The sequence below is a fragment of the Vibrio sp. OPT41 genome, from assembly GCF_015163595.1.
Classification (GTDB): domain Bacteria; phylum Pseudomonadota; class Gammaproteobacteria; order Enterobacterales; family Vibrionaceae; genus Vibrio; species Vibrio alginolyticus.
Map to the genome: position 1 here is coordinate 121,327 of NZ_JADDYH010000072.1, position 57,217 is coordinate 178,543.

Sequence of the window (57,217 nt, forward strand, 5' to 3'; positions counted from 1 at the left end):
ATAGAAGGTGGGATAATTTGGCCCAACGTGCCAGACGCACAAATAGTCCCACACGCTAAACCTTTGTCGTAATTGTACTTGAGCATCACAGGAAGAGATATTAAGCCCATCGCAACAACTGATGCGCCTACCACACCCGTTGAAGCTGCAAGCAATGCGCCAACTAACACGGTAGAAATAGCGATACCACCGCGAACGCCACCGAACAAACGCCCCATTGATTCTAGTAGCTGTTCAGCAAGCTTCGTTTTCTGTAGCACTAGCCCCATAAAAACGAACAGCGGTACGGCCATTAGCACCGTATTTTCCATAATGGACTGAATTCGATATGGCATAAAAGCAAACATCTCGATGCCTTCAGCCCAAACACCAAAAATCAGCGCGATACCACCAAAAGTAAAGGCAACGGGAAATCCCAATAGAAGCGCAAAGAGCGCAACAAAAAACATCACTATACCGATCATAATGACTTCCTTTTACGACTTACCGTTATTACCGGCATAGATGAGATGAGGGTTGACAATTTTGTTGATTGAATGAAGTAACAATCCAATACCACTCACCGCCATAAAGAAAAATGACAGCGGAATCATCGCTTTGATAATCCAACGATATGGTAAGCCACCTGGGTCACCAGACGTCTCGCCTAACGCGTAACTTTCCTTAGCGAAATCAACACCAAACCAAGCTACCAGTAGGCAAAAAGGGAATAAGAAAAATAGTGTGCCTATGATGTCGATGATGGATTGTGCTTTGTAAGATAAGCGTTCATAAAAAATGTCGACGCGAACATGGCCACCGGACTTAATTGCGTAAGGCACACCAAGCAAGAACACGGCAGAGAATAGATGCCATTCCATTTCTTGGAATGCGATAGACACATCATTAAACACGTAACGCATGACAACGTCGTACACAACGTTTGCTAACAACAAAATAAACAGGATGCTGGATAACCATCCGAGAAAATCGCTAAAGCGGTTAAATAATCGCTCAATATAAATAAGACTTCTCATTCCGAACTCCGTGGAACGTTTAGATGCGCTCCGCTATGGTGCGGAGCATTCATTATGAAGTTTTCTTGGGCTTCGATAGCAGGCTAAACCTCTCGGCATCGCCTGCTTCATAACGTTATTGTTGAGCTTGACTGTTTAAGTACGCTCGGTGCGAAATATCTGACCATGGTCGAACTTGATTCATATAGTTCGCTTGCGACTCTTGAATCTCTTTCGCCAAAGCATCTTTTTCTGCATGTTCTTTCAACAAACGATCGTTTGCTTCTCGCAACGCAGCTACTACTTCAGGTGGGAAATCTTTTACTTCAACATTTGGGTATTCAGACTTAATAGATGCCCAGTTTTTGCCGCTTTCGTGTTTCGATTGCGTGTACATATCGTAAGCGGCCGTTTTCATGGCTACTTGCAAAATCGCTTTTAGATCATCAGGTAGACGGTTCCAGGTGCGCTTGTTAACGAGGAACTGAAGCTCAGTCGCTGGCTCATGCCAACCTGTGTAGTAGTAAGGCGCGATTTTGTGGAAGCCCATACGTAGATCCAGCGATGGACCAACCCATTCCAAGGCATCAATTGTGCGACGCTCTAGAGAAGTATATAGCTCACCAGGGGCGATATTCGTTGGCTTGGCACCTAACTCAGCCAAAATCTCACCAGCAAATCCTGGGATACGCATTTTCAAACCCTGTAAGTCCTCGACGGACTTGATCTCTTTTTGGAACCACCCGCCCATCTGAGTATCGGTATTACCGCCAGGGAAAGACATCAAGTTATGTGGAGAGTACACTTTTTCCATCAGCTCCATACCACCGCCGTAGTAAAACCATGCATACTGCTCAGTTGGCAACATACCGAAGGGCATAGAAGTGAAGTAAAGTGTGTTTGGAACCTTACCCTTCCAGTAATAAGACGCTGAGTGACCCATGTCATACTGACCCGACTTAACCATATCAAACACCCCAAAAGGCGCTTTATGCTTGTTTGCGGAATCAATGCGGATTTGCAAACGTCCGTTGGACATCTCTTCCGCCATTTTGGCCATGTTTTTTGTGGTATCACCAAAAATTGGGAAATTAGGCCCCCAAGTTTCAGCAAGCTTTAAACGATAGACTTTTTCAGCAGCGTTTACAGAAGTCGCTGCGAGTGCCATCGCGGCAGCGACAGCGGTTGTTTTGAGCACTCGTTTTAAAGATTTTTGGATTAGACTCATCGTTCACGTCCTTTATCACCAAGGTTATTGTTGTCATCCATTTCATTAGGATTGGCTGTATTCGGTATAAAAGATGTAACAATGTTGTCTAATGCGAAATGGGCATGAACACGGAAGCGAGTAATTCATCAATAAGGCATTAGCCTAAGGTATTACGTACAAGTACGTAGGAGAACCGTCATGACAAAAGACTGTTAATAGCAAAATCAATAAATTATATTTTTATCTATGAATAAAAATAAAAGACAATACGTACGTATTTTTCTGCCAAAAAATTTACATAGTATTTAAGAAAATGTGACAAACCACTTATTGGTAGTGTTAAAGTCAGTACTTAATGCATTATTTCCAATACCAAGATAAAAAAATACCTCGGCATCGGCCGAGGTATTCAATCCAGAACGGTAGCGGTAATTAAACTGCTTTGTAGATAACTTTGTTACCTGCTAACTGCTCTTTTTGAACTAGGTTTTCTTCAAGAAGCTTCTTTAGTGCGCCAGTAGCCCATGATGCCGCTTTAGTATCTTCTTGACCTGCAGCTAGACCGATGCCTTTAGGGTTAATACCTTCAGCATTCGCCATAACGATGTCTAATACTTGTTGTTGCTTAGGAGTAAGGGCAACATCAACTGTTTTCACTGCAGCTACTTTTTTATCAGCTACTACTTTCTCCGCAACAGCTTTTTCAGCAACAGAGGGTGCTACTGCTTTTTCCGCAACAGGCTTCACTGCTTTAGGTGCTGCAGCTAAGTTTGCTACTGTCGCTTTAATGCGTTTTTGCAGTTTCATCTGCACTTTACGCTTATGAGCAAGTCTCATTGAATATTTCTCCAGTTCACTGCATCTCAGCAGGGATGAAAATTTGAAGCGCGTTTTATACCAAAATTCACAAGCAATTTGTAGGTTTTAGCGGCGAAACGCGATGAAAAATGCGCTCAAAGCATAGAACGTCTACTATTTAATCAGATATTTTATGAACGGATTTATTGAATACTGGGTATAAAAACAGAGGTTTGTTTTATTTTAAATGCAAATCAATGCACATAAAGCTACCCACTTATTTTTGGACAAGTATTCGATGAGGTTATAAGCATGGAAACGCTGCACCTAACAAATTCACATTTCAAACCCGACTCCCCTATCAACAGAATACTTTTGTTGCTCGTTGCACTCATCACTTTGTTTTTGGTTGCCATTTCTCCGGGATGGAAGCAAGCCATGTTGTCGGTCATTTTGATGTCTGCAATCGTTGGTTTCGCCATCTTGATGATTAAGAAAAGCCAAGTCACTTTTACGCTGACAGCTTCTCACTTTCAGCAACACCTTTTTAAAGGGGGTTGGGTCGTCCGATGGCGAAATATTGAGTCAATCGGTATTTGTAGCTACCAACAGGAAGGGTGGCACCAACCGCTACCTTGGATCGGTATTCGTCTAAAACACTACTCACCCTACTTAAATTCAATCTGCCCTCGTATAGCGACAGAAATTCTCCTCAGCCAGCGAGCACTGCTTTACTTGGGCGCGAAACAAAATCAGTGTGAAGATAAGTTTGAGGATATGGTGCTTGACCCTAAACCGTATATAAACAGAGATGGGATTGAGTACAAAGGTTTGTTAGCGATGCTCGCCAACCGGATGAAGTATCAGAGAGGTTTCTACGGCTACGATCTATTTATATCAGCAAGTGATCTAGATCGTGAGGCTGAGGACTTTGTGGGACTGACTCGGCGATACTTAGCTGCCGCCGAGCCAGAATAATGCTTAGTACACGCACTTTTAGTAAAGCGGCATCTCGTCAGCAACGAACGGGTTAGTTTTACGCTCGTGACCGAAAGTCGATTGAGGGCCGTGACCAGGGACAAACGTGACATCATTGCCTAAAGGCCACAATTTCTCTTTGATAGAGCTAATCAACGTATTGAAATCGCCTTGTGGGAAGTCAGTTCGACCAATGCTACCGTTAAACAAAACGTCACCCACAAACGCTAAACGCGCTTCTTCGCTGTAAAGCACAACGTGACCAGGTGTATGACCAGGTGTATGGAATACGTTCAGCACTTGATTACCGAAAGTGACAGTGTCACCCTCATTTAGCCATTGGTGCGGTTCAAACGCTTCTGTCAGCGGGAAACCAAACATTTGGCTCTGACCTTCCAAACCTTGCAACCAGAAGTTATCTGCCTTGTGAGGACCAACAATCTCTGTACCGCCAAGCAGTGCAGACAGCGGCTCCGTGCCACCTACGTGGTCCAAGTGACCGTGTGTTAGCACGAGGTTTACCACGTCAACACCCAGCTCTTTGATAAGCATAGCGAGCTGCTTTTCATCGCCGCCAGGGTCAACCACAATGCCTTTCATGGTTTCGTCACACCAGACAATAGAACAGTTTTGAGAGAAAGATGTTACTGGAACAACTTGGTATTTCAGAGCCATAGATAACCTATACCGAATAAATTTGCGTGAAAACTGCCGCAACTATGACACTAAGGCCTAGCGACTTCAAGCTTTGAACTGTGGGTAATCGACGACGTTCTGAGACTAGAAACCTTGTCTCAACTGGCACTACCAAGAACGAACAGCACCCGTATCGATATGAACAAAGTTACTGCCTGGATAATAACCCACGCCACCGGCTTTTAGGCTTAATGCAGCATCACGAACTGTTGAAAGCTTCACACCGTCTAAACGGAAATCAATGGCCTTTCCTTCCATGTGCATGCTCTTTTTCGCTACACGAGAAGACCCGTTGCGCAGCGAGGCATTAGTGGCAGGAGAACGGTAACCTGAAATGACGATCACCTCTGCTTCTGTACCAATTAACTTTTGAATTTGGCTTATTTGATCGAACAAGCGTCGATCCATGGGATGAACCTCATTTCGTCGATGGTCTCGACAAAACTCATTCAGCCTTTGAAGTTCATCATTAATGTATCGTTTTCCATCGAAATAGCATGTTTCGAGGATCTCTCCAGTATTAAGGTTGTTCATCGCCAGCGCACGTGGCTCGTCAGGGAGTGAAGCCCAAGAAAATGATGGCAGGGCAGACGCCAACACCACACCACCAGCGGTCATTTTAAGGAAATCTCGGCGGGAAAAGTTACGACTTACCATTTCAAAATACAGTGCTCAACAACTAGACAAGTCGTGGACATTAACCAAACACATTTGTCACGTCAAACGCATAAAACACTCCATCTTGATTTTCAGATGCAGTAATTATTGATTAATTATTGAACTAAAAGAGAATTCTTCGTTTTGTAAATTTTCCTTAAAGATTTCAACTGCGGTGATCGTACTTATAGATATCATCACGGTAGTAAAGCGTTCCCTCTTCCAACCATGCTGTTTGATAAATGATGTGTACTTGAATGCGCTCTCCCAAAGGAACTGACGTGTTAGACCGACGAGAACTTTCTCGCTTTTTCGCTAAACGTTCTTCCAACCCCTGAGTTTTGAACAGAAGTTCTGCTAACTGGTCTGCATGTTCGACACGGACACATCCTGAGCTGAATGCGCGTCTGTCCTGTTCAAACAAGTTCTTACTTGGCGTGTCATGCAAATAAATAGCTTGTGGGTTAGGCATATTGAACTTGTACAATCCCAGTGCATTTTGTAAGCCCGACGCCTGTCGCATACGATAAGGAAATGTTCTCGGATTCACCGTTGCCCAATTGATGGTTGTAGGGTCAATAATTTCGTTCGAAGTCCAAGACCGAATGATTTGAATGTTATGGTTAATCAAATACATCGGATTACGTTTTACTTTAGGAATAATGTCTTTAACCATGATAGTCCAAGGCACGTTCCAAGTTGGGTTGAGAATAACTGAATCCAGTGCTACCGACATGATGGGCGTTTTTCTTGATGCTCTCCCTACCACGACTTTAGACTCAAACAAGGGTTGACCGTCATGCCAATACGTGACTTCGTATCCAGGCACGTTAACAAAGACAACATTATCCCTTTCTTTCGACCAAATTCTTGAACGCTCAGAATTCAACGCCAGCAGATGCAATCGCTCTTGAGGAGAAAAGTTGATCCATCGAATGGTATTCGGGCCGATAACGCCATCTTCTTTCAAACCATGAATACGCTGGAACTCTTTTATCGCAAGCTCTAATTGTTCGTCATATTCTTCAGTGACTAAATCCAAGTAAGAAACATCTACGCCTACGATCTCCATTCGCTCAATCAATAGGGGTCTGTTTTCTAATATATCGCCAACACGTGCTAGCCCAGTTTGTTGATAGGCAGGATATTGGTACTGAGAATGTTCCGATAGCGAAGAATAGGCGGAGTAGAAAGCATCATCTGTTTGTAATGGAGACCGGAGACTTGCCAAAAACTGACCAAGTTTGCCAACCGTAATCTCATTACTCAGAACCGATAAAGTATCGATGCTAGGAGCGGGTAACGTAACATGGGCTTTGTCTGTAAATAGCCAATTAATCCCTTCTTCGGGGAGTTGCTCAAGATAACTAAGGTACATCAAGAGTGAATCTGTCATCACTAAATCGAAGTCGAGATTATCTCCCTGCCACCTTACTTGGTTTATCCGGTGAAGTTGATTTTCGAATTCATCGGTGACATCCGCAAGTGCAACCAGGTTTACTTGAAAAAGAAACTGCTCAATATCACTTTCATTTTCCCAGTTCAAACGGTAATTGGTGCTTTGATACAGTTGATCAATAACCTCTGGATAATGGATCATTTTTTCTACAGACAGCTTTTGTACCGCTCCCTCTTGCTCGACTTGCGCTGAAGCTTCGAGAGAAACGACGGTGGAAAAGCTGCAAAACGGCACCAGAAGTGCCGTCATGATTAAAACCCTAGCAAACACTGAAATGATCCTTGCGCTACTTGCCATAATAAAAAGTATGGCAAATATCTCACAGCTTGCAGGTTTAAAATTAAGAATCTGATGCCGAAAACGACAACAAAACTCTCTATAAGTAATTACTCAATGATCTTTCTAGATAATTCTCGACCAATGGTTGTCCCATTGCACTCCGCTTGCGAAGGTACTTTTTGACTCCTCTGGTCTTTGCTCTACCACTTTTCCCGCCCCAGAGCTGACTCGGAACTCATCGCCATAGACCACAACACCAGAGGCATCTGGTAACGCACTTAGCTCGACCAATTTGCCCGTAGATTTAGACCATATACCATAACAACTGCCCGGAGGCGAAGTGGCTAAGATCCATTCATCGGTTGCTGCAATACTCGCAACGTAGTGATTGAAACGCGCCCACTCTTCAGGCTCAGCTTGAAGATCTTGCATTTCACCACCACGCGTGTGCATGGCGATCAAAGCTGGATACTCGTCCGGCTCACCACGATATTGCTGACCACAAAGCACGGTTTCCGCACCATCATGGGCTAAGTGGCGAATACTCAACTTATGATCCGGTAAAGACACTTGATCCAGTAGCTCACCCTTCTGTGAAAGGTAACTCAGGCTGGGTTTCATGCTATCAAGATTGAGAGGTTCACGACCGTTAGTGTGTACGCCACCGACGCCAATCGCCAATACACCATCAGGCATCATGATCACTTCATGAGGACCAAGACCAAAACCCGTTAACTCATCGACCTTTTGATATTGCTTCTGTACATCATAAACACCAATGATCCCACGGCTTGTCCCCCTCTCACCTTCTGTGGCAAATAGTAATGTGCCGTCATGGGAGTAAACGCCATGCCCATAGAAATGACGATTTGACTTTGCTAGTTGCAGTTTGATCATCTGCCCTGAGCGAAAATCAAATACCATGAAGAAAGTACCAGGTCGTCGACCAAAGACTACGGCGTGGCCTTGTTGGTTCGTTGCTACACCATGACCACGTTCAGGAATCGGCAATGAAGATAGCGGCATACCATGCTCATCCGCCACCACCGCTGCGAATTTGTCTCGGCCAATGATAGAGCAGCCGATCAACGCAGGCTCACGTGAGCTTGTTGAAGAACAACCAAATGGCATCATAGGTGTAGCCGCCCCGAATAGAGCGGCTTTCAGCAAGGTTCGGCGGGTTTGATCAGTCACCATCGGTTGCATTAAATCCTATAACTACGCCAAGCTCGATCGCCACTTCTTCGTGAATCAGGTACTTCAATTGCTCTAGCTTATTGTATTGAGCGAGCACCATGCGATAGCCTTCTTTTGTTTGTAGTGCAGCAAACAAGCTCTTATCTTCTGGCCAAGTTTCTAACGCCATTTCAAACTGATGAACGACACGGTCTGCGAGATCTGCATGGCCTTGCTCTCTAAGTAGCGCATCTAGACCATTCCCGTTAGCAAAGTACAACGCTTCCATCCCTTGAAGGTTGGCTTTTAAGTTTGAAAGCGAGGTCTCTGAACGCCACGATTCTGAGAAATACGGGCGAGGCTTACCAATCTTCGCTAGCGGTCGGCTCAACTTCTTCATGCTGTATTCAAGCTGATTCGAGAGCAGTGAAATGTACTCAGACTCCCATTCCGTCATCTCTAGCGATTTCCAAGGGTTCTCTGCCCAAGAATCCGCGATGATCTGCGCTTTGTTATCGAGGTTTTCTGCAATCGCTACGCCTGTCACACAAGTATTGCCGTTGCTAGATAAGGTCGACGCTTTATCGTAAAGCAGCCATTCCAATGCACCTAAACCTTGCACGGTGACACTTTGGGTGGAGATATCTTCTGCACTCCAAGCTTGATCAGATTTCGTCAGTACAGACATTTTACGACCAGTGGTATTCTTTTTATCTGGCCAAAACTGAACATTCCAGCTTTGCTCCAACGCCGTAGCAGGGCCACGTTCTTGACCTTGTAATGCCATCCACGCAAGCATCGTTTGATGCCATTGCTGTTTTACTTGTGCATCATCTTTCGACTCTGATGCGCAGTAATCCGCGAAGCGCTGTTCAAGTTCTGTGGTTTGCGCTAAAAACGTCTGAGCTGATTGAAACTCAACCTCGTACACGCTTTGAGAAATATGACTTGTACTCTCAGGCTTGGCTGAGCTCGAACCGATGGTCGATTGGCAACCAACCAAACTTAACGTTGCGGCAATCGCACTCACTAACAGTGTTTTTTTCATGGTTGCTTCCTTATAGAGAGTTCAGAAACGCAATGAGAGCATCACGTTCTTTTTTGTTCAGAGCTAAAACATTTTGTTTCGCCGTTTCAGCTTCGCCGCCGTGCCACAACACCGCTTCCATCAGGTTACGAGCGCGGCCATCATGTAGAAAGTAAGTGTGTCCGTTTACTTCTTCGGTATAACCAATGCCCCATAGCGGTGCCGTTCGCCATTCACGGCCGTTTGCTAAGTATTCCGGACGGTTATCGGCTAAGCCTTTACCCATGTCATGCAAAAGCATGTCTGTGTATGGGTGGATAAGCTGCTCAGAAAGCGCTGGTAACTCTGGTCGTTTCGCCGTTTTAACACTGGTCTTGTGGCAGCTTTCACAGCCAGACGCAGCAAAGATTTGCTGACCAAGTTTCACGTTAGGATCATTGACGTTACGGCGAATAGGTACGGCTAAGTGTTGGCTGTAAAACTCTACGAAGTCGAGAATATTTTCACTCACCTCTGGTTTGCCGCCATTTGGCATGTCGTCACAAATGCTTTGTTTCGAGGTACAGTTTTCATTTGGGAATAAATGGCTCGTAAGACCCACATCACCATTAAATGCTGCTGCATTTTGCTGCATTAGCGTCGGTTGTCCTGCTTTCCAGCCAAAACGACCAATCGAGAAGTCGTCCTTCTCAATATCCCACACCTTATTGACTTTGCCTGAGATACCGTCTTTGTCGGCATCTTGTTCATCAGCCCAAGCAAGTAGCGTTTCGTCGGGAATACTCTCTAACAAACCAAGGCCGATCATTGGCGGTGCCACGCGTGCTGAGAACTCGGTATCAGGGTGCATATCGCCGTAACCCAGATCGGTAATGTTCAAATGAGGTTTTCTTAGCGTCACCGTCGTACCGTCTTTAAATTTCACTGGGACATCGGTGTAAGTGATTTCGATTTTGCCTTCTGGCGTTTGATCTTGCAGAGCGAAATCTTGAAGCTGGCCACCATAAGTCGGCTCAGGTATGCCGCCATCTTTGATGTAAGCTTTCTTTTGTTCTGGCGTCATCGCAGGAATGCTTAAGCGCACTAACATAGACACGGCATGTAAATCATCTTTCTCTGGCGGATGACCACGACCGTCTTTGATGTGACAATTCTGACAACCATTGGTGTTAAAAAGCGGGCCTAGGCCATCACGAGCGTCCGTTGACGCTGGCGCTTGTACCCAAGGGTTACGGAAAAAGCTGTTACCTACGCTAAAGTCGAGGCGTTTGCTCATTGGCAAGTTAGCAGCAGGAAGAGAATAGGCATTCGCGCCGTCTTTTTTAACACTGGTTTTGCCACCAGACTTAACATCATAAGCCATGGCAGAAGAAGAAAGGATCGCGGCTAGCGCAGAAATTAGGTATGGCTTCATATCATTGCTCTACATAGACAACAAGGGTGATAACAACGAGCTCAAACGTCAAAAGGGCTCACAAAGAGCCCTTATTTATTATGGTTTTCTTATTAAAACTCGTGGTCAGCAGTATCAGGGCTTAGGCTGTCGATGCCGACAATGCTTGCCGCACGCTCAATCGCACCGGTTTGTGCTACCAACGACATGATGGTGTCGTTTACTAGCGCGTTGCCTTGTGCGTTACCCGCTGCAATAAGTTGGTCAAAGTGCTGGTTGTTCTTCTCTGCAGAAGTCACTAGCTCACCAACTTGGCTACGTGTTGTATCAAACTGCTTTTGAATTTCGGTCGCGGCTTTCTTGTCTTTTTGAGCAACAAGGTCAGCGATACTTGGACCAGATAGCTCTTTGCCGTTTACACCTTTGTATGTACCTGTGTAAACGTTGTAGATGCCTTGCTCATTGTAGTAGTGAGAGTTGTGCGTGTTGTCTGAGAAACAATCGTGTTCGTCTTCAGTCGAGTTTGCCTCTAGTGCCACCTTCATGCGCTCACCCGCTAGCTCACCTAGAGAAAGAGAACCCATGCCGAATAGCATCTTACGAAGACCATTGTCAGCAGATTCGTTCAATAGCTCTTCACGGTAGTTGCCTTTCACTTCTGCAGACCACTGCTTTTCCATCCACTCTAGGTCTTGAACCAGTAGATCAGCGGCCGCTTTTAGGTACTCACCACGACGATCACAATGACCATTCGTACACTCAGAGCCAACGACGAAATCAGTGTAAGCACGTTGACCTGCACCCGCGTTAGTGCCGTTTAGGTCTTGACCCCAAAGCAAGAATTCAATCGCGTGGTAACCTGATGCAACGTTTGCCTCAGAACCGCCTACTTCGTTTAGATCCGCTAGCAATTCTGGAGTGATTTTTGAAACGTCCAGTTTAGAAGCACCAATCTGCAGACTTGTGTTCGCGATGATGTTGGCAGCAGCGCCCTCGTTACCCAATTCGTATTGGTAATCAGCCGCTACGTAGTCAATCAAACCTTCATCAAGTGGCCATGCGTTCAGCTGACCTTCCCAATCATCAACAATCGCGTTACCAAAACGGAAAACTTCAGACTGTTGGTAAGGCACGCGAGAATCTAGCCAAGCTTGTTTTACTTCTTCAAGCTTTTTCGCTGATGGTGATTGTAGAAATTCGTCGATTTTCACATCAAGCGCTTTCGCTGTTGTTACTGAATCAGCAAATACAGCATGGGCAACGTCCGCGTAATGTTCGACTACTTGTTGTTTAGTTACTGTGGCAGCAACGGTAGAACCACTGGCAATGAGGAGTGATGCAGCAATAGATTGGACTAAAACTTTTTTTGCATTCATCTGAAGCATCCTTGTTGAGCTTTTCAATTATCGTATTGGTAGTGCTAATTATTCTTATTTGCACTTTAGTCTCGAGATAATACAAATTTACAATTTATTTGCAACTCCAGATACAAAAAAACCTCATAAAAATGAGGTTTTTCACAGACTTTATTGTCAGTTTTATCTTTAGGATTAAACCTTTAGGTCATGTTTTCCGTGAGAGACTTTTGCCTTCAGATAATTTTCGTTGCCATCTTTGATATGTGCAGAGGTATTGACAACCTCGCCAATTTCAATTCCGTACTCAGATAACTCACGGATTTTCTTAGGGTTGTTCGTCACGAGGCGGATCTTATTCACGCCTAAAGCTTCTAGCATTTGTGCTGCTTCTGTGAAATCACGCAGGTCATCATCAAAGCCCAAATGGTTGTTAGCTTCGTACGTGTTCATGCCCTGGCTTTGTAAGCGGTATGCATCGATCTTATTGTACAAGCCAATACCACGACCTTCCTGACGGAGATACAAGATGATACCACCGGACTCGCCCATGCGATTGATCGTCTCTTCTAGTTGCTCACCACAGTCACAGCGTGAAGAGTGGAACACATCGCCTGTCAAACACTCAGAGTGCATACGAACTAAAGGCATGTCCTGAGTTTGGTCCGCTTGTTTAAAGATAATAGCAACATGCTCTTTGTCTGTCTTCAGACCATGGAAAGACAGAATTTCGGCATCAATGTTACTTTTTGCCCCGACTTTAAAATCTACTCTGGCACGTACTTCCGCCATATCTATACTCACTCGATTTATTGCTTGATGCGCTTGATGCGTTTTCGTTATTGCATTCATGGGATTTACTCGTTGCTCTTCAACTATGGGGACTGATACCGCATTTTGCAATATAGAGATCACAATTGAGGGCAGTTATCCACTCAAGACAGCAAAAGAGAAACACTCTCCAACTGAACAATTGTTATATTATAACAATTTAAAAAAACTACAATAAAAAACCCCAGACAAATTTTGTCTGGGGTTTCAAGAAGGTCGTTTGGTCTATCTTTTAATGGGTCTGACTGCGCTTCCAAACGGCGAGTTCAATCCAAACTGCTTCGAGTTCTTGGATTTCCTCGTCGGTCAACACGGCGAGCGTTGAAGTAACTTGAGGCAGGTTCGGTGATTGCAATGCACGAATCTGCGAATAGAAGTCTTTTTTAAGTTGTAATATAACTGAATCCACTGCGTGCACCTATTTCGTTCTTTTATTACTTATCCAGCTCAAAATTTTTATTTTCTTTATACTGGAAACTTCATAAATTCGGAAAAATGATAACATTCTGCTTGTTAAGTGCACAATTTATTTTTAATAGTGGAATAACGGTCACATTAATTACGCTTCACCATTCGGATCGAATATAAGACAAAAAAGATCAAAAATAGCACAGGAAAGATCCACAACAGCGCCGTGGAATAATTTAATGGTGGTTGGTACAGAACAATATTCCCATAACGAGCAACTAGATAGTCCTTTATTTCTTGATCTGAGCTGCCTTCATTGGCCATCGTATACACTTTCAACCTCAGGTCTTTAGCCGCTTGTGCATTAGACTCGACAAGGTTTTGGTTTTGACACTGCGGGCAGCGTAATGCCTTGGCTAACGAGGTTGCACGCTGTTGCACTTCAACGGAATGAAATTCAAACAGATCAACATTCTGTTCTATATCCGCACTTCTCGTGAAAGGAGAAAATAGTATAAATAGGATTAAAGTGAGGAGAAGATTATTAAATCGAAACATTCAAGTATCCTGAAAATATATCGTTCCATTTATCTGCCGTTAGCTCTCCACGATATTTGATCAATATACGACCATTTGGATCAATCAAGTAAGTTTCCGGCGTTCCGATAACACCTAGCTCCACAGCGAGCTTTCCATTAGGGTCACTAATTACTTCAATATATGGATTTCGTTTAGAGCTCAAATATTCACGAGCGGCTTGTTTTTGATCTCTATAATTCAGCCCAATAATAGGCACACCGAGTTCTGCTAACTGCAATAATTCTTCATGCTCTCGTTTGCATACTCCGCACCAAGATGCCCAAACATTCAATAATTTATATCCGTCGCTTTTGAACAACTGCTCAGAAACCATGTCATCAGAGATCAGAGAAGTAGAGCGAAAATTAGGTGCATCTAAATTTCGTTGTGGGGACAATTCAACATGTGGTCGCTCAGACAAAGCCACCGCAGTTACTACAGCAAACACGGCAACAGCCACAAACAGACCTGCGAGTTTAAGCGTATTTCTCGATCGCATTGATAGCCTCTCTCCTTTTCTTTAGGCCGGTTAATAGCGCACCAAACACAGCTAGTAGCCCGCCAGACCATATCCACCAAATACCTGCGCGGTACTGAACTTTAATCGCATAAGCATGAGTGTCGACTTTATCACCCAATGTCACGTAATAATCGCCATGCCATAGTGAACGAATCGCGGGCTCGGTCATATTCATCACTCGCACAGGGTAATGACGCTTTTGCGGGTTGAAATTGAGCATGCGGCCATCTTCCAAGTGCAAGGTGATCTGTCCTTGTTCCGCGGTGTAGTTTGGCCCCACCAGCCATTCGATACCATGATAATCGATAGTGATCCCCGCCCTTTGTTGAGAACTGCCGGGTTCGACACGTAAATTATGTTCATATGAGTAGTGACTGTTGAATACAGCTCCACTCACCGCCAGCGCAAAACCGATATGTGCCATCACGATTGGCATGAGTTTGCGCTTATTGGAACAACGAAACAGCATAACGAGATGCGCCACAATCACCCAAGTAGCCAATATTATGGTTAGCAATACTTCGAAATGCAGTACGTTCACTGAGAACATAAACCCGATCCCAGAGACTATAGATAACGCAATACTAATCGCGATATCAGTGCTTCCACTCGGAACTGCGCCTTTTGTCCATTTCAGCACTGGCATGAATGCTAAGGCAATCAGAGCCAGTATGCTTAATGGAAAGGTCAGACTATTAAAGTAAGGTGCGCCAACCGAAATGTTCCCTAAGCCGAGCAGTTGATAAACCATCGGATAAAAAGTGCCAAGAAAAACGATGGCAGTCGCAATAACCAGCAGCCCTTTGGCGATATAAGCAGTGTAAGCTTGGCTCGCTAGAGATTGAAGTTTGAAACGAGGGAGTTGTTCTCCTCGCAAAATCAATACGCCAAAAGTGATGATGACAAGCAAGCTCAATACACCAAGCAGCACTAAACCTTTAGTTGGGTCCACCGCAAAAGCGTGCACTGAAGTCAGCACGCCAGAGCGCACCACGAATGTCCCTAAAATGCTTAGGTTGAACGTAGCAAACGCCAGTGCATAGGTGCTCCAAATTGCGCCTCTGTTACGTGTTGCGACAACACCGCTGTGCAACAAAGCAGTACCAGTAAGCCAAGGGAGTAGAGAAGCGTTCTCCACAGGGTCCCAAAACCACCAGCCGCCCCACCCTAGCTCATTGTACGCCCACCATGATCCCACCAAGATACCCAACGTGAGCGTTCCCCATGCAAAAAACGCTGCGCTTCGAGCAACCACATACCAATCGCTCATCGGTTGTTTACCCAATAGGGCTGCTAATGCAAAAGCTAATATTGCAGCGTAACCGACATAACCGAGATAAAGCAATGGTGGATGAATGATAAGCCCAACATCTTGCAACATTGGGTTTAGATCTCGTCCTTCCGACGCCAATACTTGGGCATACTCGAACGGGTTAGAGGTCATTAACGTGAACCAAGCAAATGTCGCAATAAGAACGTTCATGATTCCTAAACAGTCACAAGTATATTGGGCGTTGAGCGGTGACTTAAATGCAATAAACGACGCCCATAAACTCAAGGTGACGACCCAAAACAACATGGAGCCTTGGTGCCCGCCCCAAGCGGCAGCAATCTTGAATGCTACGGGGAGTTGACTGTTGGAATGCGTAACAACATATTCCAACGCGAAGTTGTCTTGCACGAAGCAGACGATCAGAAGTGCTAAACAAATGAAGGAAGCTAAGCTAATGATGTGGGACATCGCGACTTGATGCGGCAATGTCGCCTTCTTACTCATAGCACGACGTAGCCAATGCAGCAACGATGCACAAGTCGATGTTACAGCCACCAATATCAGTAAGAAGAACCCTAGCTCAGCTTCCATTTATCCCCCTTACACTAAGGTCATTTGACCGGCATAGAGAATGAAAGTACGCAGCATAAGTACGCCAACCAAGCTCAACGTCGTGACCACAAAAACGTAACTGCCTTTGTGGCGCACTTCAGAAGGCGCCAACCAATTGAGAGTCAAAGGCGTTATCATGCCGATGAACACTACCCCACCCCAGAACCATTGAGCCCAGAATCCACTCGAAATAGCATTCCAAGCCGCGACTTCGTTCTGACCACCGCTGAAGATCAGTCCAGTAAAGAAAGTCACTAAGACAAACAGCTCAAACAATACTACTGGGCGTTCAAATCCGTGTACCCAAGACACACTTGGGCTGCTGGTCGACTCTTTAAACACCAAGATGCCGAACATCAAGCATGCCGCTGCACCCGAGGACAAACTAGAGAACAGGAACAAGATTGGCAGTACTGGATTGTTTAGCATTGGGTAAGTCTTCAATGCAGACAATAGAAAGCCAGTGTACGCTGCAAGCACGATGGCTAAGAAGCCCAAGAACAATTCAATGGCGTTGTTGGCTTTCCCCGCCTTAATCAAAATGCCATCGGCAAAATCCAGCAGTTTGCTTGGTAACTTCCCTTCACAGAAGCTGATGATTTGATGGCGGAAGATAACGCCAATCCAAACAAACAGCACCAGCATGTACACTTGGAACAAGATCACGCCCATCGACATCACAGACGTTGGGTTGTAGTAGATCATGATCTTCCAAAACTCTAAAGGCTTGGTTAAATGGAAAATCAAAATTACCAACCCAGCAATGATGCCAAATGGCGCAAGCCAAGCCATAGCTTTCATGATGCCGTTGTTTGCGGGATCACCTTCAATCACTTTGCGTTTTAAATAGATAGAAATCATCACCGCACCTGCTGACATCCCAGCAAGGAATAAGTAAATCGCGATGATCCAATCCCAGACTAACGAGTCAAAGTGGAATGCACTTTCGAAGCCGTTCATGATGACACCTCCCCTTTGCTATGCGGAATTTTGTACAGTTTAGGTTGCGTACCTAAATGCGATTTATCGCGATAGACAACATGGCTTTCGATAGCTTTGCTCACCTCGCTAGTTGGGTCATTCAAATCACCAAAGATGAGTGCTTTTGTTGGGCAAGATTCCACGCAAGCTGGCTGCTTACCTTGCGCTAGGTTGGTATCACGGCAGAAGTTACATTTATCCGCAGAGTGATCGACTGGATTAAAGAAGCGCACTTGGTAAGGGCAAGCGGCAAGGCAATAACCACATCCGACACATTTCTCTTTGTGCACATCCACGATGCCGGTCGCTTCATCTTTGTATGCAGCGCCTGTTGGACAAACGTACACACATGGTGGGTTATCACAGTGCTGACAGGATTCGCGAGTAAACTGGTATTCCACATCTGGAAATTCGCCAATCGGTTCACTGCGATGAATTTTAAGTCGCGTTACGCCTTCAGGGACTTTATTTACTTCGCGACAAGCATCGGTACAAGCGGTACAGCCAATACAGGCATTTTCATCATGAACCATACCCATGCGTTTCGCTTGTTCACTGTTGCTGGCATAGAGAGAGGAGCTAACAACGGAAGTGCCTGCAACGCCTGTAGTTAAAATCAACGCGCCGCTGCCGGCTAAAAAGTTTCTTCTCGAACATTTCATGCTATCTCTCCTCTTCTTTGGCAAGTTCAGGTTCGACGGCAAATTCAGAGTGACAATCCACACACTGCTTGATCAGTTGTTTTCTGTCGTACGACAACGCTTTGGTTTTCGCTGCGTGTACATCGTGGCAATTTGAACAAGTGAGGTTTTTGGCGTGCACATCGTGCGTCCAGTGGCTTTCTCTCAGCTGTGTCGGTGCGTGGCAATCCACACATTGGCCGTTGGCTTTAAGAATCATGCTTGGATCAAGGAACACTTTGTCGTGTACCTCTTTCGATTGCGCGGCAGAAAACTTAATCACATCAGGCGCACCTTCACGATGGTCGGGACCAATGTTGCTATGGCAATTGGTGCAATTAAGTTGCTTCCCTTGGCTGAGTAGAGCTTGCGGGTCATGCGAAAGGTTCAGAGTCTCTTTTGCATCCTTATGACATTGCAGACACTTGTAGTCACGGTCACGGATCAACTCGACTTGATGACGCTCAGCTTGAGCACCTTCAATCGGCTCTGAAGAAGTCGCATGGGCGGCGATGGAGAAACCATAGATGGCAAAGACGAAGAGAAGTTTCAGCATTGTCTCTATGGTCAATTTTATATTGCCCATATTGTTCTTTCCTTAGCTCGATAATAATTGATAACTATTCTCAATTATTTATTTGAGCGACAATTAATTTCCTCTGAAGATATTTTTTAGATCTTCAAATGACATCAATTCTTATTTCGGAAAGCCACAACGCTAAACCTATATTTATAATACCTCTATTATTCATAAGGGGTAGAAACGCCTGCTCAAAAAGCGAACTAAATCACCCTATTTTTAAAAAGGTTAAAAACCCAAAGCATTGCAGAACAATGACTTAACAACTACCACTTTAGAGGTATATAAATTCAAACATGACTGAGATCACTGGTGTAAATTGATCTAAAACAAGACAAGATTCACTCACTATTTCATCTATCCAATTAAGCAATATTATTAATCGTAGATCTCCAGTTCTTATTTGGAATAGCTCCTCACAACGCTGCTAATAAAAACGAATATGGAGATAACACTGTGAGCATAAAACACTGGATGAGCGCACCTATTGCGGTTGCGACCTTATTCGCCAGCCAATTATTTTTGGTTGGCGCTCCGTTAGCGGCAGAAGAGAAGGATTTTATCGATCCTCGAAATGACGCCTTTGAACAGAACCATCCCGACCAATACCACTCTTGGAAAGCAACATCCGAAAGTGAGCACATAGAAGATGCTCTAAGTGAAGACCCAAACATGGTTATCCTGTGGGCAGGTTATGGCTTCGCGAAAGACTACAACAAAGCGCGCGGTCACTTTTACGCACTTGATGATGTTCGCCAAACCTTACGTACTGGCGCACCAACCGACGAGAAGTCCGGGCCTATGCCGATGGCGTGCTGGAGCTGTAAAAGCCCAGACGTTGCTCGCGTGATTGATGAACGTGGTGAAGACGGTTATTTCGAAGGTAAATGGGCACGCTTAGGCTCAGAAATCGTCAACCCTATCGGTTGTTCCGATTGCCACAACACGGGCTCTGAAGCCTTCAAGAAAGGCGAACCCGCGCTGGCACTGACTCGCCCATACGTCGAGCGTGCTTTTGATACTATTGGTAAAAACTTTGATGAACAGTCTCGCCTAGATAAGCAAGCATCGGTCTGCGCTCAATGTCACGTTGAATACTACTTCACCGGCCCAACTAAAGCGGTTAAATTCCCATGGGATATGGGCACCACCGTTAATGACATGGAGAAATACTACGACGCGTTGAATTTCAAAGATTGGACGCATGCCGTATCTAACGCGCCGATGCTAAAAGCACAACACCCGGGTTTCGAAACTTGGAGAGCGGGTATTCATGGTAAAAACAAAGTGGTGTGTGTGGACTGCCACATGCCTAAAGTGACCAAAGAAGACGGTACGGTGTACACAGACCACAAAGTGGGTAACCCATTTGATCGTTTTGAAGACACCTGTGCGCAATGCCATACCCAAACTAAAGAGCAGCTACAAGGCATCGTCTCGACTCGCAAAGCGCAAGTACTGAACATGAAGCTAACCGCCGAGAAGCAAATCGTAGCGGCACACTTTGAAGCAGGCGCAGCGTGGAAAGCAGGTGCAACAGAAGCAGAGATGGAACCTATCCTACAAGATATTCGCCATGCACAATGGCGTTGGGACTACGCGATTGCTTCTCACGGTGTCCACATGCATGCTCCTGAGGTAGCACTAGAAGTACTTGGTACTGCAGTTGACCGCGCTGCTGACGCCCGTACCAAGTTGGTTCGCTTACTGGCAACCAAAGGCATTACTGACCCTGTTCAAATTCCAGATATCTCGACCAAAGCGAAAGCACAGCAAGCACTGGGCATGGATATGGATAAGATGAACGCAGACAAGAAACACTTCCTAGAAACGGTGGCACCAGAATGGGATAAAGCAGCAGCTGAACGCGAAGCCACATATTAGTCTAACTTGCAGAGGTTAGTTTATAGATACAACAAGGGGCGTACTGAACGCCCCTTTTCTTTCTTTATTATCTTTATCTCTTCATCCTGATTCTATCGAGAGACAAAAATCGAATGTACTAGCGACGAGGAAGCCTAGGTCTAGGTTGAATATTTGGACGTGCTTTAGGTATCTGCACATTTGGACGAGCAACTGGACGCTGGATCTTCGTTTCCGGTAATGCTTTTCTTTGTTGAACCTTTTCTTTCACCGCCTTGCCTTGTAAAGTCGCTGGTTCAATATGCTCCGGACGATTCTCCCATTGGGTTCGAATCTCTTGCTTTTGCTCGTCAGGCAGTGATTGCCAATGATCGTCAAGTTGGCGTTTCATGTTATCGATATTGGCGGACATATCGTCGTCTTTCCAATCTTCGACTTTGTCTTTGATGGATTGCTGTTGGTCTTCATCTAAACCATTCCACCACTCTTCCAGTTTCTCTTTGTATTCATCGTCGTTATCGCAACAGCCCGGATAGTAATAAATCCAGTAGTCGTCATGATCGTACCACCACGGGTCGTAGTAACCCGATGAATAATAAACCGTAGAGGAAGAGCCAGAATGATCGGAAGAGCTACAACCCGCCAGCACAGAGCCGCACAGCAAAACCAATATGCTTAGTGCTTTATTTTTCATTCGTTGCCCACCTTTCTCTCTATTGCTTGTTAAATTGTACGCTTACAATAGCTCTTTTGCTTTGTTAATAGAGTTAATGATTTGCACCCTATCTAAATTTGGATCATTAGAATCTAATAATATTACCCAGGCATCAATCGCTTCCTGAAATCGGAATGACAGAAAATGATCATTTGCGATCAAAGACAAAGCGGCTTCATTGTGCGGTTCTATCTGCAAAGCTTGCTCCAAAAGCAAGCTAACTTCTTGCGTCATTGATTGCTGGTGAATGTAGTACAAGGTCGTCGCTTTTGCGGCAAGTTGCGTGGCACTGACTGGCTCAGTCAGTTGGATCGCGTAATCAAAACAAATCAGCGCGCCATCAAATTCCCCCTCTAGCAGGTAGCCCTGCCCGAGTTGGAACCACAATTCAGCGTTGTTCGGATCTTCACGCAACTGGTCTTGAATCTCTTTCATGATGTCACGAGCAGTCATCATTCGTGACATTTCCGCTTGTATTGATTTAGGCGGAGTTTGATGCAGCAATAAGAAACTGGCACTCGTCACGACAAGTACTAACAGGCAAAAGCCAAACCATTGAGCAGGTTTAACTTTTGATGCACTCAGTGATAAGAGTACGATAAACAGCCCCATCAGAGTGATGGCAGCGAAAAACCAAACAGACATAACACGTCCTGTAAACAAAGATAACGTCAGTGTACGCATTTCTTACTTTAAATGCGTTGATACAGATACAAAAAAGCCGAGCAACTAAGGCTCGGCTTTTCATATCAGGATAACGATGTAAGATTACTCTTCGTTACCTTCCTCTGCATCATCAGCAGCTGGAGCGTCTTGCTGCGTATTTTCGTCTGTTGACTCTAACGCTTCTGCATCTTCATCAGCAGGCAGCTCTTCATCATCAACTTCTTCAATACGTTGCAAACCAACAACTGATTCATCTTCCGCAGTACGGATAAGCGTTACACCTTGTGTGTTACGACCAACTTGGCTAACTTCACCCACACGAGTACGTACTAACGTGCCAGCGTCGGTGATCATCATCATTTCATCACCTTCAACAACCTGGATAGCACCAACTACCGGGCCATTTCGCTCAGAAACTTTGATAGAAACTACACCTTGAGTGCCACGACCTTTTGTCGGGTACTCGCTAAGTGCTGTGCGTTTACCATAACCGTTTTCTGTAACCGTTAGGATGTCGCCTTCGTGCGAAGGAACAATAAGTGATACAACTTGGTCATTTTCAGCCAGTTTCATACCACGAACACCAGAGGCGGTACGACCCATAGGACGAACACCTTTAAACTTGATCTCTGGCTGACCATTCTCATCAAGAACTGGTTTACCATTTTCATCAAGTACTGGAATCTCTTCTGCTTCTTTAAAGCGAACCACTTTACCCGCTTTAGAGAACAGCATGATTTCATTTTCGCCGTTAGTGATATCCACACCGATTAACGAATCGTCTTCACGTAGGTTCACAGCGATTAGGCCGTTTGAACGTACGTTTGCAAACTGGTTCAACGGCGTTTTCTTAACCGTACCGTCACCTGTTGCCATGAAGATGAATTTGTCTTCAGAGAATTCATCAACACGTAGAATCGCGGTAATGCGCTCACCTTCTTCGAGTGGAAGGATGTTCACAATTGGCTTACCACGCGCAGTACGGCTCGCTAGAGGCAATTGGTAAACTTTCAGGCGGTATGTTTTACCACGAGTAGAGAAACACAAGATGTTATCGTGGGTATTCGCCACTAGAAGACGCTCGATATGGTCTTCATCTTTCATCTTAGTCGCACTCTTGCCTTTACCACCACGGCGCTGTGACTCGTAGTCGCTCAGTACTTGGTACTTAACGTAACCACCGTGAGATAGAGTAACCACAACGTCTTCACGTGCGATCAGCTCTTCCATGTCAATATCATGGCTCGCAGCTGTGATTTCTGTACGACGAGCGTCACCAAAGCCGTCACGAACCGCTTCAAGTTCTTCACGGATCACTTCCATCAAACGCTCAGTGCTCGCAAGGATATGCATGAGTTCAGCGATTTCTTCTAGAAGTGTTTTGTATTCGCCAAGAATCTTCTCGTGTTCTAGACCTGTTAGTTTATGTAAACGTAGATCTAGGATAGCTTGTGCTTGTTGCTCAGTCAGGAAGTACTGACCATCACGAATACCGTATTCAGGCTCTAGCCATTCAGGGCGCGCAGCATCTGTACCAGCACGCTCTAGCATTGCTGAAACGTTGCCTAAATCCCAACCACGAGCGATAAGACCCGCTTTTGCTTCAGCCGGTGTAGGTGCCTTACGGATAAGCTCAATAATTTCATCAATGTTAGCAAGCGCTAGAGCTAAACCTTCAAGGATATGAGCACGTTCACGCGCTTTACGCAGTTCGAAAATAGTACGGCGTGTCACAACTTCACGACGGTGATCAACAAAGCACTTCAACATATCTTTTAGGTTGAATAGCTGTGGCTGGCCATTGTTTAGGGCCACCATGTTGATACCGAAAGTGGTTTGCAGCTGAGTCTGAGCGTAAAGGTTGTTTAGAACTACTTCGCCCACAGCATCGCGCTTACACTCAATAACAATGCGCATACCGTCTTTATCTGACTCGTCGCGCAGTGCACTGATACCTTCTACTTTCTTATCTTTAACTAGCTCAGCGATCTTTTCGATCAAGCGAGCTTTGTTCACCTGGTAAGGAATTTCAGTGACGATAATGGTCTCTTTACCATTCTTCTCCACTTCGATGTCCGCTTTCGAACGCATGTAGATTTTGCCGCGACCTGTTTTGTACGCGTCTACAATGCCTTTACGACCGCTGATAAGCGCCGCCGTTGGGAAATCAGGACCAGGAATGTAATCCATTAGTTCATCAATAGTGATTTCTTCATTATTGATGTATGCAAGACAGCCATCAATCACTTCGCCAAGGTTATGAGGCGGGATGTTGGTTGCCATACCTACTGCGATACCAGAAGCACCGTTAACCAATAGGTTTGGAATTTTAGTTGGAAGAACCGCTGGGATCTGCTCAGTACCGTCGTAGTTTGGTACGTAGTCTACGGTTTCTTTGTCTAGGTCAGCCAATAGTTCATGGGCAATTTTTGCCATTCGAACTTCGGTGTAACGCATTGCCGCAGCAGAGTCGCCATCGATCGAGCCAAAGTTACCTTGACCATCGACCAGCATGTAACGAAGCGAGAACGGCTGAGCCATACGTACGATTGTGTCGTACACAGCACTATCACCGTGTGGGTGATATTTACCGATTACGTCGCCGACAACACGGGCTGATTTTTTATATGGTTTGTTCCAATCGTTGCCTAGTACGTTCATCGCGAATAAAACGCGGCGGTGTACTGGTTTTAGGCCATCACGCACATCTGGAAGAGCACGACCCACGATGACTGACATCGCATAGTCTAGGTATGAACCTCTAAGCTCATCTTCAATGTTTACGGGCGTGATCTCTTTAGCTAAATCGCTCATAGAGCCATTATCCCTCTATTATCTGATCGTAATTACGATACGTGTAAGGTGCAAAAATATAACACACAATTCATCACTTCGGCATCACTTTCCCTCTCCTTTTATCAGGTTGTGAGCTTGGTTATGAATCAAATGTCGAGAATTTGCACACTCATCCCATATCTTTCTGATTAGTGGTTATATTTCGGTCAATATTGAGCAAAATCGGACCCTTTACGCGGAAAAGCGAGGTAAATTCCTTTAACCACACAACGCGAAAATGCAGGTTTTAGAGTTATTGTCACTGGCACCAGTTCAAGGATGAAGCAAAAACAATAGTTAGCGCTTTACAAATTACAGGCACCTGTCTCGATTGCCGCGCCAGTGAACTCTGTCATTGTCCCTTAACTAAGCACATCGAGGTTGTTTGGGTGTAAAACGTTGGAGTATACTGGCGCCCTCTAAAGGACTCAGATTGAATGCAATAAAACCAATTATGACTAAAGCACAAAACGTCGACCCAAGTGAAATTAAGAAATTCGAGGACATGGCTTCTCGATGGTGGGATTTAGAAGGCGAGTTTAAGCCACTTCATCAAATTAACCCACTTCGTTTGAACTATGTACTTGAAAAAGCAAATGGCTTGTTTGGCAAGCGCGCACTTGATGTCGGCTGTGGTGGTGGCATTCTTGCTGAAAGCATGGCAAAAGAAGGCGCTATTGTGACGGGGCTTGATATGGGTAAAGAACCATTAGAAGTCGCGCGACTACATGCATTAGAAACAGGTACTCAACTGACCTACATTCAGAGCACAATAGAAGACCACGCTATAGAAAACGCAGGAACTTACGATGTCGTGACTTGTATGGAGATGCTTGAACACGTTCCAGATCCTCTCTCCGTTATCCGCTCTTGTGCTGCGCTAGTCAAACCCGGTGGTCACGTGTTTTTCTCAACTTTGAACCGAAACATTAAGTCGTACTTATTTGCTATTGTCGGTGCTGAGAAGCTTCTTAAGATTGTTCCTGAAGGCACTCATGAGCACGATAAGTTTATCAAGCCAGCCGAAATGATGAAGATGATAGACCAAACTGACTTGACGGAAATGGGCATTACTGGGCTTCATTACAACCCTCTAAATGACAGCTACAAACTCGGTCGTAATGTAGATGTAAACTACATCGTTCATACTAAAAAATACTGAACGCTATTAAGTTAAAAAATGAGTTTTGTGATTGACATTTTTTAAAGAAAATGAATCGGAAGCGGTAGCACAAAGTTGCCGCTTTTTTTGTCTTTTTATGGCTAAAATTCGTGCTCTAGATTCCATTTTGACCAAGCCATTTTTCGTAGATAAAAACGGCCAAAGATCAAGGAAAATATTTTTGCATGCGGTTATTTCTAAACCGATCTCGAAACCGTACTTTTAACCATTCAAGTCTGCCCTTTTCTCATCGGTTAGTGTTCACTTACTGATTTTTTTCATTTTGTCAGTTATCCACAAGTCATCCCCGAACTGTACCTTGATAAATCAGTGTAATAGCACTATCTTGTAACCCGCAAACAAATGAACCCCTATATGTTGTGTTTAAGCGACAATATATAGATAGACTTTGATCACAAAGCCGCCGCAAGCTTTACTCATATTGCACATAAACAAACAAAAATACGGCTTTTATCAGTTTTCTTAGGGAAATAAAGCAGAATGAACCAACAACTTACCGTCACCAAGCGTGATGGCCGTAAAGAAAGTATCGATCTGGATAAAATCCACCGCGTTATCACTTGGGCTGCAGAAGGTCTAGATAATGTTTCGGTTTCTCAAGTAGAACTTCGCGCTCACATCCAGTTTTACGACGGCATCACAACGACAGATATTCACGAGACAATCATCAAGTCTGCGGCAGACCTGATCTCTGAAGAGACTCCGGATTACCAATACCTAGCTGCTCGCCTAGCGGTATTCCATCTGCGTAAAAAAGCGTATGGCCAATACGAGCCACCAACGCTTTATGATCACGTGTCTCGCCTCGTCGATATGGGTAAGTACGATCAACATATTCTAGAAGACTACACAAAAGCAGAACTCGACGAACTTGATGCGTACCTCGACCATAAACGCGACCTAAACTTCTCATACGCGGCAGTTAAGCAGCTAGAGGGTAAGTACTTCGTACAGAACCGTGTTACGGGCCAAATTTACGAAAGTGCTCAGTTCTTATACATCCTTGTAGCAGCGTGCTTATTTGCGAAATATCCAAAAGCGACACGTCTTGATTACATCAAACGTTTCTACGATGCGACATCGACATTTAAGATTTCTCTACCTACGCCAATTATGTCTGGCGTGCGTACCCCTACTCGCCAGTTCAGCTCATGTGTTCTGATCGAGTGTGGAGACAGTCTTGATTCTATTAACGCAACAGCAAGCTCAATTGTTCGTTATGTATCTCAGCGCGCTGGTATTGGTATCAACGCAGGTCGTATCCGTGCATTAGGCTCAGAGATTCGCGGTGGTGAAGCATTCCACACTGGTTGTATTCCGTTCTACAAGTACTTCCAAACAGCAGTAAAATGTTGTTCACAAGGTGGTGTACGTGGTGGCGCAGCTACTGTGTTCTACCCAATGTGGCACGGTGAAGCACGCTCACTAATGGTACTTAAGAACAACCGTGGTGTTGAAGAAAACCGTGTTCGTCACATGGACTACGGTGTTCAGTTAAACAAACTGATGTACCAACGTTTAGTTGAAGGCGGCAATATTACGCTATTCTCACCATCTGATGTACCTGGTCTGTACGACGCATTCTTCGAAAACCAAGAAGAGTTTGAGCGTCTATACGTGAAGTACGAGAACGATCCTTCAATCAAGAAAGAAACGGTTAAAGCGATTGAAATGTTCACTCTGCTAATGCAAGAGCGTGCATCAACGGGTCGTATCTACATCCAGAACGTGGACCATTGTAATACTCACAGCCCATTTGATTCTGAAGTCGCTCCAGTTCGTCAGTCGAACCTATGTTTAGAAATCGCACTGCCAACGAAACCATTAACTAACGTTGAAGATGACTCAGGCGAGATCGCACTGTGTACGCTTTCTGCATTCAACTTAGGTGCTATCAAGTCTCTAGATGATTTCGAAGAGCTATCCGATCTTGTTGTTCGTGCGTTAGATGCACTGCTTGATTACCAAGATTACCCTCTACCAGCGGCATACAAATCGACTATGAACCGTCGTACGCTAGGTGTTGGTGTGATTAACTTTGCTTACTACTTAGCGAAGAATGGCGTGAAATACTCTGACGGTAGCGCGAACGGCCTAACTCACCGTACGTTCGAAGCAATGCAGTACTACCTATTGAAAGCATCTGTAGCACTGGCGAAAGAACAAGGTAAGTGTCCTTCATTCGACGAGACGAACTACGCGAAAGGCTTACTGCCGATTGATACGTATAAGAAAGATATCGACCTAATTTGTGACGAAGCGCTGCACTACGACTGGGACAGCCTACGTAAAGAAATTATGGAGCACGGCCTACGTAACTCAACACTGACTGCACTAATGCCTTCTGAGACTTCTTCTCAGATTTCAAACGCAACTAACGGTATTGAGCCACCACGTGGTTACGTTTCAGTAAAAGCTTCGAAAGACGGTATCCTGAAGCAAGTTGTACCAGAGTTCACAGAACTTAAAGACAGCTATGAACTGCTTTGGAATATCGGTTCGAACGACGGTTATCTGCACCTTGTGGGTATTATGCAGAAGTTTGTTGACCAAGCTATCTCTGCTAATACTAACTACGACCCGTCACGTTACGAGACTGGCAAGGTTCCAATGAAGAAACTACTTCAAGACCTGCTAACAGCGTATAAGTTTGGTGTGAAAACGCTTTACTACCACAACACTCGTGATGGCGCGAAAGATGAACAGAAAGACGCTGTTCAACCACAAGATGACGATTGTGCTGGCGGCGGTTGTAAGATTTAATCTTCCCGTACCTAGCGAACCCGTAAAGACAGACTATCGATAACCTCCCCCTTACGGGGAGGTTTAAAAGGAATTGAGGCATTATGGCTTACAGTACTTTTAACCAAAAAAAGAATGACCAATTGAAGGAACCAATGTTCCTAGGTCAATCAGTAAACGTTGCACGTTACGACCAACAAAAGTTTGAGATTTTCGAAAAACTTATCGAGAAACAACTTTCTTTCTTCTGGCGTCCAGAAGAAGTAGACGTATCTAGCGACCGTATCGATTACAACAAACTGCCAGATCACGAGAAGCACATCTTCATCTCTAACTTGAAGTACCAAACGCTTCTTGACTCTATCCAAGGCCGCAGCCCTAACGTGGCACTGCTGCCGCTTGTGTCTCTACCAGAACTAGAGACTTGGATTGAGACTTGGTCTTTCTCTGAAACGATTCACTCTCGTTCTTACACACACATTATTCGTAACATCGTGAACGACCCTGCTGTAGTGTTTGATGATATCGTTGAGAACGAGCACATTCTGAAGCGTGCAAAAGACATCGCGCACTACTACGACGATTTGATTCAAGCGACGAATGATTACCATCGCTACGGTGAAGGTGAGCATGTCCTTAACGGTGAAACGGTTAAGGTTAGTCTGTACGATCTTAAGAAGAAGCTGTACATCTGTCTGATGTCTGTTAACGCATTAGAAGCTATTCGTTTTTACGTAAGTTTCGCATGTTCTTTCGCTTTCGCAGAACGCGAACTAATGGAAGGTAACGCGAAAATCATCAAGCTGATCGCTCGTGACGAAGCACTTCACTTAAATGGCACGCAGCACATGATCAACCTGCTACGTAACGGTCAAGATGACTTCACTTTCATGCAAATCGCAGAAGAGGCAAAACAGGACTGTTTTGACCTATTCAAAGAAGCGGCTGAGCAAGAAAAAGAGTGGGCAGAGTATCTATTCAAAGATGGCTCTATGATCGGTCTAAACAAAGACATCCTAAGCCAATACGTTGAATACATCACAAATATTCGTATGCAAGCGGTAGGTCTACCAGCAGCGTATCCAGAAGCAACAACTAACCCAATTCCATGGATTAACGCTTGGTTGTCTTCAGATAACGTTCAAGTTGCGCCTCAAGAAGCAGAAATCTCTTCTTACCTTGTGGGTCAAATTGACAATGAAGTTCGCGCAGATGACTTCGAAGGATTCGAGCTGTAATGGCAACACTCAAAATCAACAAACTGATCAGCATTGAATCCAACCCTTCCAATACGATTTTGGAAACAATGGAGCAAGCTGGCCTATTACCAGAATACAACTGCCGTGATGGGCACTGCGGCGCCTGTCGCTGCAAATTGGAGTCTGGTGAAGTGGAGTATGTTGGTTTTGCCATGGCTTACACACAAAGTGATGAAATATTACCTTGTATCTGTAAAGCAAAATCAGATTTGTCACTTAGCGGCGTTAACTACGCGATGAAAGAAAAGCAGCGCGCATAACGTTGACTCGACGGTATAAAATGCAAAAGCCAAGGTAATCACCTTGGCTTTTTTGTCTCTGTGTTTTGTCTCTCAGACTACTGTATAGAGCTTTGGTTATAAAGCACTGCTCGGGAGGTGCATCTCTTTAACTTTCTCTAAAAATGCATAATGCGCAAACATCGGTTTACGTTCTAGGTAGCGACGCAACAAGTCTAGTGCTGCCGTGCTGATCACTTTAACTTGATCATTGCGCTGATACTTTTTCGAGAGTTTATATAATGCTCCCCACTCGCCTGACGGTGTCGATAAAGCGACGGAAAAAACACCCTCTTCAATATGGCCAGTAACGAGTGATAAATCCGTCCCACACTTCTCTCGCGTAGCGCCAGCCAGAGCAAACGTCTCTGCTAATGGATCTCCGCTGTTGGCCATCGCTTGAGTCAGGCTCGGTAGTATCCAACCATGCCCTAGTTGCTTTTCAGCGTTTTCATCGCCGTTTAGCCAGTACGTTAAGTATCCTCCGCTACTTTTTTCGGAGGTCGACACCGTTAGTCCTTTATCGACCAACAACTGGCCGACATTTTCAACCATAGGTAAGTCAATACTAACGGTATTACTCTCAAGGTGTTTATTAATTATCTGTACTAGTTTCAAACGCTGTTCAATCTGATCTGAAGGACCAAAAAGTTTCACTTCAATAAAAGGCAAGTAAGAGCGATACCCTAGCTCATAGCCTTGAGGAAGTTTTAGCTGATCTAGCTTATCTGAAATACCGGATTCAGATAGACCAAACGTGTAGATTCGACTACAACATGAACCTTGAACATCGGGAAACACTCTTCTCAGATCGGGAAGAATTTGCGTCTCTGCCATGAGCTTAAATTCACTTGGTACACCCGGTGTGAAATAAAAAATGGCATCATTAATCAGCATTTTGAAACCGCAAGCAGTGCCTATCGGGTTGTCCAATATCTCTGCCGTTTCTGGCAGCATTGCTTGCTTTAAATTACTGTCCGGCATAGGGATGCCACGTCGAGCATACAAACTTTCTAGATGCTGCAACCACTCTTTGAATAGCACCAGTTTACAATCGGCGGCTCTCGCGGCGGCGGCAGCACTCATGTCATCCGTTGTAGGGCCTAAACCACCATTAACAATAACCACATCGTTGTTAAAGCTGAGCATTAAAAACTCTTCAACCAAACTCGATAGGCTATCACCAACCGTTGAGCGCTTTGTTAAGCCAAATCCATGTTGATAAAACAGGCTAGACAACCATGCCGCATTAGTATCAACAATATCACCGTGGAGGACTTCCTCACCAGTACTAAGCATTGCTATTTTCACAACTGACTCCTGAACGTAAGCACAATCCTATTTTCGTTATAGCGCTTATTTTTCTTTTTATTTGGACAAATCTCGCCGAGGTTTGTTGGGACTAAATAAGGGTCAAGTGTTTAAATGATTGATGTTTTGAGGGATAATTACGAGCCCGAACATACACCATTAACTCGGAGACCTTTGTGTCAAAATCATCCATGTTCAAGACGACTCTAACAGGCCTTTGCTTGGCTTCGTCAGCGCTTGCGCACGCAAGTCACTATGACCTAAGCCGTCATACAGAGTTTTCTTACACACCTGATTGCTTGTCAGGTTACTGCGAAACGACGACTCTGTACACCTTCGAGGCTCAAAATCGCGGTGTTATGTATGAACAGAATAATGATGATTCGCTAAACCTTGACGCAGGGCTTCAGCCTAAACATCTCATCATCCCTCAAGATAAAGACTGGGATTACCTGATGGGTCAAACCTACACCATTCTAGGTCTCAGTATCGCGACCGTAGGCATGATGACTTTTCTTCCAGAAAGTATCACCAAATGGGACGAAGAAGACCGAGACATGAGTAAGTTGGGGCAAAAGTGGAAAGATAATGTCTCTGACGGCCCCGTTTGGGATCGCGATGAACATGTCCTCAACTACATCATGCACCCATATTTTGGCGGCGTTTACTACACGGCAGCACGTCACGCTGGCTATAATGAATTTCAGTCGTTTTTGTACTCCGCAACTATGTCGACGTTCTTTTGGGAGTATGGCGTGGAGGCGTTCGCAGAAGTACCATCTTGGCAGGATATTTTTATCACACCATTCTTTGGTGCTGTTGTTGGTGAAATGATGTTAACGGCTGAGCAAGACATTATTGCAAACGGCGGCGAAGTTATGGGCTCTGAAACCGCAGGTGATGTTTCGCTCTTCTTCTTAAACCCTGTTGGACATATTCATTATTGGGTAACTGATGCATGGGGCGGTAGTGCAGAACTACAATTCAATTCATCACCTTGGTTTGGAAACCAAGATGTTGCAAAATTCGCCATGGACGCAGGCGCAAACTATGACAGTCAATTTTATGGTGTCGAGTTAAAAGTAACCTTCTAATCCTAAGTTGATACTCGGTAAAAAGCAGCCTTACGATGGCTGCTTTTTTGTGCTCTGAACATTGTTTTAATTATTTGCATCACGAATTAGTGTTAAAAATTGACTTTCATCAAACATTACCCGCCCTTAGCACCTACACTAAATAAAAGGATTTATTCCAATAACTTAAGTAGCACGTTTATTCGTACTGCGTCCAAACCTTGATTCCAGGAGGGGACATTATGAACACCGTATTTATTGTTAATTTTGTCGGACAAGCGTCACCCGCCACGATTAAAGAGCTCGCTGCAATCACACACGAAAACGGCGGGAAATGGCTGATCAGCAAAGTAAACTTTATCGAAGACCAAGTTGCAGGTGTCATCAAAGTAGAGCTTCCAAGAGAAAATGCCGACATCGTTAAACAGGCGTTCTCTTCTTGTCAGACTCTTGTTGTTAGGTTCGTCGACTCTGAACCTCATTCATATCGTGAAGACACTATCTTCCAACTTCGTTTAGATGCCAACGATAGAGCGGGTATTGTGAATGAAATTACTCACGTTCTCGATAATCAAGGTATCTCAATTTTAGATATGGATTGTCAGCGTGTATTCATTGCTGGAGGCGGAGGGGTAAGCTCTAGCTTATTCAGCGCTAAAATGGCGATAAAACTACCTAGCGAGCTAGAAATTGAAGACATAGCCAATGAGTTAGAATCTCTGAGTGAAGACACTCGTGTAATTGTAGAAAGCTAACTGCATACCTTTAACGCTTCCCCAATAAAAAGAGCAGCAATTCAGCTGCTCTTTGTCGTTCTAATACTCAATACGTTTTATTTCACTGACCACTGAGACAGTGAACGTTTGAAATCAGAGTAGTCAAATTCATTCAGTTTTTGAATGTCACCATTCGAGCGTTCACAGTAGACCGACGGCATACGTAGACCGTTAAACCAGTTCAGTTTCACCATGGTGTAACCGGCACTATCTAGAATATGCAGACGCTGTCCTATCTCTAGAGGCTGTTCGAAGTTCGCCACGCAGAACTGGTCACCAGCCAAACAAGAGCACGAGCCGATCACATACTCGTGTTCACCATTTTCAGATGCTTCAAGAATTGACGCTGGCTCATTGTAGATCAACGTATCTAAGCGGTGAGCTTCTGTGGCTGAATCGACAATCGCCGTCTTCTTTACGTTCTCAACGATATCAACCACAGTGACCACTAGGTCAGTCGTCTTGGTAATGATCGCTTCGCCCGGTTCTAGGTACATTTGCACGCCGTGTTTTTCAGCAAACGCTTTCAGCGCTAGGCCAAGCTTTTCGATGTCATAACCCGGCCATGTGAAGAACACGCCGCCACCCATGCTTACCCAGTCCAGCTTATCTAGGTACTCGCCAAACTGAGCTGAAATAGCATCGAGTAAACCGATAAACGCATCCACGTCTTTGTTCTCACAGTTCATGTGGAACATTACGCCATCAATACCATCAAAAATTTCCGGTTTGATGTGATCAGCCTGAACACCAAGACGAGAGAATTGACGCGCTGGGTTTGCTAAGTCTTGCCCTGCATAGCTCACACCAGGGTTCAGGCGCAAGCCAATCGATGCTTTACCTTCGACAATATGACGATAAGCCGCTAGCTGTGACTGAGAGTTAAAGATCATCTTGTCAGAGATGTCCGCCACATCGCGAACGTCATCTTCGCTGTAACCCACGCTGTATGCGTGTGTCTCACCACCAAACGTTTCGTAGCCAAGCTTCACTTCAAACGGGCCAGAACTTGTTGTTCCGTCTAGGTAAGGCTTGATGATGTCGAATACACCCCATGTTGAGAAGCACTTCAGTGCTAATACAAGCTTCACACCAGAGATGTCTTTTAGCTGTTTTGCTTTCTCTAGGTTCTCAATCAGCTTGTCTTCATTGATCATGAAGTATGGCGTTTTTAGTTCGTTTTGTTGCATTTTGATACCTTACGTCCCTTCGCCTTAGCAAAGGCACTATAAAATCGAACAAAGCCGACGCAAGTGCATCGGCTTAAACGTACAAATAAGAGTCGCTAAATTCTTACTTCAATTTATGGATAACAGGTTGTCCTGGCTCCAGTTCTTGAACATGCCAATCTAGACCAATAGATGGCATGGTTTCTAGGAATGGGTCTGGATCTAGTTGTTCCATGTTGAACACGCCTTTGTCTGCCCACTTGCCACGGAAGAACTGCAAAGCCGCAGTGATCGCTGGTACGCCAGTGGTGTATGAGATAGCTTGGTGTTCAACATCTTCGTATGCGACTTCGTGATCAGCGTTGTTGTAAATAAATACACTGCGCTCTTTACCATCTTTCTTACCTTGAACCCAAGTACCGATACACGTTAGGCCAGTGTAGCCTGGTGCGAGTGATGTTGGATCTGGTAGTAGTGCTTTTAGCACGTGCAAAGGTTGAACAACCGTACCGTCGTGAAGCGTTAGTGGATCTGGGCTGAGTAGACCGATGTCGCGCATAACATTGAAGTAGTTTAGGTAACGGTCACCAAAGCCCATCCAGAATTCGATGCGTTTCGCCGGGATGAACTCTTGCATAGATCGAACTTCGTCGTGCGCCATTGAGTACACTTTGTGTGAACCACAATTCGGGAATTCAAACTCAAGCATACGTGAGTGACAAGGTACTTGTTTCCACTCGCCGTTTTCCCAGTAGAACGAATCGCCTTGAATCTCAAGCATGTTCGTTTCTGGATCAAAGTTAGTTGCGAACTTCTTACCGTGGTCGCCTGCGTTTACATCCATTACGTCGATAGTATCGATTTCATCGAACAGATACTTCACTGCGTATGCGGCAAACACCGATACTACGCCCGGATCGAAACCAGCACCAAGAATACCTGTAATGCCCGCTTCTTCAAACTTCTCACGGTAACCCCACTGCCAATCGTAAGCTTGAGGTACTTGTTGGCCTTCAGAGCACAAATCAACCGCAACAGATGTATCAAGGTATGACACTTTAGCTTGGTAACATGCTTCCATAATAGACATGTTCACCCAAGGAGGACCTGCGTTGATCACTAAGTCAGGTTGTACTTCTTTAATTAAAGCAACTAAAGAATCTACGTCGTCCGCGTTTACCGCTCGCGCTTCTAATTTCTTAGTTGAATCTTTCAGATTGTTTTTCTTCTGAATCGATTCGATGATTTTCTCACACTTACCTACGGTACGTGATGCGATTGTGATATCACCCAGAACGTCGTTGTTTTGTGCTGCTTTATGTGCAACTACCCAGCCAACGCCGCCTGCACCAATCTGTAGAATTGCCATAGTTTTCCGTTACCTTTGTTAAACTAGCTCTGCCGCTAGCGTATTGATTTTTGAGAGCAAAGATTCAAAGTCCGCCGTCGTCAGACACGGGTTCAAAATCGTAAATTTCAATGCAGTTTTATCGTCGACAATGGTTTCACCCAATACCGCGATACCGCGTGTTAACGCTTCTAAGCGCAACGTTTTGTTCAGTTCATCAAGCTCCGCTGATTCATTTGTCGCGCGGAACAGAACCGTAGATAGTGATGGTTCAGCCAACAACTCAAAGTGTTTGTTATCTCGAATCATGTCCGCCACTTCAAGCGTCTGTTCAAGCAAATGATCATACATATCGCCTAGGGCTTTTGGCCCTACGCTTTGCATCGTCATAAACACTTTGAGCGCATCAAAACGCTTAGTTGTCGCAATAGACTTATCCACCAAGTTCGGTAGTTCGTCGTGTTCGCGGTTCAAATAGTCTGCATGGTGAAGCAGGAATTTAAAGTTAGACTTGTCATTTACCAATAGCGCACCACAACTGATGGTTTGGTAAAACAGCTTATGGAAGTCTACGCTGATGGAATGTGCACGCTCACAACCTTTCAGACGCGCTTTTTGGCTACTTAGAATCAGAGCTCCACCGTATGCACCGTCGACGTGCATCCACATGTCATGTTTCGCTGCGATATCGGCGATAAAGTCTAAGTCATCAATAGCACCGTGGTCCGTTGTACCCGCTGTACCAACAATGGCAAATGGGATCAAACCTTCTGCTTTGGCCTGATTGAGAACTTCGTCTAACTTAGTGACATCCATCGTTCCATCGGCATTAGCATCGACGGTCATGACCGCTTTTTCACCCAATCCCATCCAAGACGCTGATTTTTGAACCGTGAAGTGGGATTTTTTCGAACATACAATACGTAGCTTGTCTGCGTATTCAGGAAGGCCAAGCTTTTGAATTGAGTGTGCACTGAGTTTGTCAGCAATCCAATCTCGCGCAAGCATCAAACCCATTTGGTTACTTTGCGTGCCGCCGCTCGTGAAGATACCGTCCGCTTTTTCACCTAACTCATATTTATCGCATAGCCAGTTCACAACTTTCTGTTCAACATAAGTCGCTGATGAAGCTTGATCCCATGAGTCCATCGACTGGTTCAAAGCCGCAATCATTGCCTCTGCCGCAATCGCTGGCATCAACGGTGGAGTATGCAGGTGAGCAATACAATCTGGATGTTGAGTAAAAATTGCGTTTTTCGCGACCAGATCAGCAGCATCGTCGATAACGGATTTAAGAGGCGCATTTCCATTATCAAGATCAACGTCGTGAATCGCTGCTTCCAATGCTTTTGGATCCATACCTGAATACGGTGCAGTCACTTGTTCAAACACTGACTTCATTGCCGTAGTAGTGTGATTCATCACCGAAGCAAATTCATTGCTGCCCATCTCTCCAGTGTGGATGAAATGCTTCTTCCATTCATCTTGTGGCTGAGTTTCGATGTGACTACCGCCAGCGGCTAAAATCGCGTCTTCAAATACACGTAAAGCAAAGTCGATTTGTTCAAACGAGATGATAAGAGGAGGAAGGAAACGAATTACTGCGCCTTCGCGTCCACCTTTCTCAACGATCAAGCCACGCTCGAGTGCTGCGCGTTGAATAGACAGTGTGAGTTCACTATCCGCTTGAGGTTCACCAAATTTATTGAGTTCACCGTTTGGAGTTTTAATCTCAACGCCTAGCATCAAACCTTTCCCACGAACCTCTGCGATACAGTTCACACGCTTTTGAATACTCTCAAGGCCGTAACGCAGGTACTGACCCGCAATATTGGCATGCTCAACAAGGTTATCACGCTGGATAATTTCTAATGCTTTCGCACCAGAGACCATAGCTAGCTGGTTACCACGAAATGTACCTGTGTGCTCGCCCGGCTTCCATGTATCATGTTGCTTGTTGATAACCAATAGCGACATTGGTAAGCCACCACCAATTGCTTTTGATAAACACAGAATATCTGGAACAATGCCCGACTCTTCGAACGCGAAATTGTAGCCAGTTTTACCAACACCACACTGGATCTCATCGAAGATCAGTAAGATACCGTGCTGATCACAAATACGACGTAACTCTCGTAGCCAGAATGCTGGCGCAGGAACAACACCACCCTCACCTTGCACTGGCTCCACGATAATCGCGGCAGGCTTCATAATGCCTGACTCATCATCGTTTAAAAGACGATCGATATAGCGAATACTTGCTTTCGCACCTTCATCACCGCTAAGCCCAAAAGGACAACGCAGGTTGTATGGGAAAGGCATAAAGTGCACATCCGACATCAAACCAGTTCGACGCGCTTTCGTGCCTAAGTTACCCATCATCCCCATCGTACCATTAGTCATACCATGGTATGCGCCACGGAAGGCAAACATAGTGTTGCGACCGGTAGTCTGTTTCGCGAGCTTGATAGCAGCTTCAACCGCATCAGCTCCAGACGGGCCACAAAATTGGATAACGCTGTTCTCGCTTAACTCTTGAGGAAGAAAAGACTTAACAGATTGAATAAACGTCGTTTTTGCTGATGTTGCAATATCTAGCGTCTGATATGGCAGTCCTGAATCTAATTGCTCTTTCAGCGCTTGGTTTATTTCAGGATGGTTATACCCCAAAGCTAGAGTGCCTGCCCCCGCAAGGCAGTCTAGAAAGATCTGTCCACGCGTATCTTCAACCAAGCACCCAAAGGCTTGTTTAATTGCGATCGGCAAACGACGTGGATAAGAACGTACTTCAGATTCATGCTCAGCCTGATCAATCAATACTTGATCTGGCGTTAAGTCATACGTTCCCTCAACGATAGGAACCTGAGACGAAAAAATGTTTGCGATATTGCTATCGACTTCAAAGGCAGTGCTCATACTACATAATCCCTTGAATTATAATAATTCTGTATCCTGTATTAATAATCATTAGAATGAAATTACAGGAGGTGTGAATACCCCTCCGCATTTGTCAGTGCATAAATGACAAATACAGATCATCCGCCACGATACTCGCGACTTTATATGTAAAAGGGATTAATCAAGGTTCTGTAATGCACCCGTTTTGTAAAACAGGACATTTCGGCAGTATGAAGCTGATTAGTGTGTGTTTATTCAAAGGTTTCAATGTTGGGTTTCCCATTAATATGCCGCGTTTACAGCATTAGTATCCCGTCTATCGACAAAAGGCTTTGCCGATACCTACCCTACGCAGTGTCACAATCAGCTTGAATGGTCACTACGCGTATCCCCCAGAGATCAAACGTTGTTAATTACGCTCCGAGATTGCGCGCGAATTTATCACAAAATAAAATCTTCTGGCAACGATTTTTCATATTAGTAACAGTGATGTAAATCACAACAAAACATACCCCATTGCAACTCACATGTTCATATTCATGAGCTATGCTTTTCTGCTTCTCTCAAACAGCTGTTATTTAAACAAATATTCTTGAGATATCATCACCTCATCCAACAGAGGTTTAAGGTTGTGCTGCTTAATCGTAAAACATTCCTTTCTATATCCGGAACATTTAAAAAGATAGCATTCTCGTCACAGCTTTGCCTGGAGCAAGAGTGGTTATTCTCCACAAGTGATGGTTTAAACATAGACTAGTAGGAATGGCTAAGATGCATTGCAATGGCAGAATGAACAATCACTTGAGTCAATGAGACAAAGGGTTCGTTACTTAACGAAGTCTGTGACAGAAAAGAAGTTTGAGATTTTCAAAAAATACGAAAAAGGCCTAACATTTTCATGTTAGGCCTTAAATCTGGAGCGACACACGAGGTTCGAACTCGTGACCTCAACCTTGGCAAGGTTGCGCTCTACCAACTGAGCTAGTGTCGCATTTAATATGAGATGGTGCCCCGGGCCGGACTTGAACCGGCACAACGCGAACGTCGAGGGATTTTAAATCCCTTGTGTCTACCAATTCCACCACCAGGGCACACAAATATTCTTTGTGATGCCTTTACAGAAAAGTAAAACACCATCTGATACCGCTAAATGCCATATCAATAAAATTTGGAGCGACACACGAGGTTCGAACTCGTGACCTCAACCTTGGCAAGGTTGCGCTCTACCAACTGAGCTAGTGTCGCATTTATTCTCGAAAGCCATTCACTCTCAAAAGAATAATGGAGGCGCCTCCCGGAGTCGAACCGAGGTCCACGGATTTGCAATCCGCTGCATAGCCACTCTGCCAAGGCGCCTCATTTGTGAATAAAGCTAAGCTTTTTCACCACCCTTTCGAGCCGTGCTCTCTTGGGTACGGGATGCATTCTACGGATTCGAGCGATCGAGTCAACACTATTTTTATTTTTTTAAATCGTTTGACTAGAATTTGTGCGAAAGGCGATGGATTGCTTAGTTTTAATACTAAAAATCGCTTAAATACACTTGTTTATCATAAAACTTTGGCTACGCCTTACACTGCTGGCCGTGCGTTGCGTGCATTGAAGTATTAATAATCAGAAGACTCGCCTCTCTAAGACTCTCCAAGGACAAAAACAAGACTTAGATCACAAATAGAACTCTATCGAAGCAAAAGCCCCAGATACAAATTGCAAACATGGCCGTTAGCAAGCATTGAAAAGCGAGAGAAGCCAAAAAATGCTGTAGATTGTCTTAGTACAAAAAAGCAGGCTATTAAGCCTGCTTTCTAACATCAGAATTTAATGGTGCTCTTCATTCAACAGATCGTCTTTCGCAGCAGCCAAATATTGAATCATTGACCAATATGTCAAGAAAGTTGCCACATACAAGGCCGCAAAGCCTAGCCAAACCATCCATTCATCGTAACGCCATATCAACACCCATAAGGCGAACATTTGCGAAACAGTTTTTACTTTGCCAACCCAAGATACCGCAACACTCGCTCGCTTACCGATTTCAGCCATCCATTCTCGCAATGCTGAGATAATGATTTCTCGCGCAATCATCGTTACCGCAGGAATGGTCACCCAAATTGAATGATAATGTTCCGTGATTAGAATCAATGCCGTTGCCACTAGCACTTTATCAGCGACAGGATCAATAAACGCGCCAAAACGAGAAGTTTGGCCAAGTTTACGGGCCAACATACCGTCAAGCCAGTCGGTAAAACCCGCTACCCAAAACACCATTGCTGCTGCAAACGGTGCCCATGAATAAGGTAGATAAAAGACAACCACAAAAACAGGGATTAGGAACAGTCTAAGAAGAGACAGAATGTTCGGGATATTCAAACGCATTTTATTATTCTCTTACACATTGCGGCTTAATGTTGCGCGATTTTCCTTATTGTTTCAATGCTTGGAAAATAATTTCTGCTAAAGAGTGACTTATTCCCGGTACTTTGGCGATTTCTTCGACACTTGCACGTTTAAGTTCTTGTAACCCACCCATGTACTTGAGTAACGCCTGACGTCGTTTAGGGCCGATTCCCTCAATCCCTTCGAGTGCACTCGTACGTCTGGTTTTACCTCGCTTAGCACGGTGCCCCGCTATAGCATGGTTATGGCTTTCATCACGAATATGTTGGATAAGGTGCAGCGCAGGAGCATCGCTTGGTAAATGAAACTCCTCCCCATCGACTGTAATCAGCGTTTCTAAACCTGGTTTGCGAGTAACGCCTTTTGCAATACCAATCATGATGGGACGCTTTGGCCAATCCCCCCAATATTGCGAAATGATGTCATGCGCACGATTTAACTGACCTTTACCGCCATCGATAAAGATGATGTCGGGAATTTTCTCTACGTCCAATTGCTTCGAATAACGGCGCTCCAACGCTTGTCCCATTGCTGCGTAATCATCACCACCGGTAATCCCAGTAATGTTGTAGCGACGATACTCTTGCTTTACGGGGCCTTCGTTGTTGAACACCACGCATGACGCAATCGTGCTTTCCCCCATCGTATGGGAGATATCAAAACATTCCATTCGAGCTATAGACTCCAACTTCAATGTTTCGCGAAGCGCATGAAAACGCTGATTAATCGTCATCTTGTGATTGATTTTGGTGGTAATCGCCGTTAGTGCATTCGTGTTCGAAAGCTTGAGATACCTTGCTCGAGAGCCAGTTGGCGACGTATGAAAATGAACCTTACGGCCTGCCACTTCACTTAACGCTTTCTGTATTGGCGCAATATCTTCTGCCAACTCTTGATTCAAAATAATACGAGAAGGAATTGTACGTGCTTCGTTATGGCTCAAATAATATTGAGTCAGAAAACTATCGAACACTTCCTGCTGGCTTGTATTTTGTGGGATTTTCGGAAAATGGCTACGGCTACCAAGCACTTTGCCTTGGCGTATCATCAGGATATGGATACACGCGATACCATTCTCCTGAGCAAACCCGAGTACATCCATATCATCCATGCTGTCTTCTGAGACGTACTGCTGCTCTTGAACACGCCTAATCGCTTGGATTTGATCGCGAAATTTAGCGGCATCTTCAAAGCGCAATTGCTGACTGGCAACTTCCATTTTCTCGATCAGTTGTTTGAGTACTTGCTGATCTTTGCCTTGCAAAAACATGCGCACAAAGCCAACCAACTCTGCATATTCTTCATCAGAAATGATGGTATTAACGCATGGTCCTGCACAACGACCAATTTGGTACATCAAACATGGGCGCGTTCGGTTGGAATAGACAGTGTCTTCACACTGGCGCACAGGAAATATCTTTTGCAGCAAATGCAATGTTTCTCTTACTGCACCAGAATCTGGGTAGGGGCCAAAATATTCACCTTTGCGCTTCTTGGCGCCACGGTGGATAGAAAGCCGTGGGTGCTTATGACCGCTAATAAAGATATAAGGGTAAGACTTATCATCTCGCAGCAACACATTGTATTTCGGCAAATACTGCTTGATGTAGTTATGCTCTAAGATCAGCGCTTCTGTCTCAGTGTGAGTCACCGTGACGTCTATTTTGGCGATATTACTGACAAGCGCGCGAGTTTTCTCACTGTCTACTTTTTTCCGAAAGTAGCTTGAAAGGCGCTTTTTAAGGTCTTTGGCTTTACCTACGTAGATTACAACAGCTTCGGCGTTGTACATTCTGTAAACGCCGGGCTGATTAGTTACTGTCTTGAGAAAGGAAGCCGAATCGAAGGGAGGATTCACGCTAAAGGGTCTCGGTGTCCAGCATTCCGTGGCGAATCGCTAAGTGAGTTAACTCAACGTCACCATTAATGTCCAATTTACTAAAGAGTCGGTAGCGATAGCTGTTGACTGTCTTTGGACTTAAATTAAGTTGCTCAGAAATATCCGTTACCTTTTGGCCTTTGGTGATCATAAGCATGATCTGCAATTCACGCTCGGATAAGTCTTTAAAAGGGTTCTCAGAGGCTGGAGAAAATTGACTCAATGCCATCTGCTGCGCAATCTCTGGCGAGATGTAACGCTGCCCACTATTAACTACACGAATCGCATTCACCATTTCGTCAGGGCCAGCACCTTTGGTTAAATAACCAGACGCACCTGCCTGCATCACCTTGGTTGGAAACGGGTTTTCTGTATGAACGGTAAGTACGATGATTTTCACATCAGGATTCACGCGAAGAATTTTTTTAGTGGCTTCCAAGCCGCCAATTCCTGGCATGTTCATGTCCATTAAGACGACGTCAGCATGATTACTGCGACACCATTTTACTGCATCTTCACCGCTGTCAGCTTCTCCTGCTACGTTCATTCCACGGACGTCTTCAATAATACGTCGTATCCCTGTGCGAACCAGCTCGTGATCATCTACAAGGAAAACATTTATCAAACTTGTATCTCCACACTTTGTATTGGTTCTGCACCCACATAACCATTATTTGTTAAATGTGGATATCAGTATGACTGCCTATATACTAACGTAATCGACAAAAAATTGCTTTCTATGAATATGTGCTGAAACGCAAACTTTAGCAAGAACTTATTCATAAACCACTCTATTATTTTAGAGCGTGATGAGCAGAACCGAAATCTAAGAAAAGACAATTAACAACATTAAGTACAATAAATCAAGTAACTAGGTTTCATATTGCCCAGAGAAACACGCTATAACTTAAAATGACACTGTCCCTCTTGCACCAAAGACTAACTTGTAATCACTAACTCCAGCAAAAATTGAGGCGCTTTCTTTACTGGTTATTTTTACAGTTCTTAGTGTTAAACTAACGTTCTTCAAGTTTTCTAAGGTTTCTCACATTTGAATATCCAACAAGGCTTTCTGCTTACTCGACAGGCACGAGACATCAAAGGTCAAACTCAAATCGAGTTGTGGCTTTCGACAGAAGCAGGTCCTACTCAGTTACTTATTAATGGTGAGAAGCCAGTATTTTTCATCGCTCAGAAACACTCAGAGCAAGCAAAGACACTCGCACGAGAAAAAAACATATTCGTCGACATCCGCCTTTTGGATCTCAAAACGTTTGAACATACGCCTCTTGCTGCCTGCTATACCAATGTAACCAGAGACGCTCTCGCACTCAAAGACACATTCGCTCAAAAAGATATCACTACGTACGAAAGTGATATTCGCCTCGCCGATCGCTACCTAATGGAGCGTTTTATCAAAGGCAGTATCGAGTTTACAGGCAATGTGACTCGCACCAATGGCTACCAACGCGTCCAGAGCGCAAAATGCCGTGCGGGGCAATATGAGCCGAAGTTAAACGTTGTCTCGTTAGATCTAGAATGCTCTGAGAAAGGCATTCTTTACTCAATCGGATTAGACAGCGTCATGGATTCCCGCGTTATCATGATCGGAGAAGCAGAACCTTCGGAGACACCGATACAATGGGTTAAGGATGAAAAAGCGCTTCTAGAAGCACTCATCGTTTGGTTTAAACAGTTCGACCCCGATGTCATTGTCGGTTGGAACGTCATTGATTTTGACTTTCGTCTGCTACACAAACGAGCAGAATGGCACAACATGAAGCTAATGCTTGGTAGAGCAGACCAAGCCAGCTTTTTCAGAAGTTCATCTCAAAGCCAACAAGGGTTTATTTCCATTCCAGGGCGAGTTGTAATGGACGGTATCGATACGTTAAAAACGGCGACTTATCACTTTCGGTCTTGGTCATTAGAGTCTGTATCTCAAGAACTCTTAGGGGAAGGGAAAGAAATCCACAACGTTCATGACCGCATGGATGAGATCAATCGTATGTACCGCTCCGACAAACCATCGCTGGCTAAATATAATTTACAAGACTGCGTGTTAGTGAATAAGATTTTCAATCACACTCACCTGCTTGACTTTGCAATAGAGCGCTCTCGTCTCACTGGTGTCGAACTGGATCGTGTCGGCGGTTCGGTTGCAGCATTCACAAACCTATACATGCCTCAGATACACCGAGCAGGCTACGTTGCCCCAAACCTACACCCTGAAAGTTGGATTGCGAGCCCAGGCGGTTACGTGATGGACTCCATCCCTAACCTATATGATTCTGTTTTAGTATTGGATTTTAAGAGTCTATATCCATCGATTATTCGCTCTTTCTTGATTGATCCTATGGGTTTAGTTGAGGGGTTATTGCTCGATATTGGAAAAGAAGAAAATCAGGCTGTACCTGGCTTTCGCGGTGGGCAGTTCCATCGTACGAAACACTTTTTACCAGAAATGATTGAAAAGCTTTGGGCAGCACGTGATGTTGCAAAGAAGAACAATGAAAAAGCTTTTTCTCAGGCAATCAAAATCATCATGAACTCCTTTTATGGCGTACTGGGCTCATCGGGATGTCGTTTCTTTGATACTCGGTTAGCTTCTAGTATTACCATGCGCGGACATGAAATCATGAAGCAAACTAAGGTGCTGATCGAGGAGCAAGGATATCAAGTGATTTACGGCGATACGGATTCCACATTCGTGTCGTTGAATCGACCATACAGTCAAGTAGAAGCTGACGCTGTTGGAAATCAATTAGTTGATTACATCAACTCTTGGTGGCAAGAACACCTGCGTTCTGAGTACAACCTAACATCTATGTTGGAAATCGAGTATGAAACACATTATCGCAGATTCCTTATGCCAACGATTCGTGGCGCAGAAACTGGCTCGAAAAAGCGCTATGCGGGTTTAATCGGTGAAGGAAAGCAAGAACGGATTGTATTTAAAGGGTTAGAAAGTGCCCGTACTGACTGGACCTCGTTAGCACAGAAATTTCAAAATACACTCTATAACATGATTTTCCATGGTGAAGATCCAAGCGACTATGTCCGAGAGATGGTTGAGAAAACTAACAACGGTGAATTTGATGAACAGTTGGTGTATCAAAAGCGACTGCGAAGAAAACTGCATGAGTATCAGAAGAACGTCCCGCCACAAGTGCGTGCAGCTCGTTTAGCCGATGAGATAAATGCCAAGCTTGGCCGCCCATTACAGTATCAAAACAAAGGGCGAATTGAATACATTATTACCGTGAACGGCCCTGAACCTTATGAGTACCTCAATAGCCCGATTGATTATCAACATTACATTGATAAACAACTCAAACCCGTTGCGGATGCGATTCTCCCTTTCATTGGGACGGACTTTGACAGGCTTTCAGCGCCACAAATGGGGTTGTTTTAGCCGATACGAAACTCTGTTTTCTGGTACTGTTTGACTAACCAATCACCAAACGCATCAATTAGCCCGATAACAGAACGCTTGGGAATACCCCGGCCAGAAAGTAAAATTTCTAGCCGCTCGATCTCAAGCTGCTTTTCAGGATGATAAGTTAAGAATACCTTGCCACATTGTATAGGGTCATCAAACCAACGTTTATCTCGATACATCACCAAAGAGTATGACGCTCTTAGTAACTTTTTTGCAATCACGCGCTGGGCGGCCACCTGCTCTTCTATCGTCTTCGCTTGTACGATTTTTTTGCGATACACCGTAATCCAATCTTCCACATCCATATTCCAGTGCTTAGCAATTTCCCAACTTGGGACGTAATCACCGAAGCAGTCTGCTAGATCATCACCATAAACACAGACACAGCAATGCTTAAGCATAAAGCCCCAAGTAAAAATACTATCTAAATTAGCCACTTCGCTCACTAAGGCTGTACGGACCGATACACCATTAACGTGAGGGTAACTCTGCTGCGCACGCCACTTAATTGTGTTGAGCAAAGTCGCGCGATTGTGCTCAAAGGATGATTGAGTAACGACAACCAAGTCTAAGTTCGACTTCCCAACGATCGCTGTTTTGCGAGCAACACTACCGTATACATAAACGCTGTGTAAGTTTTGCCCCAGTCCACCTTTGAGACAAGCGGTGACTTCCCTAATTAAAGGCGCAAACTCTGGTTGAAATGGTTGTTTAGGATCGATAACAGGCAGAGACATGACTTAAAACGTGTTCTCAGATGGTTCAAGAAGTTGGACTATATGTTCTCTTAGCCGACTCACTGAATCAAGTCCATTCAGGTGTTTAGTCATGGGAGTAACAACAAATTTCTGCAATGAATTTTAATGCTAGGCGGCTAACTTAGCGCTATAATCACCGAGTTTTGCTTAATAAGTATGAATAGGAATATACAATGCCAAAGGCAAGTGAAATCAAAAAAGGCTTCGCAATCGAGTCTAATGGTAAAACTCTTCTAGTTAAAGACATCGAAGTAACGACTCCTGGCGGTCGTGGCGGCGCTAAAATCTACAAAATGCGTTGTACAGATCTAAACACGGGCGCACGTGTAGATGAGCGTTACAAGTCTGATGACGTTGTTGAAACGGTAGAAATGAACAAACGTGCAGTTGTGTACTCATACGCTGACGGAGATGAGCACATCTTCATGGATAACGAAGACTACTCACAATACACATTCAAGCACAATGAAGTTGAAGACGACATGCTGTTCATCAACGAAGATACACAAGGTATCCACATTATCCTTGTTAACGGTGCTGCAGTGGGTATTGAACTACCATCTTCTGTTGAGCTAGTGATTGAAGAAACTGACCCTTCAATCAAAGGTGCTTCTGCATCTGCTCGTACTAAACCAGCACGCTTCGCTTCAGGTCTTGTCATCCAGGTTCCTGAGTACATTGCAACTGGTGACCGTGTTATCATTAACACAGCTGAACGTAAATACATGAGCCGAGCATAAGCATGTCTGATTTGATTTCTTACGACGACGTCATCGACGCAGCGTACGACATTTTCCTTGAGATGGCTCCAGATAACCTAGAGCCTGCTGACGTGATTCTGTTTACTGCGCAATTTGAAGATCGTGGTGCCGCAGAACTTGTTGAAACCGGTGATGACTGGGTTGAACATGTTGGCTTCGAGATCGACAAAGAAGTATATGCAGAGGTTCGTATCGGCCTAGTAAATGAGGAAAATGACGTTCTTGATGACGTATTTGCTCGTATGCTAATCAGCCGAGACCCTGAACATAAGTTCTGCCATATGCTTTGGAAACGCGATTAACGTTTCTTCATCATGAACAAAGATACCAGCCTAGTGCTGGTATTTTTTTATCTGCTGTTTTTGTTTAGCTGAGATATTTGTTTATCCAAAACACCCTGCTCTATATCGGCTTTAGATCCTTTTGTTATGTAACAGATAAGAAAAAGGCTTGCCGAATTGGCAAGCCTTTCTGATGTTTTGCTATCGATTAACGATGCTTGTTGCGTGCGCCTTGGTCACCAGCAGTCTTCTTCGGCTTACGACGAGAAGGGTTGTTGCTGCGACCTTTTGGTGTGTTAACACGCTCTTCATGGCGCTTAACTGCGCGACGAATTTTTTGGCTGCGTGCACGCTCACGTTTGCGTGACGTGTTGTCTTTGTTCAGATCAAGCATGGTTTCTTTCTCTGGACGAAGCTCTACAAGCTCACGCAAGTAGTTTACTTCTTTCAGGTCAAGCTCCATCCAACCGCCACGAGGCAGTTTCTTGTCTAAGAAGATGTCGCCGTAACGAACACGTTTCAGACGGCTAACGGTACACTCTTGCGATTCCCATAGTCGACGAACTTCGCGGTTACGACCTTCGTTGATAACAACGTAAAACGTGTGGTTCATGCCTTCACCACCCGCGTAAACAACATCTTCAAAGCGAGCTAAACCGTCTTCCAGTTCAACACCTTTTACTAGATTACGAACTTTCTGTTCAGTTACTTCACCGAACACACGTACTAGGTATTCACGTTCAACTTGGCGGCTTGGGTGCATTAAGCGGTTCGCCAGTTCACCATCCGTTGTGAAAAGTAGAAGACCAGAAGTGTTCGCATCCAGACGACCAACTGAAATCCAACGAGAGCCACGAATTTTTGGCAGACGATCAAAAACAGTACGACGACCTTCTGGATCGTGACGAGTACACAGTTCACCCTCAGGTTTGTAGTACGCAAGTACACGACAAATCACTTCTTCTTGAATCTTTGCAGAGACAATGTGACCATCGATACGAACTACGCTGCTCTCGTCTTCAAGTCTTTCACCAAGCTTAGCGACTACACCGTTCACGCTAACGCGACCAGATTTAATTAACGATTCAATCTCACGACGAGAACCGTGACCAGCACGTGCTAATACTTTTTGTAACTTTTCGCTCATTTATCTACCTATGTGTCGTCTTCACAGACGTCTAGACCAGGATTGGTCTGTATTTTGCTATTTACCCATTTCAGTGGGATTTTTCGGTCGGACATTATACGTAACTTTCTTAGTTAATGTAAGCTAAATCGGCGCCATTCTCCACACCAAAATTCACTTCAAAAATGACCGAAATATTTGTCCTATTCTGCAACTTTTTTACTACTTAAAGCAGGCATTGCTCAACGAGAATCCCACTAATATCGGTCTTCCTGAACCACTTTAACCACGCGGTACCTGATAAAATTGTCAGGGTTACAACAATAACCACTTGGGGTGTGTTTACTGTTCGTATTGCTAGAAAGCAACGAAAAATAAGCCGTCCCTGTTTGCTGCTAAGTAATACCAATCACCGCAGACAATGAGCGCTCATAGCAAAGCAAGGTCGTGGGTAACAAGACAAAAATTGTCTTTAAGTCATTAGTTCACATCAAAAATAACACTAATGCTATCGTGTACTCTGACTTACTAGGTTCGCTCTGCACTCTCGGCGATTGGCATAAATCAGACAAAAAGGAATAGAACAATGTCTATGCTAAATCTCGACCTAAATTGGATTTTTGGGACATCTCAAGATGACGATATGACAGGCACAAAAGGCTCTGAAACAACCGATATTTTCTTCGGCTTCTGTGGTGATGATAAGTTTGTAGGATACGGAGGTAATGATATTGTCTTCGGTGGCTGGGGAGACGATACCTTGCTTGGTGGCCGAGGTAACGACTTTGTTTCTGGCGGCTTTGGAAACGATTTCCTATCCGGCGGATTAGGAAACGACAAACTCTTTGGTGGCTGTGGCGACGACACAATTTTTGATTATTCAGGCAACAACTACTTGAGTGGTGGCTGGGGTAACGACACACTCGTTGTTGGTGATGGTGAATCAGTACTGAGCGGTGGCTGTGGAGACGACACCTTCGTGCTTACAAACCGCCTGGCTATTGGTGTACCTGATCAGCCAGTATCTTCCAACGATATTGATGTCAAAGCCGACATTGTCGATTTTAATATTTTCCATGACAAACTTGTCTTTGATATGGGCCGAGACACTGATAACGATGGCATTCGAGATACGTTCTTGGATTCAGCGGATGATCTGACTTTATCTTACAATGAATGTGGCTGGGCAGTATTCTCAAGTGATGAATACAATGTTGAAGTGACACTAAACGGTGTGAGCTCTGCATACATCAACTATGCAGAACAAAATGGTATCGACATTTTCGATTTCGCTTAACCTCAATCAGTTAAGTTCAATGAGATATTCGATATGACAACTAAAATAGGAGGCGCGATGCCTCCTATTTTGTTTGACGGTGGTGTGCGTCTACTATTCGAATGGTGCAGGGTCACCAGATCCCAAACGAACCACAACAGGTTCACCTTCGCTAAAGTCAATTACAGTCGTAGGTTGTTCACCTAGGTAACCGCCATTAAGAATCACATCAACCGCATGTTCTAGTTTATCGCGAATATCCTCTGGATCAGATTCTGTTACGTCACTGCCAGGTAGAATCAACGACGTAGACATCATCGGCTCACCTAATGCTTCCAACAAGTCCAAGGCAATTTGATTGTCTGGAACACGGATACCGATGGTCTTACGTTTTGCATTCATCAAACGACGCGGCACCTCTTTTGTGCCTTTGAAGATGAAGGTGTAAGGACCTGGTGTGTTATTTTTCAGCAGTCGGAATGCAGAGTTATCCACTCGCGCATAGAGAGAAAGCTCCGACAAATCACGACACAGTAAAGTAAAGTTATGCTTATCATCCAGACGACGAATCTGACAGATTCGTTCCAGTGCCTGTTTGTTCTCCAACTGACAGCCAAGTGCGTACCCTGAATCAGTAGGGTAAACCACAACGCCGCCGTTACGAATGATTGCTACTGCTTGATTAATCAAGCGAGCCTGTGGGTTTTCTGGGTGAACGTAAAAAAACTGGCTCATTGTAATTCCTCATTATCGAGCCTCTCGGCTCTATATTTTTATGGGTTCTCGACTTCGTATTACTGAGTATTATTCAACGAAGGATCTATTCCCCAATCTTTCCAAACTGGTTCGACGCCAGCAGGCAACCATAGGTTCCTTCCTAGCTCCATCCACGGTGATGGGTAGTGAAAATCACTGCCTTGAGAGGCTAATAGTTTGTATTGTATAGCATAATCAGCCAAGTTGCGCCTTTCTTGTTGCGCTTGCTGTGGCTGTGCAACTTCCATCGCATCACCACCCGCTTCGACAAACGCTGCTAGAAGACGCTTAATCCACTTCGCTGTCAACTTATATCTACCAGGATGCGCTAATACCGCCATTCCACCAGCCGCATGGATAGCATCAACCGCATCCTTCATCGAACACCAATTCGGTGGTACATAACCTGGGTTATTACGCGTTAGGTATTTTTTAAACACCATTTGCATGGTTTTTGCGTAACCATTATCTACCAACCATTTCGCGAAATGCGCTCTTGTCACTGGAGCATCACCGGCGATTTGCCTTACCTCTTCAAGCACACCTACTCGAGTTGCTTTTTGTAGTCGCTCTGCAATTAACTCAGATCGTGTTATGCGATGCTGCTTCTGCTGTTCTATGAGGGCAGATAATTGTTCATTTTCCGGATCGATATTCAGGCCGACAATATGAATGTCTTTGTTTTGCCAGACGGTCGATATCTCAATGCCATTGATGATTTTTATCGGCAAATTATTATCTTGAACGTATTGCTTAGCTAACGCCAAACCGTCAACCGTATCGTGATCAGTGATCGCCAAAACCTCGATATCAAAACTCAGCGCCCTTTCCACTAAATCTTTAGGCTCTAACCGACCGTCCGATGCAGTGGTGTGACTATGTAAATCAATTCTCATATTTTTATCGTTTTAATGCCGTTTTGGGGTTGACTTTTTACTCTCGCACTAGTTAACTAGTACACAAATACAAAGTACGTAATTTAAGGTTCACCATGTTACAAGAATTTAACCAAAACCAAAAAGCGAAAGTTGCGGTTTGTCTTAATAAGGCAAACTCATCAGATCTTGCTTGGTGGCGCACTTGGACTAGTTCTTGGTGGGCAAACGTATACTTCTAGTTTATAGAACCAAACGTTGTAAAGCCCGCTACTTAAGCGGGCTTTTTTGTTTTGTTGCTCATTTCACATTCAACTGCCTAAACATTAATCGAATATAGCCAACTCTAGATTGGGAGAACGTTTGCTTTATGCGACTATGTACGGCAGGAAGATTTAAACAGCTACAAGGAGGTCTTGTGAACAAGGCCATTGAAATTAAGAAACTTGGACAGCTTGAAGTGCTAACGGCTTCCGTCCCTTATACTCAAGACCCGACTCGCTTGTTCCACACACTATGTGAGAACAAAACTGACAGCCTATTGCTGGAATCTGCTGAGATCGATTCAAAGCAAAATTTAAAATCCCTGCTGATCGTAGATTCAGCGGTTCGCATTGTTTGCTTCGGCCATACCGTTAGCATGCACGCCTTGACCAATAACGGTAAAAACCTACTGTCTCACCTAAACCAGAACATCCGTGGTGACGTTGAGAGCAAGTTCGATGGCGAAACGCTAACTTTGCAGTTTAACCAGCCATGCGACACGTTAGATGAAGACTCTCGCCTACGTGAAGCCTCTTCTTTCGATGCGCTGCGTTTGGTTCAGCATAGTTTTGATATTTCACAGCAAGACAAACACGCAATTTTCCTTGGTGGTCTGTTTGCCTACGACTTAGTCGCAAACTTTGAGCCGCTTGGTAATGCCGAAGCAACAAATCAGTGTCCAGATTACGTTTTCTACGTCGCGGAAACACTACTTGTTGTCGACCATCAAACGGAATCTTGCCAGCTTCAAGCGACGTTGTTTGTTGATGGTTCAGAGAAAACAGCGTTAGAGACTCGTATTGCAGAAATTAGCGCCCAATGTGCAGCGCCAAAACTGTTGCCGAGTGCAGAGCAAATAACAGATGTAACGGTAGAACCTAGCGTGTCTGATGCAGACTTCTGCCAAACCGTTCGCGACTTAAAAGAGTTCGTAGTGAAAGGCGATGTATTCCAAGTTGTACCGTCTCGTAGATTCACTCTACCTTGTCCTTCTCCACTGGCTGCTTATAAAGAACTGAAACAAAGTAACCCAAGCCCTTACATGTTCTACATGCAAGATGAGCTGTTCACTCTGTTTGGCGCATCACCAGAAAGCGCGCTTAAGTATGAAACCGATACCAACCAAATTGAAATCTACCCAATCGCAGGCACTCGTCGCCGCGGTAAGCGCCCTAACGGCGAGATTGATTTCGACCTAGACAGCCGCATCGAACTTGAACTGCGCACCGACATGAAAGAAAACGCAGAACACATGATGTTGGTTGACTTGGCACGTAACGACGTCGCTCGTATTGCTCAAGCTAGTACTCGCCACGTAGCAGACCTTCTAAAAGTCGACCGCTACAGCCACGTAATGCACTTGGTGTCTCGTGTGGTTGGTCAACTGCGTGAAGACCTAGACGCGCTGCACGCATATCAAGCATGTATGAACATGGGTACGCTCACCGGCGCACCTAAGATTCGTGCCATGCAGTTGATTCGCGATGTAGAAGGCGCACGACGCGGTAGCTACGGCGGCGCTGTTGGCTACCTCACTGGTGAAGGCACACTCGACACCTGTATCGTGATCCGCTCAGCGTACGTTGAGAACGGCATTGCTCAAGTTCAAGCTGGTGCTGGCGTGGTGTTCGACTCTGATCCGCAAGCGGAAGCAGACGAAACGCGCGGCAAAGCACAAGCGGTAATCTCTGCTATCCAAGCAGCGCATAAGTCACAATAAGGAATAGGGTTCAGAGATGGCTAATATCATTTTTATCGATAACTTTGACTCGTTCACCTACAACCTTGTGGATCAGTTCCGCTCGTTAGGTCACTCGGTCAAGATTTACCGAAACAACATCCCAGCAGAAACCATCGAACAAGCGGTAAACGAGCTTGAAAACCCAGTGGTTCTGCTATCGCCAGGCCCTGGTGCTCCTTCAGAAGCAGGCTCAATGCCTGAGCTTATCCAACGCATGAAAGGCAAAGTGCCGATGATCGGCATTTGTCTTGGTCACCAAGCGATTGTTGAAGCGTACGGTGGCACCGTTGCTGGCGCGGGCGAAATCATTCACGGTAAGGTCTCTATGATGGAGCACCAAAACCATGCGATTTACCAAAACCTACCATCACCACTTGCAATTGCACGTTACCATTCGCTGGTTGCGACCAAGGTTCCTGAGAGCCTAACCATCACAGCAGAAGTGGATGACTTGGTAATGTCTGTTGTACATGAAGAAGATAAAGTTTGCGGGTTCCAATTCCACCCGGAATCTATTATGACGACCTACGGAGCAACACTGTTGGCCAATGCCATTGAATGGGCACTTGAAGAACAAACTTCAGCGAACCCACTCACTGCTTAAAAAGCACTTGGCACATAAGAAATTTATGAGAGGAAATATGGAAGCAATCATCAACCCTATTATTACCAAACTGTACGAGCAAGAATCGCTTACTCAGGAAGAGAGCCAACAGCTATTCGACATCATTATCCGTGGTGAACTAGATCCAATTTTGATGGCGTCAGCGCTGACTGCACTAAAAATCAAAGGCGAAACGCCAGACGAAATTGCAGGCGCGGCAAAAGCACTGCTGGCAAACGCAAACCCATTCCCTCGTCCAGATTATGATTTCGCGGATATCGTAGGTACTGGCGGCGACGGTCACAACACCATCAACATTTCAACCACTGCGGCGTTTGTTGCTGCAGCATGTGGTCTAAAAGTAGCGAAACACGGTAACCGCAGCGTTTCAAGCAAATCGGGGTCTTCTGACCTTCTTGATTCATTTGGTATCAACCTAGCTATGAGCGCAGAAGATACGCGCAAAGCGGTAGACGATATCGGTGTTGCTTTCCTATTTGCACCTCAATACCACGGTGGTGTGCGCCATGCGATGCCAGTGCGTCAAACCATGAAAACACGCACCATCTTTAACATTCTTGGCCCACTGATTAACCCTGCTCGTCCTAACATCGAATTGATGGGCGTTTACAGTGAAGAACTGGTTCGTCCTATCGCAGAAACCATGCTACAAATGGGTATGAAGCGCGCCGCTGTAGTACACGGCAGTGGTTTGGACGAAGTAGCAATTCACGGTGAAACAACCGTTGCCGAAATCAAAGACGGTAAGATCACAGAATACAAATTAACGCCTGCAGACTTCGGTCTAGAAGCGCACCCACTAGAAGCAATCAAAGGTGGCGATCCTGAAGAAAACAAAGCGATCATTACCAATATTCTGACGGGTAAAGGGACAGACGCACAATTGGGCGCAGTGGCAGTAAACGTTGCTCTGCTAATGCGTCTATTCGGCCACGAAGATTTAAAAGCCAACACGCAACAAGCGATTGAGGCAATGAATTCAGGCAAGGCGTACCAATTGGTACAACAACTTGCCGCACACGCTTAAGGAATTGAAGAAGATGACTGACTTCAACACTCAGCAAGCTGACAACCTGTCTGAACACGTTTCTAAGAAAGAAGCAGAAATGGCAGAAGTACTGGCGAAAATTGTCCGCGACAAATATCAGTGGGTAGCAGACCGTAAGATGTCTCAACCGCTAAGCACATTTCAGTCTGATTTGCTGCCATCGGACCGCAGCTTCTACGATGCTCTGAGTGGCGAAAAGACGGCATTCATCACCGAATGTAAGAAGGCATCTCCTTCTAAAGGTTTGATTCGTGATCACTTCGACTTGGATTACATTGCGTCGGTTTACAACAACCACGCAGATGCAATTTCAGTCCTAACAGACGAAAAGTACTTCCAAGGTAACTTTGACTTTCTTCCTCAAGTGCGCGGTCAAGTCAAACAACCGGTTCTGTGCAAAGACTTCATGGTAGATACCTACCAAGTTTACCTAGCACGTCATTACAGTGCTGATGCCGTGCTACTGATGCTTTCTGTCCTTAATGACGAAGAGTACAAAGCGCTAGAGGAAGCGGCGCACAGCCTGAACATGGGTATCTTGACCGAAGTCAGCAACGAAGAAGAGCTTCATCGTGCCGTTAAGCTAGGCGCACGCGTTATCGGCATTAATAACCGTAACCTTCGCGACCTAAGTACTGATTTGAATCGTACTAAAGAACTGGCACCGACAATTCGCGAACTGGCTCCTAACGCAACAGTAATCTCAGAATCTGGCATTTATACACATCAACAAGTTCGTGATTTAGCGGAATACGCAGACGGCTTCTTGATTGGTAGTTCACTGATGGCGGAAGACAACCTTGAACTTGCAGTACGTAAAGTGACGTTAGGCGAAAACAAAGTGTGTGGCTTAACGCATCCAGATGACGCAGCAAAAGCGTATCAATCTGGCGCAGTATTTGGTGGCCTGATTTTTGTCGAGAAGTCGAAGCGTGCGGTTGACCTTGAAGGTGCTCGCTTAACCATGAGCGGTGCTCCACTGAATTACGTTGGCGTTTTCCAAAATCACGATATCGATTTTGTTGCTTCTGTCGTGACCTCTTTGGGTTTAAAAGCAGTGCAGCTGCACGGTCAAGAAGACCAAGCTTACGTAAACCAACTCAAAGCCGAACTGCCAGCAGCGGTAGAAATTTGGAAAGCTTACGGCGTGACTGATGCCAAGCCAGAACTACTTGCAGAAAACATTGATCGCCATTTATTAGATGCGCAAGTGGGCACTCAAACTGGCGGAACTGGTCAAGTGTTCGACTGGTCACTGATTGGCGACCCAAGTCAAATTATGCTAGCGGGCGGACTGTCGCCAGAAAATGCTCAACAAGCAGCGACACTAGGTTGCTTGGGATTAGATTTAAACTCTGGTGTAGAAAGCGCACCAGGCAAAAAAG

50 protein-coding genes, 4 tRNA genes and 1 other annotated feature are annotated in these 57,217 nt (G+C 44.8%); of the genes, 17 read left to right on the top strand and 37 right to left on the bottom strand.

Annotation, left to right across the window (positions count from 1 at the left end; all coding sequences use genetic code 11):
• From IQP38_RS26780 to IQP38_RS23410, 4 genes are all read right to left on the bottom strand, one after another.
• Positions 1-464, bottom strand: a 464-nt coding sequence (locus tag IQP38_RS26780; protein WP_228010175.1) for a TRAP transporter large permease subunit, incomplete at its 3' end; no start/stop codon positions are given.
• Positions 465-476: 12 nt separating this feature from the next.
• The gene (locus tag IQP38_RS23400; protein ID WP_053306570.1) at positions 477-1,016 is read right to left on the bottom strand and encodes a TRAP transporter small permease subunit; all 540 of its coding nucleotides are present in this window, start codon (positions 1,014-1,016) and stop codon (positions 477-479) included.
• A gap of 115 nt (positions 1,017-1,131) precedes the next feature.
• A complete protein-coding gene (locus IQP38_RS23405; RefSeq protein ID WP_017636112.1) occupies positions 1,132-2,223 on the bottom strand; it encodes a TRAP transporter substrate-binding protein in 1,092 nt (363 codons plus the stop codon).
• A 414-nt stretch (positions 2,224-2,637) separates the two neighbouring features.
• Positions 2,638-3,042, bottom strand: a complete 405-nt coding sequence (locus IQP38_RS23410) for a hypothetical protein (RefSeq protein WP_005376863.1) — start codon at positions 3,040-3,042, stop codon at positions 2,638-2,640.
• A gap of 273 nt (positions 3,043-3,315) precedes the next feature.
• Between IQP38_RS23410 and IQP38_RS23415 the strand changes: the two genes are divergently transcribed.
• Entirely contained in the window at positions 3,316-3,981 is a 666-nt protein-coding gene (locus IQP38_RS23415; protein WP_005376857.1) for a DUF2982 domain-containing protein, read from the top strand.
• Between the two features lie 18 nt (positions 3,982-3,999).
• Here the strand turns inward: IQP38_RS23415 and IQP38_RS23420 are convergent, their stop codons facing one another.
• From IQP38_RS23420 to nrfB, 15 genes are all read right to left on the bottom strand, one after another.
• Complete coding sequence (locus IQP38_RS23420; RefSeq protein WP_005376855.1) at positions 4,000-4,656, bottom strand: MBL fold metallo-hydrolase; 657 nt, start codon at positions 4,654-4,656, stop codon at positions 4,000-4,002.
• 129 nt (positions 4,657-4,785) lie between these two features.
• The gene (locus IQP38_RS23425) at positions 4,786-5,334 is read right to left on the bottom strand and encodes a DUF882 domain-containing protein (protein ID WP_031778936.1); all 549 of its coding nucleotides are present in this window, start codon (positions 5,332-5,334) and stop codon (positions 4,786-4,788) included.
• Between the two features lie 166 nt (positions 5,335-5,500).
• Positions 5,501-7,042, bottom strand: coding sequence for a L,D-transpeptidase family protein (locus IQP38_RS23430; RefSeq protein WP_005376852.1), 1,542 nt, complete (start codon positions 7,040-7,042; stop codon positions 5,501-5,503).
• Positions 7,043-7,195: 153 nt separating this feature from the next.
• On the bottom strand, positions 7,196-8,278 hold the full coding sequence (locus IQP38_RS23435) for a DUF1513 domain-containing protein (protein WP_193838084.1): 1,083 nt from the start codon (positions 8,276-8,278) through the stop codon (positions 7,196-7,198).
• Positions 8,259-9,296 carry an imelysin family protein gene (locus IQP38_RS23440; RefSeq protein WP_054866138.1) on the bottom strand — a complete coding sequence of 346 codons (1,038 nt, stop codon included), beginning with the start codon at positions 9,294-9,296 and terminating at the stop codon, positions 8,259-8,261. The genes IQP38_RS23435 and IQP38_RS23440 overlap by 20 nt, the downstream gene beginning before the upstream one ends.
• Before the next feature lie 10 nt (positions 9,297-9,306).
• Complete coding sequence (locus IQP38_RS23445; protein ID WP_005376848.1) at positions 9,307-10,689, bottom strand: di-heme oxidoredictase family protein; 1,383 nt, start codon at positions 10,687-10,689, stop codon at positions 9,307-9,309.
• Positions 10,690-10,781: 92 nt separating this feature from the next.
• Complete coding sequence (locus tag IQP38_RS23450) at positions 10,782-12,044, bottom strand: imelysin family protein (protein ID WP_053304295.1); 1,263 nt, start codon at positions 12,042-12,044, stop codon at positions 10,782-10,784.
• 174 nt (positions 12,045-12,218) lie between these two features.
• A complete protein-coding gene (locus IQP38_RS23455) occupies positions 12,219-12,815 on the bottom strand; it encodes a GTP cyclohydrolase II (RefSeq protein WP_025767283.1) in 597 nt (198 codons plus the stop codon).
• A 271-nt stretch (positions 12,816-13,086) separates the two neighbouring features.
• Complete coding sequence (locus IQP38_RS23460) at positions 13,087-13,263, bottom strand: hypothetical protein (RefSeq protein ID WP_020480909.1); 177 nt, start codon at positions 13,261-13,263, stop codon at positions 13,087-13,089.
• A gap of 146 nt (positions 13,264-13,409) precedes the next feature.
• Entirely contained in the window at positions 13,410-13,820 is a 411-nt protein-coding gene (nrfF, locus tag IQP38_RS23465) for a heme lyase NrfEFG subunit NrfF (RefSeq protein WP_053306573.1), read from the bottom strand.
• Entirely contained in the window at positions 13,807-14,340 is a 534-nt protein-coding gene (locus IQP38_RS23470; RefSeq protein WP_005376839.1) for a DsbE family thiol:disulfide interchange protein, read from the bottom strand. Before IQP38_RS23470 ends, nrfF begins: the two co-directional genes overlap by 14 nt.
• Positions 14,318-16,225, bottom strand: a complete 1,908-nt coding sequence (locus IQP38_RS23475; RefSeq protein ID WP_053306574.1) for a heme lyase CcmF/NrfE family subunit — start codon at positions 16,223-16,225, stop codon at positions 14,318-14,320. Before IQP38_RS23475 ends, IQP38_RS23470 begins: the two co-directional genes overlap by 23 nt.
• A gap of 9 nt (positions 16,226-16,234) precedes the next feature.
• Positions 16,235-17,206 (bottom strand): cytochrome c nitrite reductase subunit NrfD, encoded by a 972-nt coding sequence (gene nrfD, locus IQP38_RS23480; protein WP_053304292.1) that lies wholly within the window; start codon positions 17,204-17,206, stop codon positions 16,235-16,237.
• Entirely contained in the window at positions 17,203-17,889 is a 687-nt protein-coding gene (gene nrfC, locus IQP38_RS23485) for a cytochrome c nitrite reductase Fe-S protein (protein ID WP_017636123.1), read from the bottom strand. The genes nrfD and nrfC overlap by 4 nt, the downstream gene beginning before the upstream one ends.
• A 1-nt stretch (position 17,890) precedes the next feature.
• On the bottom strand, positions 17,891-18,493 hold the full coding sequence (gene nrfB / locus IQP38_RS23490; protein ID WP_053306575.1) for a cytochrome c nitrite reductase pentaheme subunit: 603 nt from the start codon (positions 18,491-18,493) through the stop codon (positions 17,891-17,893).
• Between the two features lie 450 nt (positions 18,494-18,943).
• Between nrfB and nrfA the strand changes: the two genes are divergently transcribed.
• The gene (gene nrfA / locus IQP38_RS23495) at positions 18,944-20,371 is read left to right on the top strand and encodes an ammonia-forming nitrite reductase cytochrome c552 subunit (protein WP_031778935.1); all 1,428 of its coding nucleotides are present in this window, start codon (positions 18,944-18,946) and stop codon (positions 20,369-20,371) included.
• 118 nt (positions 20,372-20,489) lie between these two features.
• Here the strand turns inward: nrfA and IQP38_RS23500 are convergent, their stop codons facing one another.
• The 3 genes from IQP38_RS23500 to gyrA form a co-directional block, all read right to left on the bottom strand.
• Positions 20,490-21,044, bottom strand: a complete 555-nt coding sequence (locus IQP38_RS23500; RefSeq protein ID WP_005376825.1) for a hypothetical protein — start codon at positions 21,042-21,044, stop codon at positions 20,490-20,492.
• Positions 21,045-21,086: 42 nt separating this feature from the next.
• Entirely contained in the window at positions 21,087-21,710 is a 624-nt protein-coding gene (locus IQP38_RS23505; RefSeq protein ID WP_193838085.1) for a tetratricopeptide repeat protein, read from the bottom strand.
• Positions 21,711-21,833: 123 nt separating this feature from the next.
• On the bottom strand, positions 21,834-24,545 hold the full coding sequence (gene gyrA, locus IQP38_RS23510; protein ID WP_017636128.1) for a DNA topoisomerase (ATP-hydrolyzing) subunit A: 2,712 nt from the start codon (positions 24,543-24,545) through the stop codon (positions 21,834-21,836).
• A 475-nt stretch (positions 24,546-25,020) separates the two neighbouring features.
• On the opposite strand from gyrA, the gene ubiG reads away from it, so the two are divergent.
• The 4 genes from ubiG (at position 25,021) to yfaE (ending at position 30,010) form a co-directional block, all read left to right on the top strand.
• Positions 25,021-25,728, top strand: coding sequence for a bifunctional 2-polyprenyl-6-hydroxyphenol methylase/3-demethylubiquinol 3-O-methyltransferase UbiG (gene ubiG, locus IQP38_RS23515; RefSeq protein ID WP_005376820.1), 708 nt, complete (start codon positions 25,021-25,023; stop codon positions 25,726-25,728).
• Positions 25,729-26,229: 501 nt separating this feature from the next.
• Complete coding sequence (gene nrdA, locus IQP38_RS23520) at positions 26,230-28,512, top strand: class 1a ribonucleoside-diphosphate reductase subunit alpha (RefSeq protein WP_005376819.1); 2,283 nt, start codon at positions 26,230-26,232, stop codon at positions 28,510-28,512.
• An 83-nt stretch (positions 28,513-28,595) separates the two neighbouring features.
• A complete protein-coding gene (gene nrdB, locus IQP38_RS23525; protein ID WP_005376818.1) occupies positions 28,596-29,729 on the top strand; it encodes a class Ia ribonucleoside-diphosphate reductase subunit beta in 1,134 nt (377 codons plus the stop codon).
• Positions 29,729-30,010 carry a class I ribonucleotide reductase maintenance protein YfaE gene (gene yfaE, locus IQP38_RS23530; RefSeq protein ID WP_005376817.1) on the top strand — a complete coding sequence of 94 codons (282 nt, stop codon included), beginning with the start codon at positions 29,729-29,731 and terminating at the stop codon, positions 30,008-30,010. The genes nrdB and yfaE overlap by 1 nt, the downstream gene beginning before the upstream one ends.
• Before the next feature lie 96 nt (positions 30,011-30,106).
• Here yfaE and IQP38_RS23535 read toward each other — a convergent pair whose 3' ends face one another.
• On the bottom strand, positions 30,107-31,339 hold the full coding sequence (locus tag IQP38_RS23535) for a CinA family nicotinamide mononucleotide deamidase-related protein (protein ID WP_047103272.1): 1,233 nt from the start codon (positions 31,337-31,339) through the stop codon (positions 30,107-30,109).
• Positions 31,340-31,530: 191 nt separating this feature from the next.
• On the opposite strand from IQP38_RS23535, the gene IQP38_RS23540 reads away from it, so the two are divergent.
• Positions 31,531-32,433, top strand: a complete 903-nt coding sequence (locus tag IQP38_RS23540; protein ID WP_005376815.1) for a DUF3943 domain-containing protein — start codon at positions 31,531-31,533, stop codon at positions 32,431-32,433.
• 221 nt (positions 32,434-32,654) lie between these two features.
• Positions 32,655-33,167 (top strand): glycine cleavage system protein R, encoded by a 513-nt coding sequence (locus IQP38_RS23545; RefSeq protein WP_005376814.1) that lies wholly within the window; start codon positions 32,655-32,657, stop codon positions 33,165-33,167.
• Positions 33,168-33,244: 77 nt separating this feature from the next.
• Here IQP38_RS23545 and nspC read toward each other — a convergent pair whose 3' ends face one another.
• From nspC to uvrY, 10 genes are all read right to left on the bottom strand, one after another.
• Entirely contained in the window at positions 33,245-34,378 is a 1,134-nt protein-coding gene (nspC, locus tag IQP38_RS23550) for a carboxynorspermidine decarboxylase (protein ID WP_053306579.1), read from the bottom strand.
• A gap of 103 nt (positions 34,379-34,481) precedes the next feature.
• Entirely contained in the window at positions 34,482-35,726 is a 1,245-nt protein-coding gene (locus IQP38_RS23555; protein WP_193838086.1) for a carboxynorspermidine synthase, read from the bottom strand.
• Positions 35,727-35,744: 18 nt separating this feature from the next.
• Positions 35,745-38,621 carry a pyridoxal phosphate-dependent class III aminotransferase gene (locus tag IQP38_RS23560; protein ID WP_193838087.1) on the bottom strand — a complete coding sequence of 959 codons (2,877 nt, stop codon included), beginning with the start codon at positions 38,619-38,621 and terminating at the stop codon, positions 35,745-35,747.
• A gap of 897 nt (positions 38,622-39,518) precedes the next feature.
• A tRNA-Gly gene (locus tag IQP38_RS23565) sits at positions 39,519-39,594 on the bottom strand.
• A gap of 13 nt (positions 39,595-39,607) precedes the next feature.
• Positions 39,608-39,694 (bottom strand) — tRNA-Leu (locus IQP38_RS23570).
• A gap of 78 nt (positions 39,695-39,772) precedes the next feature.
• A tRNA-Gly gene (locus tag IQP38_RS23575) sits at positions 39,773-39,848 on the bottom strand.
• A 37-nt stretch (positions 39,849-39,885) separates the two neighbouring features.
• A tRNA-Cys gene (locus IQP38_RS23580) sits at positions 39,886-39,959 on the bottom strand.
• 462 nt (positions 39,960-40,421) lie between these two features.
• Positions 40,422-40,979, bottom strand: a complete 558-nt coding sequence (pgsA, locus tag IQP38_RS23585) for a CDP-diacylglycerol--glycerol-3-phosphate 3-phosphatidyltransferase (protein WP_005394805.1) — start codon at positions 40,977-40,979, stop codon at positions 40,422-40,424.
• A gap of 46 nt (positions 40,980-41,025) precedes the next feature.
• Positions 41,026-42,858, bottom strand: coding sequence for an excinuclease ABC subunit UvrC (gene uvrC / locus IQP38_RS23590; protein WP_080960110.1), 1,833 nt, complete (start codon positions 42,856-42,858; stop codon positions 41,026-41,028).
• Between the two features lies 1 nt (position 42,859).
• Complete coding sequence (gene uvrY / locus IQP38_RS23595; protein WP_005386783.1) at positions 42,860-43,504, bottom strand: UvrY/SirA/GacA family response regulator transcription factor; 645 nt, start codon at positions 43,502-43,504, stop codon at positions 42,860-42,862.
• A 426-nt stretch (positions 43,505-43,930) separates the two neighbouring features.
• Here uvrY and IQP38_RS23600 point away from each other — a divergent pair, with 426 nt between their 5' ends.
• A complete protein-coding gene (locus tag IQP38_RS23600) occupies positions 43,931-46,294 on the top strand; it encodes a DNA polymerase II (RefSeq protein ID WP_193838088.1) in 2,364 nt (787 codons plus the stop codon).
• On the opposite strand, the gene IQP38_RS23605 is transcribed toward IQP38_RS23600, so the two are convergent.
• Positions 46,291-47,058, bottom strand: coding sequence for an elongation factor P (locus IQP38_RS23605; protein ID WP_017635724.1), 768 nt, complete (start codon positions 47,056-47,058; stop codon positions 46,291-46,293). The two genes, IQP38_RS23600 and IQP38_RS23605, sit on opposite strands and share 4 nt — an antisense overlap.
• A 194-nt stretch (positions 47,059-47,252) precedes the next feature.
• On the opposite strand from IQP38_RS23605, the gene yeiP reads away from it, so the two are divergent.
• Together yeiP and IQP38_RS23615 are read left to right on the top strand one after the other, a co-directional pair.
• On the top strand, positions 47,253-47,819 hold the full coding sequence (gene yeiP / locus IQP38_RS23610) for an elongation factor P-like protein YeiP (protein ID WP_005376801.1): 567 nt from the start codon (positions 47,253-47,255) through the stop codon (positions 47,817-47,819).
• 2 nt (positions 47,820-47,821) lie between these two features.
• Complete coding sequence (locus IQP38_RS23615) at positions 47,822-48,142, top strand: HI1450 family dsDNA-mimic protein (RefSeq protein WP_005376800.1); 321 nt, start codon at positions 47,822-47,824, stop codon at positions 48,140-48,142.
• Positions 48,143-48,329: 187 nt separating this feature from the next.
• On the opposite strand, the gene rluB is transcribed toward IQP38_RS23615, so the two are convergent.
• Positions 48,330-49,268, bottom strand: coding sequence for a 23S rRNA pseudouridine(2605) synthase RluB (gene rluB / locus IQP38_RS23620; RefSeq protein ID WP_005376798.1), 939 nt, complete (start codon positions 49,266-49,268; stop codon positions 48,330-48,332).
• 565 nt (positions 49,269-49,833) lie between these two features.
• Here rluB and IQP38_RS23625 point away from each other — a divergent pair.
• Entirely contained in the window at positions 49,834-50,544 is a 711-nt protein-coding gene (locus IQP38_RS23625) for a calcium-binding protein (RefSeq protein ID WP_005376796.1), read from the top strand.
• 93 nt (positions 50,545-50,637) lie between these two features.
• Here the strand turns inward: IQP38_RS23625 and IQP38_RS23630 are convergent, their stop codons facing one another.
• Entirely contained in the window at positions 50,638-51,258 is a 621-nt protein-coding gene (locus tag IQP38_RS23630) for an L-threonylcarbamoyladenylate synthase (protein WP_005376791.1), read from the bottom strand.
• 59 nt (positions 51,259-51,317) lie between these two features.
• On the bottom strand, positions 51,318-52,175 hold the full coding sequence (rnm, locus tag IQP38_RS23635) for an RNase RNM (protein ID WP_005386777.1): 858 nt from the start codon (positions 52,173-52,175) through the stop codon (positions 51,318-51,320).
• A gap of 95 nt (positions 52,176-52,270) precedes the next feature.
• Between rnm and IQP38_RS23640 the strand changes: the two genes are divergently transcribed.
• From IQP38_RS23640 to trpCF, 5 genes are all read left to right on the top strand, one after another.
• The gene (locus IQP38_RS23640) at positions 52,271-52,396 is read left to right on the top strand and encodes a trp operon leader peptide (protein WP_005376787.1); all 126 of its coding nucleotides are present in this window, start codon (positions 52,271-52,273) and stop codon (positions 52,394-52,396) included.
• Positions 52,343-52,446 (top strand) — a sequence feature (Trp leader region). Its footprint overlaps the gene before it by 54 nt.
• Positions 52,447-52,572: 126 nt before the next feature.
• On the top strand, positions 52,573-54,138 hold the full coding sequence (locus tag IQP38_RS23645; RefSeq protein WP_193838089.1) for an anthranilate synthase component 1: 1,566 nt from the start codon (positions 52,573-52,575) through the stop codon (positions 54,136-54,138).
• Between the two features lie 16 nt (positions 54,139-54,154).
• The gene (locus tag IQP38_RS23650) at positions 54,155-54,763 is read left to right on the top strand and encodes an aminodeoxychorismate/anthranilate synthase component II (RefSeq protein WP_005434961.1); all 609 of its coding nucleotides are present in this window, start codon (positions 54,155-54,157) and stop codon (positions 54,761-54,763) included.
• Positions 54,764-54,800: 37 nt separating this feature from the next.
• Positions 54,801-55,811: an anthranilate phosphoribosyltransferase gene (gene trpD / locus IQP38_RS23655; protein WP_017635721.1), complete on the top strand. Its 1,011-nt coding sequence runs from the start codon at positions 54,801-54,803 to the stop codon at positions 55,809-55,811.
• 13 nt (positions 55,812-55,824) lie between these two features.
• On the top strand, positions 55,825-57,217 hold a 1,393-nt coding region (trpCF, locus tag IQP38_RS23660; protein ID WP_228010177.1), incomplete at its 3' end, for a bifunctional indole-3-glycerol-phosphate synthase TrpC/phosphoribosylanthranilate isomerase TrpF.

What these genes read in the sequence shown, in the direction of transcription:
- pgsA (WP_005394805.1), bottom strand. Translation starts at nt 40,979, where the DNA reads ATGCGTTTGAATATCCCGAACATTCTGTCTCTTCTTAGACTGTTCCTA.
- IQP38_RS23605 (WP_017635724.1), bottom strand. Translation starts at nt 47,058, where the DNA reads ATGTCTCTGCCTGTTATCGATCCTAAACAACCATTTCAACCAGAGTTT.
- IQP38_RS23640 (WP_005376787.1), top strand. Translation starts at nt 52,271, where the DNA reads ATGTTACAAGAATTTAACCAAAACCAAAAAGCGAAAGTTGCGGTTTGT.
- IQP38_RS23420 (WP_005376855.1), bottom strand. Translation starts at nt 4,656, where the DNA reads ATGGCTCTGAAATACCAAGTTGTTCCAGTAACATCTTTCTCTCAAAAC.
- nrfB (WP_053306575.1), bottom strand. Translation starts at nt 18,493, where the DNA reads ATGGGCAATATAAAATTGACCATAGAGACAATGCTGAAACTTCTCTTC.
- IQP38_RS23440 (WP_054866138.1), bottom strand. Translation starts at nt 9,296, where the DNA reads ATGAAAAAAACACTGTTAGTGAGTGCGATTGCCGCAACGTTAAGTTTG.
- IQP38_RS23475 (WP_053306574.1), bottom strand. Translation starts at nt 16,225, where the DNA reads ATGGAAGCTGAGCTAGGGTTCTTCTTACTGATATTGGTGGCTGTAACA.
- yfaE (WP_005376817.1), top strand. Translation starts at nt 29,729, where the DNA reads ATGGCAACACTCAAAATCAACAAACTGATCAGCATTGAATCCAACCCT.
- nrfF (WP_053306573.1), bottom strand. Translation starts at nt 13,820, where the DNA reads ATGTTTCGATTTAATAATCTTCTCCTCACTTTAATCCTATTTATACTA.
- IQP38_RS23540 (WP_005376815.1), top strand. Translation starts at nt 31,531, where the DNA reads ATGTTCAAGACGACTCTAACAGGCCTTTGCTTGGCTTCGTCAGCGCTT.
- IQP38_RS23435 (WP_193838084.1), bottom strand. Translation starts at nt 8,278, where the DNA reads ATGCAACCGATGGTGACTGATCAAACCCGCCGAACCTTGCTGAAAGCC.
- nspC (WP_053306579.1), bottom strand. Translation starts at nt 34,378, where the DNA reads ATGCAACAAAACGAACTAAAAACGCCATACTTCATGATCAATGAAGAC.
- IQP38_RS23500 (WP_005376825.1), bottom strand. Translation starts at nt 21,044, where the DNA reads ATGAAAAATAAAGCACTAAGCATATTGGTTTTGCTGTGCGGCTCTGTG.
- IQP38_RS23650 (WP_005434961.1), top strand. Translation starts at nt 54,155, where the DNA reads ATGGCTAATATCATTTTTATCGATAACTTTGACTCGTTCACCTACAAC.
- IQP38_RS23430 (WP_005376852.1), bottom strand. Translation starts at nt 7,042, where the DNA reads ATGACGGCACTTCTGGTGCCGTTTTGCAGCTTTTCCACCGTCGTTTCT.
- IQP38_RS23450 (WP_053304295.1), bottom strand. Translation starts at nt 12,044, where the DNA reads ATGAATGCAAAAAAAGTTTTAGTCCAATCTATTGCTGCATCACTCCTC.
- IQP38_RS23455 (WP_025767283.1), bottom strand. Translation starts at nt 12,815, where the DNA reads ATGGCGGAAGTACGTGCCAGAGTAGATTTTAAAGTCGGGGCAAAAAGT.
- IQP38_RS23615 (WP_005376800.1), top strand. Translation starts at nt 47,822, where the DNA reads ATGTCTGATTTGATTTCTTACGACGACGTCATCGACGCAGCGTACGAC.
- nrfC (WP_017636123.1), bottom strand. Translation starts at nt 17,889, where the DNA reads ATGAAATGTTCGAGAAGAAACTTTTTAGCCGGCAGCGGCGCGTTGATT.
- IQP38_RS23545 (WP_005376814.1), top strand. Translation starts at nt 32,655, where the DNA reads ATGAACACCGTATTTATTGTTAATTTTGTCGGACAAGCGTCACCCGCC.
- IQP38_RS23415 (WP_005376857.1), top strand. Translation starts at nt 3,316, where the DNA reads ATGGAAACGCTGCACCTAACAAATTCACATTTCAAACCCGACTCCCCT.
- nrdB (WP_005376818.1), top strand. Translation starts at nt 28,596, where the DNA reads ATGGCTTACAGTACTTTTAACCAAAAAAAGAATGACCAATTGAAGGAA.
- trpD (WP_017635721.1), top strand. Translation starts at nt 54,801, where the DNA reads ATGGAAGCAATCATCAACCCTATTATTACCAAACTGTACGAGCAAGAA.
- IQP38_RS23630 (WP_005376791.1), bottom strand. Translation starts at nt 51,258, where the DNA reads ATGAGCCAGTTTTTTTACGTTCACCCAGAAAACCCACAGGCTCGCTTG.
- IQP38_RS23505 (WP_193838085.1), bottom strand. Translation starts at nt 21,710, where the DNA reads ATGTCTGTTTGGTTTTTCGCTGCCATCACTCTGATGGGGCTGTTTATC.
- nrfD (WP_053304292.1), bottom strand. Translation starts at nt 17,206, where the DNA reads ATGAACGGCTTCGAAAGTGCATTCCACTTTGACTCGTTAGTCTGGGAT.
- ubiG (WP_005376820.1), top strand. Translation starts at nt 25,021, where the DNA reads ATGACTAAAGCACAAAACGTCGACCCAAGTGAAATTAAGAAATTCGAG.
- rnm (WP_005386777.1), bottom strand. Translation starts at nt 52,175, where the DNA reads ATGAGAATTGATTTACATAGTCACACCACTGCATCGGACGGTCGGTTA.
- IQP38_RS23400 (WP_053306570.1), bottom strand. Translation starts at nt 1,016, where the DNA reads ATGAGAAGTCTTATTTATATTGAGCGATTATTTAACCGCTTTAGCGAT.
- IQP38_RS23405 (WP_017636112.1), bottom strand. Translation starts at nt 2,223, where the DNA reads ATGAGTCTAATCCAAAAATCTTTAAAACGAGTGCTCAAAACAACCGCT.
- IQP38_RS23425 (WP_031778936.1), bottom strand. Translation starts at nt 5,334, where the DNA reads ATGGTAAGTCGTAACTTTTCCCGCCGAGATTTCCTTAAAATGACCGCT.
- yeiP (WP_005376801.1), top strand. Translation starts at nt 47,253, where the DNA reads ATGCCAAAGGCAAGTGAAATCAAAAAAGGCTTCGCAATCGAGTCTAAT.
- IQP38_RS23445 (WP_005376848.1), bottom strand. Translation starts at nt 10,689, where the DNA reads ATGAAGCCATACCTAATTTCTGCGCTAGCCGCGATCCTTTCTTCTTCT.
- IQP38_RS23625 (WP_005376796.1), top strand. Translation starts at nt 49,834, where the DNA reads ATGTCTATGCTAAATCTCGACCTAAATTGGATTTTTGGGACATCTCAA.
- IQP38_RS23555 (WP_193838086.1), bottom strand. Translation starts at nt 35,726, where the DNA reads ATGGCAATTCTACAGATTGGTGCAGGCGGCGTTGGCTGGGTAGTTGCA.
- IQP38_RS23470 (WP_005376839.1), bottom strand. Translation starts at nt 14,340, where the DNA reads ATGCGATCGAGAAATACGCTTAAACTCGCAGGTCTGTTTGTGGCTGTT.
- IQP38_RS23410 (WP_005376863.1), bottom strand. Translation starts at nt 3,042, where the DNA reads ATGAGACTTGCTCATAAGCGTAAAGTGCAGATGAAACTGCAAAAACGC.
- rluB (WP_005376798.1), bottom strand. Translation starts at nt 49,268, where the DNA reads ATGAGCGAAAAGTTACAAAAAGTATTAGCACGTGCTGGTCACGGTTCT.
- IQP38_RS23560 (WP_193838087.1), bottom strand. Translation starts at nt 38,621, where the DNA reads ATGAGCACTGCCTTTGAAGTCGATAGCAATATCGCAAACATTTTTTCG.
- nrdA (WP_005376819.1), top strand. Translation starts at nt 26,230, where the DNA reads ATGAACCAACAACTTACCGTCACCAAGCGTGATGGCCGTAAAGAAAGT.
- gyrA (WP_017636128.1), bottom strand. Translation starts at nt 24,545, where the DNA reads ATGAGCGATTTAGCTAAAGAGATCACGCCCGTAAACATTGAAGATGAG.